At 68.4% G+C, this 54,917-nt stretch carries 58 protein-coding genes and 2 pseudogenes (1 of these 60 running past the window's edge); 34 read left to right on the plus strand and 26 right to left on the minus strand.

Annotated elements, in window-relative coordinates; translation table 11 throughout:
- Window positions 1–210: pseudogene (locus WS95_RS25440) on the minus strand (ferritin-like domain-containing protein); the annotation flags it as partial.
- A 29-nt stretch (window positions 211–239) separates the two neighbouring features.
- On the minus strand, window positions 240–1,187 hold the full coding sequence (locus WS95_RS25445; protein WP_059826789.1) for a fatty acid desaturase family protein: 948 nt from the start codon (window positions 1,185–1,187) through the stop codon (window positions 240–242).
- Window positions 1,188–1,606: 419 nt separating this feature from the next.
- On the opposite strand from WS95_RS25445, the gene WS95_RS25450 reads away from it, so the two are divergent.
- The 23 genes from WS95_RS25450 to WS95_RS25560 are packed head-to-tail and all read left to right on the plus strand — an operon-like array spanning window position 1,607 to window position 25,368.
- Entirely contained in the window at window positions 1,607–3,406 is a 1,800-nt protein-coding gene (locus tag WS95_RS25450; protein WP_059826791.1) for a fatty acyl-AMP ligase, read from the plus strand.
- Window positions 3,403–4,113, plus strand: coding sequence for an ABC transporter ATP-binding protein (locus WS95_RS25455; RefSeq protein WP_059826792.1), 711 nt, complete (start codon window positions 3,403–3,405; stop codon window positions 4,111–4,113). The genes WS95_RS25450 and WS95_RS25455 overlap by 4 nt, the downstream gene beginning before the upstream one ends.
- Window positions 4,085–5,302 (plus strand): ABC transporter permease, encoded by a 1,218-nt coding sequence (locus WS95_RS25460; RefSeq protein ID WP_059826794.1) that lies wholly within the window; start codon window positions 4,085–4,087, stop codon window positions 5,300–5,302. The genes WS95_RS25455 and WS95_RS25460 overlap by 29 nt, the downstream gene beginning before the upstream one ends.
- Window positions 5,299–6,042 (plus strand): outer membrane lipoprotein-sorting protein, encoded by a 744-nt coding sequence (locus WS95_RS25465; protein WP_059781826.1) that lies wholly within the window; start codon window positions 5,299–5,301, stop codon window positions 6,040–6,042. The genes WS95_RS25460 and WS95_RS25465 overlap by 4 nt, the downstream gene beginning before the upstream one ends.
- A complete protein-coding gene (locus WS95_RS25470; RefSeq protein ID WP_059826796.1) occupies window positions 6,032–7,360 on the plus strand; it encodes a hypothetical protein in 1,329 nt (442 codons plus the stop codon). The genes WS95_RS25465 and WS95_RS25470 overlap by 11 nt, the downstream gene beginning before the upstream one ends.
- Window positions 7,361–7,373: 13 nt before the next feature.
- Window positions 7,374–8,477, plus strand: a complete 1,104-nt coding sequence (locus WS95_RS25475; protein WP_059826797.1) for a hypothetical protein — start codon at window positions 7,374–7,376, stop codon at window positions 8,475–8,477.
- Window positions 8,478–8,535: 58 nt separating this feature from the next.
- Complete coding sequence (locus WS95_RS25480; protein ID WP_011350104.1) at window positions 8,536–8,790, plus strand: acyl carrier protein; 255 nt, start codon at window positions 8,536–8,538, stop codon at window positions 8,788–8,790.
- 7 nt (window positions 8,791–8,797) lie between these two features.
- Window positions 8,798–9,673: a hypothetical protein gene (locus WS95_RS25485; protein ID WP_059826798.1), complete on the plus strand. Its 876-nt coding sequence runs from the start codon at window positions 8,798–8,800 to the stop codon at window positions 9,671–9,673.
- A 1-nt stretch (window position 9,674) separates the two neighbouring features.
- The gene (locus tag WS95_RS25490; RefSeq protein WP_059826799.1) at window positions 9,675–10,304 is read left to right on the plus strand and encodes a hypothetical protein; all 630 of its coding nucleotides are present in this window, start codon (window positions 9,675–9,677) and stop codon (window positions 10,302–10,304) included.
- A gap of 1 nt (window position 10,305) precedes the next feature.
- On the plus strand, window positions 10,306–11,289 hold the full coding sequence (locus WS95_RS25495; RefSeq protein ID WP_059826802.1) for a ferritin-like domain-containing protein: 984 nt from the start codon (window positions 10,306–10,308) through the stop codon (window positions 11,287–11,289).
- Between the two features lies 1 nt (window position 11,290).
- The gene (locus tag WS95_RS25500; protein WP_034208967.1) at window positions 11,291–12,280 is read left to right on the plus strand and encodes a 3-oxoacyl-ACP synthase; all 990 of its coding nucleotides are present in this window, start codon (window positions 11,291–11,293) and stop codon (window positions 12,278–12,280) included.
- Window positions 12,270–13,445, plus strand: coding sequence for a PLP-dependent decarboxylase (locus WS95_RS25505; protein ID WP_059826803.1), 1,176 nt, complete (start codon window positions 12,270–12,272; stop codon window positions 13,443–13,445). Before WS95_RS25500 ends, WS95_RS25505 begins: the two co-directional genes overlap by 11 nt.
- 20 nt (window positions 13,446–13,465) lie before the next feature.
- On the plus strand, window positions 13,466–15,049 hold the full coding sequence (locus tag WS95_RS25510) for an acyl-CoA ligase (AMP-forming), exosortase A system-associated (RefSeq protein WP_059826804.1): 1,584 nt from the start codon (window positions 13,466–13,468) through the stop codon (window positions 15,047–15,049).
- Entirely contained in the window at window positions 15,046–16,137 is a 1,092-nt protein-coding gene (locus WS95_RS25515) for a hypothetical protein (RefSeq protein ID WP_059826806.1), read from the plus strand. The genes WS95_RS25510 and WS95_RS25515 overlap by 4 nt, the downstream gene beginning before the upstream one ends.
- Window positions 16,137–17,984, plus strand: a complete 1,848-nt coding sequence (locus tag WS95_RS25520; protein ID WP_034209461.1) for an acyl-CoA dehydrogenase — start codon at window positions 16,137–16,139, stop codon at window positions 17,982–17,984. Before WS95_RS25515 ends, WS95_RS25520 begins: the two co-directional genes overlap by 1 nt.
- Before the next feature lies 1 nt (window position 17,985).
- The gene (locus tag WS95_RS25525) at window positions 17,986–19,224 is read left to right on the plus strand and encodes a citrate/2-methylcitrate synthase (protein WP_059826807.1); all 1,239 of its coding nucleotides are present in this window, start codon (window positions 17,986–17,988) and stop codon (window positions 19,222–19,224) included.
- Between the two features lie 28 nt (window positions 19,225–19,252).
- On the plus strand, window positions 19,253–19,915 hold the full coding sequence (locus WS95_RS25530; protein WP_027786439.1) for a class I SAM-dependent methyltransferase: 663 nt from the start codon (window positions 19,253–19,255) through the stop codon (window positions 19,913–19,915).
- A 3-nt stretch (window positions 19,916–19,918) separates the two neighbouring features.
- Entirely contained in the window at window positions 19,919–20,992 is a 1,074-nt protein-coding gene (locus WS95_RS25535) for a TauD/TfdA family dioxygenase (RefSeq protein WP_059826810.1), read from the plus strand.
- Window positions 20,993–21,003: 11 nt separating this feature from the next.
- On the plus strand, window positions 21,004–22,017 hold the full coding sequence (locus WS95_RS25540; RefSeq protein ID WP_059826940.1) for an ATP-binding cassette domain-containing protein: 1,014 nt from the start codon (window positions 21,004–21,006) through the stop codon (window positions 22,015–22,017).
- Window positions 22,010–23,089 (plus strand): ABC transporter permease, encoded by a 1,080-nt coding sequence (locus WS95_RS25545; protein WP_059781843.1) that lies wholly within the window; start codon window positions 22,010–22,012, stop codon window positions 23,087–23,089. Before WS95_RS25540 ends, WS95_RS25545 begins: the two co-directional genes overlap by 8 nt.
- Before the next feature lie 37 nt (window positions 23,090–23,126).
- The gene (locus WS95_RS25550) at window positions 23,127–23,669 is read left to right on the plus strand and encodes a hypothetical protein (protein ID WP_034208960.1); all 543 of its coding nucleotides are present in this window, start codon (window positions 23,127–23,129) and stop codon (window positions 23,667–23,669) included.
- 2 nt (window positions 23,670–23,671) lie between these two features.
- Window positions 23,672–25,090, plus strand: a complete 1,419-nt coding sequence (locus WS95_RS25555; RefSeq protein WP_059826811.1) for an FAD-binding oxidoreductase — start codon at window positions 23,672–23,674, stop codon at window positions 25,088–25,090.
- A 32-nt stretch (window positions 25,091–25,122) separates the two neighbouring features.
- A complete protein-coding gene (locus WS95_RS25560; RefSeq protein WP_059781848.1) occupies window positions 25,123–25,368 on the plus strand; it encodes a hypothetical protein in 246 nt (81 codons plus the stop codon).
- 22 nt (window positions 25,369–25,390) lie between these two features.
- On the opposite strand, the gene WS95_RS25565 is transcribed toward WS95_RS25560, so the two are convergent.
- The 4 genes from WS95_RS25565 to WS95_RS25580 all read right to left on the minus strand — a co-directional run bounded on the left by WS95_RS25565 (window position 25,391) and on the right by WS95_RS25580 (window position 29,489).
- Window positions 25,391–26,482, minus strand: coding sequence for a lactonase family protein (locus WS95_RS25565; protein WP_059826813.1), 1,092 nt, complete (start codon window positions 26,480–26,482; stop codon window positions 25,391–25,393).
- 94 nt (window positions 26,483–26,576) lie between these two features.
- A complete protein-coding gene (locus WS95_RS25570; protein ID WP_034208956.1) occupies window positions 26,577–27,929 on the minus strand; it encodes a TRAP transporter large permease in 1,353 nt (450 codons plus the stop codon).
- A 4-nt stretch (window positions 27,930–27,933) separates the two neighbouring features.
- Window positions 27,934–28,506: a TRAP transporter small permease gene (locus tag WS95_RS25575; RefSeq protein WP_059826815.1), complete on the minus strand. Its 573-nt coding sequence runs from the start codon at window positions 28,504–28,506 to the stop codon at window positions 27,934–27,936.
- Window positions 28,503–29,489: a TRAP transporter substrate-binding protein gene (locus WS95_RS25580; protein ID WP_034208954.1), complete on the minus strand. Its 987-nt coding sequence runs from the start codon at window positions 29,487–29,489 to the stop codon at window positions 28,503–28,505. Before WS95_RS25580 ends, WS95_RS25575 begins: the two co-directional genes overlap by 4 nt.
- A gap of 556 nt (window positions 29,490–30,045) precedes the next feature.
- Here WS95_RS25580 and WS95_RS25590 point away from each other — a divergent pair.
- Window positions 30,046–30,240: a hypothetical protein gene (locus WS95_RS25590; protein WP_034208952.1), complete on the plus strand. Its 195-nt coding sequence runs from the start codon at window positions 30,046–30,048 to the stop codon at window positions 30,238–30,240.
- A 35-nt stretch (window positions 30,241–30,275) separates the two neighbouring features.
- On the opposite strand, the gene WS95_RS25595 is transcribed toward WS95_RS25590, so the two are convergent.
- The 4 genes from WS95_RS25595 to WS95_RS35405 all read right to left on the minus strand — a co-directional run bounded on the left by WS95_RS25595 (window position 30,276) and on the right by WS95_RS35405 (window position 33,785).
- Window positions 30,276–31,361 (minus strand): helix-turn-helix transcriptional regulator, encoded by a 1,086-nt coding sequence (locus WS95_RS25595; RefSeq protein ID WP_257139948.1) that lies wholly within the window; start codon window positions 31,359–31,361, stop codon window positions 30,276–30,278.
- 280 nt (window positions 31,362–31,641) lie between these two features.
- Window positions 31,642–31,893, minus strand: a complete 252-nt coding sequence (locus WS95_RS25600) for a hypothetical protein (protein WP_034208950.1) — start codon at window positions 31,891–31,893, stop codon at window positions 31,642–31,644.
- Between the two features lie 339 nt (window positions 31,894–32,232).
- The gene (locus WS95_RS25605) at window positions 32,233–33,276 is read right to left on the minus strand and encodes an ankyrin repeat domain-containing protein (protein ID WP_059826941.1); all 1,044 of its coding nucleotides are present in this window, start codon (window positions 33,274–33,276) and stop codon (window positions 32,233–32,235) included.
- A gap of 104 nt (window positions 33,277–33,380) precedes the next feature.
- Entirely contained in the window at window positions 33,381–33,785 is a 405-nt protein-coding gene (locus WS95_RS35405; RefSeq protein ID WP_179950229.1) for a hypothetical protein, read from the minus strand.
- 247 nt (window positions 33,786–34,032) lie between these two features.
- Between WS95_RS35405 and WS95_RS25615 the strand changes: the two genes are divergently transcribed.
- Window positions 34,033–35,091, plus strand: coding sequence for an NAD-dependent epimerase/dehydratase family protein (locus WS95_RS25615; RefSeq protein ID WP_179950230.1), 1,059 nt, complete (start codon window positions 34,033–34,035; stop codon window positions 35,089–35,091).
- Here the strand turns inward: WS95_RS25615 and WS95_RS35145 are convergent.
- Both WS95_RS35145 and WS95_RS25620 read right to left on the minus strand, forming a co-directional pair.
- The gene (locus WS95_RS35145) at window positions 35,055–35,351 is read right to left on the minus strand and encodes a hypothetical protein (RefSeq protein WP_156444578.1); all 297 of its coding nucleotides are present in this window, start codon (window positions 35,349–35,351) and stop codon (window positions 35,055–35,057) included. The genes WS95_RS25615 and WS95_RS35145 overlap by 37 nt on opposite strands.
- Window positions 35,352–35,357: 6 nt before the next feature.
- Entirely contained in the window at window positions 35,358–35,846 is a 489-nt protein-coding gene (locus WS95_RS25620) for a RidA family protein (RefSeq protein ID WP_034208948.1), read from the minus strand.
- 227 nt (window positions 35,847–36,073) lie between these two features.
- Here WS95_RS25620 and WS95_RS25625 point away from each other — a divergent pair, with 227 nt between their 5' ends.
- The gene (locus WS95_RS25625) at window positions 36,074–36,373 is read left to right on the plus strand and encodes an H-NS histone family protein (protein WP_034208947.1); all 300 of its coding nucleotides are present in this window, start codon (window positions 36,074–36,076) and stop codon (window positions 36,371–36,373) included.
- A gap of 172 nt (window positions 36,374–36,545) precedes the next feature.
- Here WS95_RS25625 and WS95_RS25630 read toward each other — a convergent pair whose 3' ends face one another.
- From WS95_RS25630 to WS95_RS25635, 3 genes are all read right to left on the minus strand, one after another.
- Entirely contained in the window at window positions 36,546–36,878 is a 333-nt protein-coding gene (locus WS95_RS25630) for a cupin domain-containing protein (RefSeq protein ID WP_059826818.1), read from the minus strand.
- On the minus strand, window positions 36,859–37,239 hold the full coding sequence (locus WS95_RS35150) for a hypothetical protein (RefSeq protein WP_156444579.1): 381 nt from the start codon (window positions 37,237–37,239) through the stop codon (window positions 36,859–36,861). The genes WS95_RS25630 and WS95_RS35150 overlap by 20 nt, the downstream gene beginning before the upstream one ends.
- Before the next feature lie 203 nt (window positions 37,240–37,442).
- Entirely contained in the window at window positions 37,443–38,366 is a 924-nt protein-coding gene (locus WS95_RS25635; RefSeq protein WP_059826820.1) for a LysR family transcriptional regulator, read from the minus strand.
- A gap of 67 nt (window positions 38,367–38,433) precedes the next feature.
- On the opposite strand from WS95_RS25635, the gene WS95_RS25640 reads away from it, so the two are divergent.
- Complete coding sequence (locus WS95_RS25640; protein WP_059826821.1) at window positions 38,434–39,051, plus strand: LysE family translocator; 618 nt, start codon at window positions 38,434–38,436, stop codon at window positions 39,049–39,051.
- A 33-nt stretch (window positions 39,052–39,084) separates the two neighbouring features.
- Here WS95_RS25640 and WS95_RS25645 read toward each other — a convergent pair whose 3' ends face one another.
- Window positions 39,085–39,717 (minus strand): FMN-dependent NADH-azoreductase, encoded by a 633-nt coding sequence (locus WS95_RS25645; RefSeq protein ID WP_059826822.1) that lies wholly within the window; start codon window positions 39,715–39,717, stop codon window positions 39,085–39,087.
- Between the two features lie 132 nt (window positions 39,718–39,849).
- On the opposite strand from WS95_RS25645, the gene WS95_RS25650 reads away from it, so the two are divergent.
- Entirely contained in the window at window positions 39,850–40,773 is a 924-nt protein-coding gene (locus WS95_RS25650) for a LysR substrate-binding domain-containing protein (RefSeq protein ID WP_059826823.1), read from the plus strand.
- Window positions 40,774–40,779: 6 nt separating this feature from the next.
- Here WS95_RS25650 and WS95_RS25655 read toward each other — a convergent pair whose 3' ends face one another.
- Window positions 40,780–42,042 (minus strand): saccharopine dehydrogenase family protein, encoded by a 1,263-nt coding sequence (locus WS95_RS25655; RefSeq protein ID WP_034208941.1) that lies wholly within the window; start codon window positions 42,040–42,042, stop codon window positions 40,780–40,782.
- A 313-nt stretch (window positions 42,043–42,355) separates the two neighbouring features.
- Here WS95_RS25655 and WS95_RS25660 point away from each other — a divergent pair, with 313 nt between their 5' ends.
- The gene (locus WS95_RS25660) at window positions 42,356–42,763 is read left to right on the plus strand and encodes a DUF3224 domain-containing protein (protein ID WP_059826825.1); all 408 of its coding nucleotides are present in this window, start codon (window positions 42,356–42,358) and stop codon (window positions 42,761–42,763) included.
- Window positions 42,764–42,772: 9 nt separating this feature from the next.
- Here WS95_RS25660 and WS95_RS25665 read toward each other — a convergent pair whose 3' ends face one another.
- The 5 genes from WS95_RS25665 to WS95_RS25685 form a co-directional block, all read right to left on the minus strand.
- Entirely contained in the window at window positions 42,773–44,338 is a 1,566-nt protein-coding gene (locus WS95_RS25665; protein ID WP_059826827.1) for a methyl-accepting chemotaxis protein, read from the minus strand.
- A 190-nt stretch (window positions 44,339–44,528) separates the two neighbouring features.
- Window positions 44,529–44,939: a VOC family protein gene (locus tag WS95_RS35905; protein ID WP_059781870.1), complete on the minus strand. Its 411-nt coding sequence runs from the start codon at window positions 44,937–44,939 to the stop codon at window positions 44,529–44,531.
- Between the two features lie 103 nt (window positions 44,940–45,042).
- Window positions 45,043–45,888 (minus strand): MBL fold metallo-hydrolase, encoded by an 846-nt coding sequence (locus tag WS95_RS25675; RefSeq protein WP_059826945.1) that lies wholly within the window; start codon window positions 45,886–45,888, stop codon window positions 45,043–45,045.
- Window positions 45,889–45,906: 18 nt separating this feature from the next.
- A complete protein-coding gene (locus tag WS95_RS25680) occupies window positions 45,907–46,233 on the minus strand; it encodes a hypothetical protein (protein ID WP_059826828.1) in 327 nt (108 codons plus the stop codon).
- Window positions 46,226–46,756, minus strand: coding sequence for a hypothetical protein (locus WS95_RS25685; protein ID WP_059826830.1), 531 nt, complete (start codon window positions 46,754–46,756; stop codon window positions 46,226–46,228). Before WS95_RS25685 ends, WS95_RS25680 begins: the two co-directional genes overlap by 8 nt.
- A 170-nt stretch (window positions 46,757–46,926) precedes the next feature.
- Here WS95_RS25685 and WS95_RS25690 point away from each other — a divergent pair, with 170 nt between their 5' ends.
- Window positions 46,927–47,820, plus strand: coding sequence for a LysR substrate-binding domain-containing protein (locus tag WS95_RS25690; protein WP_034208935.1), 894 nt, complete (start codon window positions 46,927–46,929; stop codon window positions 47,818–47,820).
- Window positions 47,821–47,908: 88 nt separating this feature from the next.
- On the opposite strand, the gene WS95_RS25695 is transcribed toward WS95_RS25690, so the two are convergent.
- Complete coding sequence (locus WS95_RS25695; RefSeq protein ID WP_059826831.1) at window positions 47,909–48,814, minus strand: LysR family transcriptional regulator; 906 nt, start codon at window positions 48,812–48,814, stop codon at window positions 47,909–47,911.
- 117 nt (window positions 48,815–48,931) lie between these two features.
- Between WS95_RS25695 and WS95_RS25700 the strand changes: the two genes are divergently transcribed.
- Entirely contained in the window at window positions 48,932–49,522 is a 591-nt protein-coding gene (locus tag WS95_RS25700) for a flavodoxin family protein (protein ID WP_059826832.1), read from the plus strand.
- Window positions 49,523–49,596: 74 nt separating this feature from the next.
- A pseudogene (locus tag WS95_RS25705) lies at window positions 49,597–50,648 on the plus strand (aldo/keto reductase).
- 199 nt (window positions 50,649–50,847) lie between these two features.
- On the opposite strand, the gene WS95_RS25710 reads toward WS95_RS25705, so the two are convergent.
- Both WS95_RS25710 and WS95_RS25715 read right to left on the minus strand, forming a co-directional pair.
- A complete protein-coding gene (locus WS95_RS25710; protein WP_373557169.1) occupies window positions 50,848–51,549 on the minus strand; it encodes a carboxymuconolactone decarboxylase family protein in 702 nt (233 codons plus the stop codon).
- Window positions 51,550–51,791: 242 nt separating this feature from the next.
- Window positions 51,792–52,202 (minus strand): (R)-mandelonitrile lyase, encoded by a 411-nt coding sequence (locus WS95_RS25715; RefSeq protein ID WP_059826834.1) that lies wholly within the window; start codon window positions 52,200–52,202, stop codon window positions 51,792–51,794.
- A 130-nt stretch (window positions 52,203–52,332) separates the two neighbouring features.
- On the opposite strand from WS95_RS25715, the gene WS95_RS25720 reads away from it, so the two are divergent.
- On the plus strand, window positions 52,333–53,241 hold the full coding sequence (locus WS95_RS25720; RefSeq protein WP_059781879.1) for a LysR family transcriptional regulator: 909 nt from the start codon (window positions 52,333–52,335) through the stop codon (window positions 53,239–53,241).
- Window positions 53,242–53,302: 61 nt separating this feature from the next.
- Here WS95_RS25720 and WS95_RS25725 read toward each other — a convergent pair whose 3' ends face one another.
- The gene (locus WS95_RS25725) at window positions 53,303–53,992 is read right to left on the minus strand and encodes a TetR/AcrR family transcriptional regulator (protein WP_059826835.1); all 690 of its coding nucleotides are present in this window, start codon (window positions 53,990–53,992) and stop codon (window positions 53,303–53,305) included.
- A 52-nt stretch (window positions 53,993–54,044) separates the two neighbouring features.
- On the opposite strand from WS95_RS25725, the gene shc reads away from it, so the two are divergent.
- Window positions 54,045–54,917, plus strand: partial view of a squalene--hopene cyclase gene (gene shc / locus WS95_RS25730; RefSeq protein WP_059826836.1) — the start only. The gene runs 1,164 nt beyond the window's last position; only the first 873 of its 2,037 coding nucleotides appear in the window; the start codon lies at window positions 54,045–54,047; the stop codon falls past the right edge of the window.

The following is a 54,917-nucleotide window of genomic DNA, read 5'->3' on the forward strand; positions in this document are numbered from 1 at the left end:
GGAAAAGTCGCTGTCGTGCTGGTTGTCGCGCAGGAACATTTCCGTCGCGGGCAGCGCCGACCATTCGGTGATCGCGTTCATCTTGATCGTCTTCGCCTGCTCGTCGGTGAGCAGCGAAGCGTCGAACCTGTCCCACGGAATGTCCTTCTCCATGTCCCAGCGGACGGCCTCGAGCGACCTGAAAAGTTCCGGATAGAGCATCGTCGTCATCGTCGTCGCAACGCATTCGGCGCCGGTAATCACGCCGATTGCGTGGATGCGGGCGCGACCGCTTCGGCATCGGGCTCGCGGTCCTCCCGATCGTCGTCCACCGAGCGCGGCGACAGCCGGCCGCGCAGCAATGCGTAGTAGAACTGCCGATAGGTGCGGTGGTAATAGCGGATGCGCGGCGCGATCGCGCCATGCAGGTCGTGCAGCCGCTCGATCGGCAGGCTCGGCATCATGTGATGCTCGACGTGATAGTTGTTGCCGTTCGTGAACCACGTCATGAACGCGTTGCTCTCGATCGTCCGCGTGTTGCGAAACGGGTCGGTGCTCGTCAGGTCGCAGCGGTAGTGCTCGGGCATCTCGACCAGTGCATGCACGGGCGCCGCGACGCATACGAGCGGCACGACCCACACCCAGACGGCGAACCACGTGTGCAGCACGAACGACAGCGCGGCGAGCAGCGCGATCGCCGTGGCCATCAGCAGGTAGTCGCGGCGGATCGCACGCGACACGAGCGCGTTGTCGCCGAAGCGCGCGCCCGGCACGACGAGCTTCGCGACGTTCTTCGCGAACTGGATATAGTGCGCGGCCATCGACAGTCGCCACGCCCACAGCCCGACATTGACGACAGGGCTCGCGCCGTACTGGTCGCCGTAGTCGAAGAACTCCTTGTTCTCCGGCGTGCCGAGCAGCCGGTGATGGCGCAGGTGGCTGTCCTGATACGCGTGGAACGACACGAGCATCGGCATGCCGAGCAGCACGCCGAACACCATGTTCAGGCGCTTGCTGCGAAACCCCTGGTAATGCAGCGCCTGGTGCTGCAGTTCGACGCCGTGCGCATACATCGCGCCGATCAGCAGGATGCCGACGATCTTCACGATCACGAGCGCCGACAGCGCGAACATCATCCCGTGCGCGACGAGCGCGACGTACACCGCCAGTTTCAGCGAGAAGACCACGCCGCTCGGGCGGCTCTTCATGTCGGCAACCGGTTTCGAGCGGGCAACAGGCGATGAGGTGACGGACAAGACGCTCTCCTTGAGCCGGACCCTGCCCGGCACGATGACGCGGCGACGCTGGCGCGCTGCCGGGATGCAATTCTTCTGTGAGTCGATGCTTCGGACAAGCGAATTTTCCGAACGCATTGCATGACGCCTGCGCATGAGCGAACCACATCGTGAACTAGACGACCGGTCGAATGAGACCGACCAGTCACCTCGCGTCCGGGCACGCTGACAAGGAACTGCGCCGGCCCTCGTGGATGCGCTGCGCTCATGCATAGCCTGCATAGATTCCGTTTGTCGCAGCGGATCGATCCGGCAAGAATCCTCCTCACTCGACGAACGGCGCCGCCGGCACCGTTGCGCGAGCGGCCGTGTTCCTCAAGGGGAGAACCCTCGTGACGAAGTACGCATCCACCATTCATCGCCTGATCGAATCGCTCGAGGACGTCGCGGGCGCCATGCATCGCATGACGTTCGTCGACGACGCAGGCCGCGAAGCGAGCATCACGTACCGGCGCTTCGCGGAAGAGGTGTTTCGCCAGGCCGGCGCGCTGCGCGAGCTCGGCGTGCGCGAGAACGATCTGGTGATGCTCGCGCTGCCCGCATCGGTCGAGCATGCGGTCGCGATGATGGCCTGCGTGATGACGGGCGCGCTGCCCTGCACCGTGCCCGTTCCCGCGCGGCGTGCAACGGCCGGACGGCAGGTGGCGGACGTCGCGTGCGAGTTGTACCGGCCGCGTATCGTCGTTGCCGCGGATGCGCAGGCCGCGGCCTGGCACGATGCGGCGTTTCCCGTGGCGTCCACGCGCGTCGTCGATCTCGCAATGCTGTCGAGCGCCGCGGAGGCCGGCACGCGAGCGCTGATCAGCGCGAAGAGCGGCCGCGATCCGCATCATGTCCAGCTCACGTCGGGTTCGACGTCGTATCCGAAGGCCGCGGTGCTCAGCCACGAGAACGTGATCGCGAACGTGCTCGGCATCGGCGGGTCGGTGCGCTTCGACGTCGCAGCCGGCGACGGCACCGCGTCGTGGCTGCCGCTCTATCACGACATGGGGTTGCTCACGCTGCTGTCGAATCTCCACTACCGCGCCCCGCTGCTGATGATGCAGCCGAACAGCTTCATCCGGAATCCGCTCGGCTGGCTCAAGCGCATCGCATCGGTGCGCGCGACGACGACGTCGGTGCCGACCTTCGCGTTGCGCTACTGCGTGCGCCGCTTCAATGCCGCCGCGATGGACGGCGTCGATCTGTCCGCGTGCCGCAACATCTTCATCGGCGGCGAACGCGTCGACGATGCGACGCTGCGCGATTTCGCCGCGACGTTCGCGCCGTACGGCCTGGCGGCGTCGGCGCTGCAACCGTGCTACGGGATGGCCGAATCGACGCTCGCGGTATCGATGCACCGTGCATGGCACGAAGGCGCGGTCGACGGCGCACCGTACGTGATCGCCGACACGCTCGACCGGCGCGCGCTGATCGAGCGCCGCGACGCGCAGCCGGCCGCCGCGAACGACGGCCACGAGACGGAAACCGAAGCGGATACCGAAGCGGATACCGAAGCGGAAACCGAAACGGTGCTCGCGATGGGCACGCCGATCGAAGGGATGGCGTTCCGCATCCTCGACGACGGCGACCACGCGCTGCCGAATCGCGCAGTCGGCGAAGTCGCGATCCGCGGCACGTCGGTGATGCTCGGCTACCTGAACCCCGACGACGGCACGATCGCCGCGCCGCTGACGGCCGACGGCTGGTTCCGCACCGGCGACATCGGCTACGTCGCGGACGGCCAGCTGCATATCCTCGGCCGCAAGAAGGAAGTGATCATCATTCGCGGCAGCAACTATTTCCCGCACGAGATCGAGGAAGCGCTGGCGTCGCACGGCGCGCTGCGCAAGAGCACGTGCATCGCGTTCGGTCTGCCCGATCCGGAAACCGGCACCGAGCGGCTGGTCGTCGCGATCGAGGCGCGGCCCGTCGACGCCACGGCGCAAACGCGGTCCGAGTGCCAGCAGCTGCTCGCGTCGCGCATCGGGTTCGCCGCGCAGGATCTGTGTTTCGTCGAGCCCGGCTCGCTGCCGCGCACGACGAGCGGCAAGCTGCAGCGCCTGAAGTGTCGCGATCTCTATGCGAACGGCGCGTTGCCCGTGATTCCCGCATCGGCCGCCGTCGAAGCGGGCCAGGGAGCGTTCGCATGACGGCCGCGTCGCTGGGCCCCGTGCTCGAACTGCGCGACGTCACCCGCGTGTACGAGGGCGCGGGACGCGTCGTCGCCGTACGCGGCGCGACGATCTCCATCGGCCGGCGCGACGTCGTCGCGCTCGTCGGCCCGTCGGGCAGCGGCAAAAGCACGCTGCTCAACCTCGCCGGCTTTCTCGACGTGCCGAGCAGCGGCGAACGCTGGCTCGAAGGCCGCCGGATCGACGACGCGCCGGACACGCTCGAACGGATTCGCCGCGAGCGCATCGGCTTCGTGTTCCAGCAATTCAACCTGATTCCGGTGATGTCGGCGCTCGAGAACGTCGAACTCGGCTGCTTCGCGTGGGGCACGCCGCGCACGCGGCGCGAACGCGCTCGCGCGATGCTCGACGCGGTGGGGCTCGCCGCGCGCGAACGACACCGCCCCGGCGAGCTGTCGGGCGGCGAACAGCAGCGTGTCGCGCTGGCCCGCGCGCTCGCCAAGGAGCCGGCGATCGTGATCGCGGACGAGCCGACCGCGAGCCTCGACAGCGCCAACGCGCGGGCGGTCGCCGAGCTGATCCTCGACACCAACCGCACGCTGGGCACCGCCTTTCTGATTGCGTCGCACGACGATCGTTTGTGCGCGCACCTGCCGCGCCGCATCGAGATGCGCGACGGCGTACCGGGAGTGAATCGTGAACTGGTCGACGTTTGCGTGGCGTAACCTCTGGCGCAACCGGCGCCGCACCGTGCTGACGATGGCGATGATCGGCGTCGCCGCGTTCGCGTCGAGCCTCGCGCTCGGCTACGTGATCGCGACGTTCGACGCGGTGCGCGAAGGGTCGATCGACAGCGGCGTCGGCCATGTGCAGGTGTTGCATCGCGGCTATCTCGACCTGATCGGCGAACGGCCGCTGCAGTACGGGCTGACCGCCGACGAGCAGGCTGCCGCGACGCGCGCGATCGCCGCGCTGCCCGGCGTCGCGACGACCGCGCGCGGCATCGACTTCGACGGGCTCGTGTCGAACGGCGATCTGAGCTACGGCTTCGTCGGCGAAGGAATCGAGCCAAACCGCGAGCCGGCCGGCTTCTTCGACTATCACACGGTGCTGTCGGGCCGCTATCTGTCGCCGACGCATGCGGGCACCGAAGTCGTCGTCGGCGCCGAACTCGCGCGCAAGCTCGGCGTGCACGTCGGCTCGGTCGTGCAATTGATGGCGTCGACCGCGCACGGCGGCATCAACGCGACCGACGCGCAGATCGTCGGGGTGATGAGCACCGGCAACAAGGACGTCGACGAACGGATCGTCGACGTGACGTTCACGGCCGCGCAGGCGCTGCTGCGCACCGATCGCGCGTCGCGCATCGCGGTGTTCCTGTCGAATACCGCGCATACGCCGGCCGCCGCCGCGACGCTGCGCGCCGCGCTGCCGACGCTCGACGTGCGGACCTGGGACCAGCTCGTGTCGCTCTATCACCAGGTCGTCGCGCTGTACAAGAACCAGTTCTCGGTATTCGGCGCCATCCTTTGCGTGACGATCCTGCTGTCGATGAGCAACTGGATCCTGATGAGCATCGTCGAGCGGCGCCGCGAGATCTCGACGCTGCGCGCGCTCGGCGTGCCGGCCGCCACCGTGCGCGGCGTGCTGATCCAGGAAACCGCGCTGCTCGGCCTGCTCGGCGCGGCCGCCGGCATCGCGCTCGCGCTGCTGACGATGGTCGCGCTCAATCACGCGCAGATCCACCTGCCCGCGCCGCCCGGTCGCGTGAAACCGATCCTGCTCGAATTCACCGTGTCGCCCGTGGCCATGGCCGCCGTCGAAGCCGCGTTCGTCGTGCTCGGCGTGGCCGCGGCGCTGCTCGCGACGCTCGGGCTCGCGAAACGCAACATCCTCGAAGGACTCGCCCCATGAATCGCATTCGCGTTACGTTCGCCGCGCTCGTCGCGTGCGCGCCGCTCGCCGCCCTCGCAGCCGACGTGCCGACGGCCCAGACCATGCTCGCCCGCGCCGACGCTTACCGCAGCACGGCCGCCGATACGCAGACGAACATCCGGATCACCAACGAGGTCGGCGGACAATCCGGCGACGCGACCCGCTATCTCGTCTACACGCGCGGCAACGGCGACACGCTCGCGCTCACGCGCAGCGGCGAGAACGACGGCCAGAAATACCTCGCGACCACGCGCGGGCACTGGTTCTACGTGCCGAACACGCGCAGCGCGGTGCGCATCAACGGGATGCAGCGACTGCAAGGCGAAGTCGTGATCAGCGACATCACGCGCACGCACTGGGCGGACAGCTATCGCGCGACGGCAGCCCCCGGCACGACGCCGATCGACGGCAAGCCGGCCACCGAGCTCGACCTGACCGCGACCGACCCCGACAACGTGTACCCGACGATCAAGCTGTGGGTCACGCCCGATACCGACGTGCCGGTGCGCGCGCAGTTCTTCCTCGCGAGCGGCCTGCTGTTTCGCAGCGCGGATTTTTCCGCGCCGGTCGACGCGAACGGCCGCAAGGTGATCCGCAAGATCACGTATCGCAACGAGGTCGAGAAGCAGCGCGCGAGCGTCGTCGACATCCTCGACGGCCAGCCGCGCAAGATTCCGTCGGGCTGGTTCAACCCCGACACGCTCGCCGATGGCCAGTGAGTACGACGCCGATGCCGACGCTCATCGTGATTGCCTCCGTTCGTCGTCCGGCCGGGCCAGCCGCAACTGGCCGGGTATCGCGCTCGCCATTCCGCTCGCGCTCGGCTGCACGCTCGCGCACGGAGAATCGCTGATGGACCAGCTCGGCACGCTCAACGGCATCGGCTACGCGCGCTCCGTCGACAGCATGGACGGCCGCGCGCTGCTCGGCCGCCTGATCGGCGACTCGCCGCGCAATCTGCAGGAAGCCGGCCTGCTCGCACGCATCGACGGCGAGAACCTGTTCGCGAATGCGCGCGTCGTCGCCGGCAATCATTCGCTCGGCGCGCAAGCGAGCCGCTTCAACGAAGCCGGCGTGCGCTACGCGTTCGACAACGGCATCACGCTCACGGCCGGCAAGCGGATCGACGCGCTCGACACGTCGCAGGCGTTCTTCCCGCTCGGCTTCTTCCAGAAACGGGCCGCGACGGCCGACATCTACGACCGCTACGGCGACGTCGAAGGCACGCCGCTCGTCGAAGCGAAATGGGCCGGCGAGCAGACCACGCTGCAGTTCATCGCCGGCGAGAACCGCACGCTGCGCAACGACGTCGACAACCGCGACGTCGAAGGCGCGACGCAGCTCGTGCGCGGCGCATACAACTGGTCGGGCGGCTCGGCCGCCCTGCTCGCCGGCCGTCACGCGGGCCGCGGCGGCGCCGGCGCGACGCTGTCGTTCGACGTCGCGCGCTCGAACACCGTCTATGCGGGCGCCTGGCTCGAACGCGGCACGACGCGGCCGCTGCCCGCGTTCATCGCGAACGGCACGCCGCTCGATTCGGCGGCTGCGTACGACGCCGTCGATCGCCGCAACGATCGCCAGATCATGTGGCGCAGCGCGGTCGGCATGCAGAGCGCGCTGCCCGGCAACCTGTCGCTGATCGTCGAGTGGTCGCACGACGAAGCGCGTTACGACGCGAGCCAGTGGCGCAGGATGGTCGGCGCGGCGCAGGCGAACGACGCGCTGCTGCCCGTCGCGCCCGGCGCCGCGCTGGCCGGCCTCGGCGGCACGGCCAACTTCGTGAGCGTCGACGGCAGCCTGCGCGACTACCTGTTCGCGCGGCTCGGCAAGAAAATCGGCCGCGTCGAGTATTCGCTGCGCGGCGTCTATTCGCCGCAGGACAAGGGCCTGCTCGCGATCGCGCAGGTCGTCGCCGACGTGAACAAGCGCGTGAGCGTCGACGTCGCCGTCACGCGCGCATTCTCCGACAGCCAGTCCGAGTACCGGATGGTCGGTCTCGGCACCCGTATCGACGCCGCCGTGCGCGTGCGTTTCTGACAGGAACCCTGCCATGTCCACGCTTTCCGTTCCCGCTTCGACCGCCACGCCGCCCTCGCCGCTGCTGCTGCGCGTGGCCGACCAGGCCGCGTATCCGGTGCTGCGCCACCTCGACAACCTCGTCACGCTCGGCACCCCGCCGCGTGCGGCGACCCGGCTGGTTGAAGCCGCCGCCGTGCGGCTGCTCGACAGCGAGATGGTGATCGCGCTGCGCGCATCCACACCGGACGTGCTGCCCGACGCGTCCGCGTCGACGCCGCTTCGGCACGACGAGGCGCCGCTCACCGAAGCGCTGCTGGAACAGATCGGCCGCGAAGGGTTTCATCACCTGTTCAAGCCGTTCATGCGCGCGTTCATCCGCATCATGTTCGGGTTGTTCTTCTCGGACGACCAGAACCGCCGCGCATGCGAGTGCATCGACGCCGGCCACAACTTCGCGTTCCTGATGAGCGACGGCGGCGGCCCGACGCTCGCCGCCTGGCGCACCGTCGCACGCAGCGACGACAACGGGCTCGCGCTCACGGTCGACAAGGTATGGGGCATCGAGGCGCACCGCGACTGCATGGCCGTCGTCGCGGCACGCCTGCCGGGTGTGATGTTCCCAGCCGCCTATCTCGTGTGGCCCGACGAGTACCGAAAGCTGACACGCGCAACCTGCGGCGCGCCGTTCCTCGCGGGCAACCTGCAGCTCGCGAACGTCGGCGGCCAGGTGCGCATCGCCGCCGAGGATCGCCTGCGGATCGGCGGCCCGACCGTGTTCAACAAATACCTGACCGTCGTGCGGCCGTACTTCGTGCGCGCGCTGATGGCGCACGTCGGCTGGCTCGAACGGACCGGCCGCGTCGAGCTCGACGCCGACGCCCGCGCGGTGCACCGCTTCATCGCGGACGCCGCGCGCAACCAGACCGACGACGCGCACTACAGCTTCGGCAAGGTGCAGCGCGTGCTCGCGATCAAGCTGCTGTCGAACGAGTTTCTGAGCGCGCTCGTCCGCGACGGCAAGGTGCCGCTGTTCGACGACCAGCGCGACCTGCTGGCGTTTTCGAAGATGGAAGGCAGTTCGTACCGTTGTTATCACGAGCTTCGCAAGAGCCTGCGCTGCGAAGCCGGCAGTTGACCCACGCGACAGGCCGATCGATCCCGATCAATCCAACTCAACTTCAGGAGCTCCCCTCATGACGACCCAGAACGTTCCGGCCGACGCGCTCGACATCCTGTCCCGCGAAGTCGCGAAGATCCTCAACGTCGAAACCGTCGACACGGACGCCGGCATCGGCGAACTCGGCATCGATTCGCTGAACATCGTCGAGCTGATCGTGTTCTGCGAACAGCTTTACGGTTCGATCGATCCGGAAGCGCTGAACATCACGCAATACACGACGCTGCAGCAGCTCGACGCGCAGCTGCGCCGCCAGCAGCACGCGGCCTGATACGACGATGCTCGCGCCCCTTGCCCCCGTGGCGGCAGCCGCCGTCCAGCCGGCTCCGGCGACCGCGCTGACCGTGCAGGCGCTCGCGTACCGGCGCGTCGCGCCGTCGCGCGACGGCGCGGCCGTGCCGCTCGACGACGCGGCCCGCTCGATCGGCGCGCTGGCGTGTGCCGAACGCGAGCGGCTGTGCGGCGCGATCGGCGCGGACGACTACGTGGTCAGCTCGACGATCCTGTCGATGCTGCTGATGAACGACTCGCCGCAGCATCGCGTGTTCGCGCAGGCGCTCGCCGGTACGAACGACTACACGCCCGACTGGATGACGTGCTCGTACGAGTGCGCGGGCTGGGGCTACGTGCTGCGCCGCACGCTCGCGACCGCCGCCGAGACCGGGCCGCGCACGCTGCTGCTGCAGATCGTCGACATCGACGTGCACGGCTATACGTACTGGCACGGCAATCCCGCCTGGGGGCGCTCGGGCTTCGGCGTCTGCACGCTGCTCGTCGACGTCGGCCGCGAACCGGCGCAGTCGGTCGTCGCGGACGCCGCGCCGCCGGCCAGCGCGGTCGTGCGGCTCGGTCGCGACATCCGCACGTTCTGCGCGGCGCGCCCCGGGCTGCACGCGGCGCTGCCGTTCTTTCCGGCCACGTCGCGCCGCGCGCTGCTCGCGTCGGTCGGCAAGACGCCGCTGCTACCGGACGGCCACGGCCTGTTCGGTCATGCGTTCGGCAGCGACCCGTGGCTGTCGGTGCTGCTCGCGCACCGCGACGGCGACACGCCGCGCCGCGCGGCCGTCTGCTCGCTCGCGCTGAACGGCTATTACGCGATCGCCGACGTCGAGTTCGCGCCGGACGCGACGTTCTCTCTCGACGGCGAGGCGTGACATGGTGCGACCCGTTCACTTCACGTACCGGATCGCGCGCGATGTGCGCCAGCCGGTTGCGGTCGCGGCCAGCGCATACCGGATGCCGCTCGACACGCCGGCCGACTATGCGCGCGCCGCGCTCGCGGAGGCGGCCGGCGACGCGTACGACGCGGGCAATACGTACGACGTGGCCGGCGGCGAACGACGCGTGCTGCTCGACCACGTCCAGTATTTCGCATTCCTCGCGGAAATCACGGCGCGGATTCGCGGCGCCGTGCATCCGGACGCGCGCCTGTTCATCGAAGTTTGTGCGCCGTATTTCGGCGCGCTGCCGGCCGAACTGCTCGCGCCGCACGTGCTGCTCGGCGTGCACCTGTACGACGAAGCGTTGCGCGACGCCGCGCGCGGCGCGCCGGTCGTCTGGATCGGCGACCGCATCCTGCGCGATGCGGAATTCGCCGGCGACAACCGCGTGTGCTGCGCGATCTGGCCCGCACGGCTCGCCGATGCGTTCGACGCACAACTGCGCGGCGCGTGGCCGGCCTATGCGATCCGGCTCGACCCGCACCCGGGCGCGTCGCGCGCCGCCGCTCCGTTCATCGATTCCGCCCATCATTCCGGCGCCGCCGCGCGGCCGGGGAGACCCTGACATGAATGACACGCTTACCGTGATGCAGGACACGGCCGATATCCGCTGGTCGATGCCCGTCGATGCGCTGATGTCGAACGACTACGCGCTGCGCGAAGAGGCGCTGAACCGGCTGTACGAGAAGGCGAAGGCCGCGCAGTGGGATGTCGCGACCGACGTCGACTGGAGCCACGACCTCGACCCGGCGAATCCGCTCGGCATGCCCGACCCGACGCTGCTGATCTACGGCACCGAGCTGTGGGGCAAGCTCGCCGACGCCGACAAGCGCGAGGTGCGCCATCACGCGCAGGGCTGGCTGCTGTCGCAGATCCTGCACGGCGAGCAGGCCGCGCTGATCTGCGCGTCGAAGCTCGCGTCGGCCGAGAGCGGCCTGAGCGCGCGCCTGTGCGCGGCCGCGCAGATGATGGACGAAGCGCGCCACGTCGAGGCGTACGCGAAGCTCGTCAACGAGAAGCTCGACGTCAGCTACCCAATGAGCCGCTCGCTGAAGGGGCTGCTGCACGACACGATCACGAGCAGCGCGCTCGACATGACGAACCTCGGGATGCAGGTGCTCGTCGAGGGCATCGCGCTGTCGATCTTCCAGAGCGTCGTCGCGTACAGCACCGATCCGTTCGTCAAGGACCTGTTCTTGCGGATCCAGCGCGACGAGGCGCGTCACTTCGCGGTCGGCCGGATCACGCTGTGCCGCGTGTACGCGGAAATGAGCGCGCACGAGCTGCGCGAGCGCGAGGAATTCGTCTGCGAAGGCGCGGCCGTGCTGTACGAACACCTGTGCGCGGACGACATCTGGGAACCGATGGGGCTGTCGAAGCGCGAATGCAGCGCGATGGTGCGCGAATCGCCGGTGTCGAGCTCGATCCGCCGCTCGATCTTCCGGCGCCTCGTGCCGACGATCCGCGAGATGGGCCTGCTCACGCCGACCGTGCAGGCGACCTTCGAAAAGCTCGACGTCCTCGACTACGCGGCGATGCCGCTCAACTGACATGACGATGCCCTCCTCCCACGCATCCCGCGACGCCGGCTTCTGGATCGGCATCGACGCAGTGGCCTACGAGCTGCCGGGCCCGCCCGTCGATATCGAGGCCTGGGCCGCCGAACGCGACTATCCGGCGCAGCGGGCGGCCGCGATCGCGCAGTCGGGCAGCCGCTATTTCCATATGGCGCTCGACACGAGCGAGACCGATCTCGCGATCGCGGCCGTCGGCCGGCTGCTCGACACCGCGCGCGTGCATCCGTCCGACGTCGGCGCGATCGTGCACGTGCACACGCAGCAGTTCAGCGTGCCGCCGGCCCCGCGCAGCCTGCCGCACGAAGTGGCCGCGCAGTTCGGCATCGAGCCGCTGTGGCTCGGCTCCGTCGCGCAACTGAACTGCGTGTCGGTCGCGGCCGGCATCGAAACCGTGCGCGCGCTGATGCGCCGCCATCCGCAGCTCGATGCGGCGCTCGTCGTGTCGTCCGACCGCGTGTACGGCGAGGATTACCGGATGCGGCAGATGACGGGCGTGCAGTGCGACGGCGCGGCCGCGATGCTGATCGCGCGCAACAGCACGAAGAACCGGCTCGGCGGCATCGCGATCGAGACGCACGCGAAATGGCATCGCGGGTCCGACACCGTCGCCGCGAACGAGGCCGACCTGATCATGATGGAGTGGCCGTACACGCGCCGCGCGATCGACGCGGCCGTCGCGCTCGAGCCGCATGCGCTCGACGCATACGATCTCGTGCTGCCGCACAACGCCGACCTGCCCGGCTGGAACGCGCTGTGCCGCGCGATGCGCGTGCCGGCCGAGCGGCTGTATGCGGAAAACATCCATGCGCGCGGTCACGCGTGCTGTTCGGACTTTCCGATCAACCTGGCCGACGTGGGGCTCGATGCGGTCGCGCGCGGCCGGCGCGTGCTCGGCGTGATGCAGTCGAACTGCGGCGCGTATGCAGCCGCCACGCTTCATCCGGTGGGCCGCCATGACGCCTGAGCGCCCGCTTCCGCCCGCCGGCGATCACGCCTGGATCGCCGACCTGCGCACGCCGTGCTACGTGTACGAGCCGGACGTCGCGATCGCCCGCTACCGGTCGCTGAAGGCGCGGCTCGGCACGCGGCTGATCGTGTCGCTGAAGGCGAACCCGAACCAGGACATGCTCGCGCGCTGCGCGCATGCGTACGAGGACGGCGTCGAACTCGCGAGCCGCGGCGAGCTCGACGCTGTGATCGGCCGGATCAAGACGCCGCGTTACCTGAACAATCCGGCGATGGACGAGATGTTCATGCGCGCGGGGCTCGCGTCGCGCTGCCATTTCGTGCTCGACAACCCGGACGCGGTCGCGCGTTTCGTGCCGCTCGCGCGCGAAGCGGCGGCGGGCGGCAGCACGCCCGGCGCGGTGCTGCTGCGCGTGAATGCCGGCGCACTGGCGGGCGTCCACGCGCGCTCGCTGTGGCACGACCACTTCGGGATGACGCCGAACGAGGCGCACGACGCGGTGCGCACGCTCGCGGCCGCCGGCCTGCCCGTGGCCGGGCTGCACGTGTTCTCCGGCCCGCATTCGTTCATCCGCCAGGACGCGACGCAGCCCGACACGCTCGTGCTGCCCGAATTGCTCGCGGCGCTGGCCCGCGATCTCGCGCCGGCCAACGGTGCGCCGCTCGGCGCGCTGAGCCTCGGCGGCGGCTTTGCCGACGATCACCCGGGCGATGCCGCGTTCGAACGCTATGCCGCCGCGCTCGCGCCGCTGGCCGGCCGGTATTCGCTCGCGCACGAATCCGGCCGCGCGATCTTCGCCGATGCGGGCGTGTTCGCGACGCGCGTCGTCGCGGTGAAGGCGTGGCAGGACCGCACGATCGCCGTCTGCGACGGCGGCCTGTCGCATGCGTTCCTGCTCGCGCAGACCGAATCGGTGATGCGCCGCCTGGCCACGCCGTCGCTCGTGCGCCTCGCACCCGCGCCGGTCCCTCGCGGCGTGCCGACGCTCTACGTCGGCAGCACCTGCAGCCGCGCGGACGTGATCGGCCGCGACGACACGGGCGCGCCGCCCCAGGTCGGCGACATCGCCGTGTTCGCACGCTGCGGCGCGTATCACCGCACGTACTCGATGGCGCATTTCCTGTCCCACGAAGCCGCGCACGTGTACGTGCGGCCGGCCTAGACCTTCCAGAGGAGCCGATCATGAACGCATTGATCAGCGTCGCCGACCTGCTCGAACACGGCGCGCAGCGCTGGCCGCAGCGTCCGGCTTATGCCGACGGCGGCGGCACACTGACTTACGACCAGCTCGCCCGCGCGATCCGGCGCGCCGCCGCCGTGCTGGCAGCACGCGGCGTGCAGCCCGGCGAACGCATCGCGATCTACGCGCCGAAGCGCATCGAAACCGTGGTCGCGATGCTCGCGGCCAACGCACTCGGCGCGATCTTCGTACCGGTCAATCCGCAGTTGAAGGAAGCGCAGATCGAACACATCGTCGCCGATAGCGGCGCCGCGCTGTTCGTGACCGGCGCGCAGCGGCTCAAGCGCCTGCCGGCGCTCGCCGCGCTCGTCGGCGAACGCGTGATGCTGATGGAGGCACTGGCCGATGCGATCGACTCGCCCGGCACCGACACGCCGGCGTCGGCAGCGGCCGCCGCCGGCCGCCCGGTCGACGACGATCCGGCCGCGCTGCTCTACACGTCCGGCTCGACCGGCAAGCCGAAAGGCGTCGTCGTGTCGCACCGCAACCTGGTGTCGGGCGCGTTCAGCGTCGCCGCGTACCAGGGGCTCGCCGAAGACGACGTCGTGCTCGGCGTCCTGCCGCTCAGCTTCGATGCGGGCCTGAGCCAGCTCACGACCGCGCTGGCGTCCGGCGCATGCTATACGCCGCTCGACTTCCTGCAGCCGGCCGAAGTGCCGCGCCATTGCGACGCGTTCGGCGTCACGTCGATCACCGGCGTGCCGCCGCTGTGGATGCAGCTCGCGTCCGCCGGCTGGAGCGATGCCGCGCGCACGCGGATCCGCCGCTTCGCGAATACCGGCGGGCATCTCGCGACACCGCTGCTGCACCGCCTGCAGGCGCTGTTCACGCAAGCGTCGCCCTACCTGATGTACGGGCTCACCGAGGCCTTCCGCTCGACGTACCTCGCACCGGCCGACGCGGCACTGCGCCCGACGTCGATCGGCAAGGCCGTGCCGAACGCGGAAATCCTCGTGCTGCGCGCGGACGGCAGCGAATGCGCGGCCGACGAACCCGGCGAACTCGTGCATCGCGGCGCGTTCGTCACGCTCGGCTACTGGAACCGGCCCGAGCTGACCGCGCAGCGCTTTCGCCCGCTGCCGCGCCGGCACGGCGAGATCCCGCGCCCGGACGTCGCCGTGTGGTCCGGCGACATCGTGCGGCGCGACGCGGACGGCTATCTGTATTTCGTCGCGCGCGGCGACGACATGATCAAGACGTCCGGCTATCGCGTGAGCCCGACCGAGGTCGAGGACGTGCTGTTCGCGTTGCCGCACATCCGCGAGGCCGCCGTGTTCGGCGTGCCGCACCCGGCGCTCGGCGAGGCGATCGCCGCGTGCGTCGTGTCGACGCTCGACGCCGACGCGTGCCGCGCCGACATCGCGCGGGCGTGCCGCGACGCGTTGCCCACCTACATGAACCCGCTCGTCGTCGAGCCGCTGCCGGCGTTGCCGCGCAACCCGAACGGCAAGATCGACCGACCGGCGCTGAAAGCGCAGTATCGCGACGCATTCGCGCGCCCGAACCTCGAGGAGACCGCCGCATGACCTTGTCGACGCTCGATGAAACCTGTATCGGCGCGCCCCGCGTCGCCGCGCCCGGCACGCTCGCGTTGTCCGGCGGCGTCGTGGTGTTGCCGCCCGCCGTCGTGTTCAGCGCGATCCAGGCGCAGGAGCGCCATCCCGGCTACCGGCACCTGCTGCTGCCGCAGGCGCGCTTTGCGCGGCCGCGCGGCACGGGCGCGCTGACGCCCGACGAAGGCACGCGCCTCGCGCCGGGCGGCCGCCCCGTGCTGCGCGTCGCGCCGCCCGGGCGCAGCCTCGCCGACCTGGCCGCCGACGCGGCGCTCGACCTGCGCGACCAGCTCGGCTCCGGCGCGCTTGCGCGCACGACGCACGTGATCGTCGCAAGTTGCGCACTCAACGAAGGCATCGGCGACTCGGTCGTCGGCCGCATGCAGTACGAACTCGGGCTGCAGCGCGTGACGCCGTTCGCGCTCGGCCAGAACGGCACGCTCGGCTGGTATTCGGCGCTGATGCTGCTCGACGGGCTGCTCGACGAAGGCGACCAGGCGCTCGTGATCCTCAGCGACAAGTGGCTCTATCCGTTCTTCCGCCAGTTCGGCGACCTGGTCGGCTACGGCGACGCGGCCGCCGCGCTGCTCGTCTCGCGCGCGGGCCCGGCGCCGGAGCCGGCCGCATGGGGCGGCGTGCGGGCGGTCGCGCTCGAATTCGGGCCGTCGATCGCCGATCCGTGGGCCGATGCGCCGGTCGCGCTGCGCGACACGCTCGCGCCGGTCGCCGCCCGCGCGATCCGCCGCGCGCTCGAGCAAGCCAACCTGCGCGCGAGCCAGATCGACTGGTGCGTGCCGCCCGGCTTCGATCCCGGCTTCGCGGCGCGCGTGGCCGACGCCGCGTCGATTCCGGTCGCCGCGCGCATCCAGCACGACGGATCGGGCCATCTGTCGTCCGCCGAATCGGCCGCCGCGCTGATCCGGCTCGCGGGCGCGCTGGACGAAGGCGAACGCCGCACGGTGCTCGTGTGGGACGCGGCGCTGCACGGCGCGGCGGCGGCGGCCGTCGTCGATCTGGCCGGCGGGCTCGACGCCGCGCTCGATATCGAAGGAGACGCATGATGAGCGCATACAAGGTCAGCCTGCGCGAACTGCGCTTCTTTCTGTGGGAACTGTTCGAGGCCGACCGGCACTTTCTCGAACATGGGCCGTACAGCGCGCACGATCGCGCGTCGGTCGATGCGCTGCTCGAACGCGCACGCGATTTCGCGCTCGACCTCGGCCGCAGCTACCAGCAGGCCGACGTCGAGGGCTGCACGCTGCTCGACGACGGACAGGTACGGATTCCTTCGCATTTCCACGCGCTGTGGGCGCGCTTTCGCGACGAGTGGTCGAACACGCTGTTCGGCACCGCGCACGGGCTGCCGCCGATCGTCACGCAGATGATCTACGAGATGTTCATGGGCGCGAATCCGTCGTTCATGACCTACGGCGGCTTCACGCGCCCCGCGATCAAGCTGCTGCAGATGCACGGCACGCCGCACCAGAAAGCGCTCGTCGCGCCGCTTGAAGCGTACCGCTGGGACGCGTGCTTCTGCGCGACCGAGCCGCAGGCCGGCACCGACCTCACCGCGGTCGCGCTGCGCGCGACGCCGCTCGAACGCGACGTCTACGCGATCGACGGCGAGAAGGTCTATATCTCGGCCGGCATGCACGAACTGACGGAAAACACGCTGTACTTCGTGCTCGGCCGCATCGACACGGCGTCGCCGGATTCGTTCTCGCTGTCGTGCCTCGTCGTGCCGCGCTTCTGGCCCGACGAGGCAACCGGCGAGTTGCAACCGAACCACGTCGACTGCATCGGCCTGCCGCGCAAGATGGGGCTGAAGGGTTGCGCGAACACGCACCTCGTGTTCGGCGCGAACGGCACGACCAAGGGCTGGCTGCTCGGCGGCCGGCGCAACGTCGGGTTGCTGCAACTGATGCCGCTGATGAACCAGGCGCGGATGAGCACCGGAATGTTCGGCGTCGGCGTCGCGTCGAGCGCGTACCTGCACGCGGTCGAGTATGCGGGCCGCCGGCTGCAGGGCCGGCCGATCGAGCGCGCGTCGAACACGAACGCCGCGCGCGTCGCGATCGTCGAGCACGCGGACGTGCAGCGCATGCTGGTGGACATGAAAAGCCGCGTGGACGGCTGCCGCGGGCTGCTCGGCAAGCTCGCGGCGACCGCGACGCGCGCGGCGATGCTCGAAGCGACGCCCGACGCCGACCCGGCCGAGATCGAACGCCATCGCAAGCTGCAATTGTTGCTGACGCCGATCTGCAAGGCGTTCATCTCCGACCAGGCGTGGCGCATCTGCGAGACGGCGATCCAGGTGCACGGCGGGCTCGGCTACACCGACGCGAGCCCCGTCGAGCAGAACGCGCGCGACGTGAAGATCCTGTCGATCTGGGAAGGCACGAACTACATCCAGGCGCAGGACCTCGTGCGCGACAAGCTCGGCTTCGGCCGTCATTCGCGGCTGATCCAGTACTACCGCGACGAACTCGACGCATTCCTCGCCCATCAGCATCAACCCGGCACGCATGCGGAACTGCGGCCGCTGTTCGATGCGCTGCGCGCGGGCGCCGACCGGATCGCCGCCGCGCTCGACGACATCGCGCGCGACGTACAGGACGGTCACACGCATCGCAGCAGCCAGTTCTACACGCGCTTCCTGGAGATGTTCGGCGTGGTCACGTCGGCGTGGGTGCTGCTCGAATCGGCGACGATCGCCGCGCGCCGGCTCGACGCGCCCGAAACGGCCGACGCGCCGGCCGAGCTCGCGTTCTATCGCGGCAAGCTGAAAAGCGCGCGCTACTACTTCGCGAACGTGCTGCCCGTCGTCGACCAGCACGCGGCCGTGATCGCCGCGATGGCGCACGCGGCGATCAGCGTCAGCAGCGACGAACTTGCCGCGGCGGAATGACATGGACACGACACTCGATTCCCGCACCTCCATCCCCGCAGCCGGCGACGCGCCGCGCAATCTGCTGGGCCGCCCGGCGACGCGCCATCGCGGCACCGACATCGACGGCGCGACGCTCGACCCCGAAGCGCTGCGCGTGCGCGACCTCGACCTGAACGCGCTGATCGGTGCGACGACGTTCGAAGGCGCGCTCGCGCATCTGTGGTTCGACGTCGCGCCCGGCAGCGCCGCGCATCGCGCGCACGAGGCGACGCTCGGTGCGCGGCTCGCGGCGTTCGCCGACGCGCTGGCGCCGGGCTCGGTCGGCCAGTCGGTCGCCGCCGATCTCGGCGCGGCAGGCGTCGCGCCGGTGTTCGCGGCCGCGTCCGGCCTGCTGCGCGGCCTCGACGACGTGACCGGGCGCGTGCGCGGCCCGGCGCCGGACGATGCCGATCTCGACACGATGCTGCTGTGCGCGGCCGCCGCGCCGTTCCTGCTGCACGCGGCGATCGAGGGCCGGCCGTTCGCCGCCGGCACGGCCGGCCGCGCGTCGCTCGACGCGGCCGCGACGCAAGCGCAACGCATGCTCGTGCTGACCGGCGCGACGCGCGGCGATGCGCCGGCGCAAGCGGCCATGGACATGCTGCTCGTCGCCTGGCACGCCGGCTTCGGCTACATCACGCCGACCGTGCTCGCGCCGCGCGTCGCGATCGGCACCGGCGTCACGCTGGCGCAGGCGATCGCGTCCGGCTTCCTCGCCAGCGGGCCGTCGCACGTCGGCGCGGCGCTCGAAGCGATGCAGTGGCTCGCGGCGCTCGCCCGCTCGGTGCCGGGCGGCGCCGGCGCGCCGCCGGCCGCGCTCGACGCGGCCGGGCGCGGGGCGATCGATGCGGCGCTCGACGCGAAGCGCACGCTGTACGGCTTCGGCCATCCGCTGTTCGTCGCCGATCCGCGTCCGCCGCACCTGCGCGGCCGGTTCGCGGCATGCGGCTTCGACGGCGGCTACGTGACGCTGTTCGACGCGTGCTGCGCGCAGGCCGACGCGCGCCGCGCGCTGCGGCCGAACATCGATTTCCTGACCGCCGCGACGCTGCTCGAACTCGGCGTCGCCGCGCCGTCGTGGGGCGTCGGCGTCGGGCTCGGCGCGCGCATCGCGGCGATGGCCGCGCATGCGGTCGAACGGCGCCGCCGCCCCGCGTTCGGCGTCAACAGCGCGACCGCGCGACGGCTCCTGGCCGCCGTGCCGGTCGGCTGGCTGTGAACCCTCACTCTTTCGCACAAGGAACGTCATGCTGCTCAAGAACCTGCGCCCGGCGAACGACTACGATCGCTTCGCCACCGAAACGCTCGAACCCTGGGACCTGCTGTTCATCAGTCGCATCCGCCAGCTGGCGCGCGGGATGACGCCCGGCACGATCGCCGACATCGGCACGGCCACCGGCGTCGTGCCGGTGCGCCTGGCGACCGATCCGGCGATGCGCGGCTGGCGTTACGTCGGCATCGACCTCGATCCGGCGATGCTCGACGAAGGCCGCCCGCGCATCCGCGAACTCGGGCTCGACGACACGATCGAGATGCGCGTCGGCGACGCGCTCGCGCTGCCGTTCGACGACGGCACGCTGACGATGGCAGTCGGCCGCGCGACGCTGCATCACCTGCCCGACAAGGCGCTCAGCCTGACCGAGATGTATCGCGTGCTGGAGCCGGGCGGCATCGCGCTCGTGCACGACATGCGCCGCGACGCGCCGCAGCACCTGCTCGACCGCTTCACCGAGATGCGCGCGGCCGCCGACTATCCGCCGACCCACGTCGAGGAAAAAATCACGCTCGACGAAGCGCATGCGCTCGTCGCCGCGGCCGGCCTCGCGGCGGTGGCGTCGATCTACAGCCCGAGCGCGGGGCTCGGCGCGCTCGGCTTCGAAATCCTGCTGAAGAAACCGGCGCTGGCCTGAGCGATGACCGATCTCGCCTTCCTCGCCGCCCATGCCGCCGCACGGCTCGGCGCCGACGACGTGCATTGCGCGGCGGTCGCGCCCGGCGCGACGCTGCCGCTGTGCGTGACCCCGCGCAGCGCCGAACTCGCGACGTCGCCGGAGATGTTCGTCGCGTGGTACCGCTCGCGGCTCGACACGATCGACACGCTGCTCGACGCGTGCGGCGCGCTGCTGTGGCGCGGCTTCGCGGTGCCCGACACCGCCGCGTTCGGCCGCCTCGGCGCGCTCTATCCGGCGCACGCGAACGGCTATACGGCCGGCGCCGCCCCGCGCCGGCAGATCGACGGCCAGGTCTACGAGTCGACCCGCATGCCGCCGCCGTTCAGGATCGGGCTGCATCAGGAGATGGCCTACATGCCCGCGTTCCCGCGCCTTGTCGCGTTCTACTGCCGGCAGCCGGCCGACGCGGGCGGCGAGACGCCGATCTGCGACATGCGCCGCGTGACCGCGCGCGTGCCGGCCGCGCTGCGCGCGCGGTTCGCCGAACGCGGCGTGATGTATCTGCGCAATTTCGCGGCGCCGGGCGACCGCGCCGACGGCCTCGCCGCGAACCCGAACCTGCCGTTCGCCGCCTACCACCGGCCGTGGGACGACGCATTCGGCACGACGGACCGCGACGAGGTCGAGCGACTGTGCGCGCAACGCGGTGTCGGCTGCCGCTGGCTCGACGACGGCAGCGTGACCGTGTCGCACGTCGGCAGCGCGCTGCGCACGCATCCGCGCACCGGCGAGACGGTGTGGTTCAACCAGGCGAGCGCACAGCACCCGAATCCGCGTTCGATGGGCGAGCTCAGCTATCGCTACCTGCAGCGCATGTACGGCACACGCGCCGCGTTCCCGTACGAGATCCGCTACGGCGACGGCACGCCGATGCCGTTCGACGATCTGGTGGCGGTCTACGACGCGCTCGACGTCGAGGAGCGGGCGTTCCCGTGGCAGGCCGGCGACGTGCTCGTCGTCGACAACATGCTGGTCGCGCACGGCCGCAACCCGTACCGCGGTGCGCGCGACACGCAGGTCATGCTGTTCGACTGAGGATGCCCACGATGAGCGTTTCGTTTCTTGCGTCCGTGCGCGCGATGTTCGGCGCGCCCGCCGCGTTCGACCGGCCGCAGCGCGCGGGCCTGCCGCCGCTGCCCGATGCGCATGCGCCGGGCGCGGCGCTCGGCGCGCGCGCGATCGACGTCGCGGCCGGCGATTTCCGCTTTACCGCGCGCCACGTGCGGTTCCGGCTCGGCGCGATCACCGCGATCGTCGGGCCGAACGGCTCGGGCAAGACCACGCTGCTCGAAACGCTGCTCGGCTTCCGGCGCGGCGGCAGCGACGTGCGCGTGCTCGACGTGCCGTCCGAGCGCTTCATGCGCGATTCGCGGTCGCTGCAGCGGATCGGCGCGCAATTGCAAAAGGTCGAGTATCCCGATCATCTGCGCGTCTCGGAGATCGTCGCGCTGCACCGCGCGATGTACGCGCACACCGATGCGGCGATCGCCGACGCGCTCGGCATCGCCGAACTGCTCGACAAGCCGTGCCGCGCGCTGTCGAAGGGGCAGCGCCAGCGCGTGGACCTGTACGTCGCGCTCGCGCACCGGCCCGAATTGGCCGTGCTCGACGAGCCGTTCACGGGCCTCGACCGCCGCTATGCGGGCGTCGTGATCGACCTGCTGCGCCATCGCGCGCGGGGCGCGAGCGTCGCGATGATCTGCCATTCCGAGGAAGAACTGAGCGTGGTCGACGATCTCGTCTGGGTGCGCGACGGCGGCGTGCGCTACCAGGGCGACCGGGACACGCTGCGCGCCGAGCTCGTCGGCGACGCGCGCGCGGTCCTGCATTGCCGCGACGAAGCCGACGCGCGCGCGCTGCACGAGCGGCTCGCGGCGCTGCCCGGCGTGACCGGCGTGCGCGTGTCGGCCGCGCACGTGGTCGAGGCGTTCGGCGATGCGACGCTGCATCCGAACGTGCACCGGATCGTCGGCGAACGCGGCATCCAGCATCTCGCGCTCGCGCCGAGCACGCTGGGCGACCTGCTGCGCCTGTGCACCGAGGGCCCGACCCATGACTAAGGTGTTCCTGATCCTCGTGCGCAACGAGCTGCTCGGCTATCTGCGCAGCCGCTCGTCGCTGTTCTGGACGCTCGTGTTCCCGGTGTTCCTGCTGAGCGTGATGCTGTTCGCGTTCGGCGGCTCGGGCTCGCTCGGCACGGCCGACATCGCGTTCGACGCGCCCGGCGGCGCGACGCCGTACAGCCGCGCATGCGAAGCGCAGATCGTCGACAGCCTGTCGCACAGCGACACGGTGAAGGCGACCTTCGGCGGCCGCGGCGCGCCGGCCGATCGCGTGACCGTCGTGCTCGGCGCCGACGAACGCACGCCGGCGACGATCCGCTACGACTTCAACGGCCCGCTCGCGGTCAAGGCCGCGTCGCGCGTCGTCGAGATCGCGCTCGCGCGCTGCGCCGCGCAGCGGCTCGGGCTGCCGGCCGCGCAGGCGCGCTTCGAGAATGCCGCGCCGGCGCGCCGGCCGTTCGACTACGGCGCGTTCTTCGCGACCGGCATCCTGGTCATGGCGTTCATGGCGATCGGCCTGAACTCGACGACCACCGCGATCGCCGCGCTGCGCGAGCGCAATACGTTCAAGCTGTACGTGTGCTTCCCGGTCTCCCGCGGCGTGTTCCTCGCCGCGCTGATCGTCGCGCGCATGGCGATGATGGCGCTGTCGGCGCTCGTGCTGCTGACGGTCGCACGCGTCGCGTTCGGCATCGCGCTGCCGATCGCGACGCCGGACGGGCTGCGCGCGTTGCCGATCGTGCTGCTCGGCGCGGCGATGGTGCTGAGCATCGGCGTGCTGTTGGCCAGCCGCACGCGGTCGCTCGCGGCGGCCGAACTCGCGTGCAACGTCACCTACTACCCGCTGCTGTTCTTCAGCGACCTGACGATCCCGATGCACGACGCACCCGCGTGGCTGAAAGCCGGGCTCGCGTTCCTGCCGACCAACCAGTTCGCCGTCGCGCTGCGCGGCGCGCTGGTCGACGGCGCGCCGTACGCGCAGCTCGCGCCGCAACTGCTCGGCATGACCGCGTGCACCGCGCTGTTCCTGTTCGCCGCCGCGCGACTGTTCCGCTGGCACGACGCCTGACGCGTCGCCACGCCGTTTCGACGAAGGAGAGACACCGATGAAATCGAACCATCCCATAACCGACTACCTGCTGCATGCGAGCAACTTCCTGCCGGCGATCGTGTTCCTGTTCTACGGCCGGCTCGGCCCGGAGCAGCCGGGCCTGCGCTGGACCCACGCGTTCCTGATCGGCGGCGTGCTCGCGCTCGTGCACGGCGCGTGGCTGATCCGCCGCGCGGAGCGCAACAGCATCGCGATCGGCGTCGACCTGTTCCTCGTGATCGGCGCGGTGCTCGCGCTCGTCTCGCCGACAGGTAGCCGTCTGTGGGGCGAGGAACTCGGGCCGGCCGCGATGCTCGTCTGCGTGCTGGTGGTCGGCATCGTGCATACCGCCTGGTCGGACGGCGGCTTCGTCGACGGCGCGTTCGTCGACCACGCGCGTGCGCGTTCGCTGTCGCTCGTGCTGCTCGCCGTCACCGTCGTCGCGCTCGCGGTGTCGATCGCGATGCGCCACAGCCCGCTGTGGGGCGGCGTCGTGCCGCTGATCGCGCTGGTCGTCGTGCGCGGCCGGCTGCGCAAGCAGCTCGCGCGGGCAAGCTGACGATGAACGCGCTGCCCGCCCATGCGGCACACGCCGCGCAGCGGCACGCGCTCGCCGCGGCGCTCGGCGACGGCTGGCTCGACGGCGCGGCATGCGAGCCGTATGCGATCGACGTCGCGCGCTACGGCGGCGTGCCGCTCGGCGTCGCGCGGCCGGCCTCGACCGCCGACACGCGCGCGCTCGTGCGCGTCGCCGTCGCGCACCGGATCGCGCTCGTCGCCCAGGGCGCGCGCACCGGGCTCGTCGGCGCCGCCGTGCCCGATCGCAGCGGCACGCAATGCGTGGTGTCGTTCGAGCGGATGCGCGCCGTGCGCGCGTTCGATCCGGCCAATCGCAGCATCACGGTCGAGGCCGGCGTGCGGCTGTCCGATCTCAATCGGGTGGCGGGCGAAGCCGGGCTCTGCTTGCCGATCGATCTCGGCAGCGATCCGGCGGCCGGCGGCCTCGTCGGCGCGAACGCGGGCGGCAGCCGCCTGATCAAGTACGGCGACGTGCGCCGTCACGTGCTCGGCGTCGAAGTCGTGCTCGCGGACGAAGCCGGCACCGTGATCGACGCGCTCGCGCCGCTGCGCAAGCGCAACGTCGGCTTCGACGTCGCGCAGTGCTTCATCGGCGCGAATGGCGCGAACGGGCTCGTGACGGCCGTGTCGTTCGCGCTCGCGCCGCTCGAACGGTCGTCGTGCGCGGCGTTCGTCGCGTTCGCGTCGTACGACGCGGCGCTCGCCGGCCTGCTCACGTTCGAGCGCGCATTCGGCGAGATGCTGTCGGCGTTCGAATTCATGTCGGCGGCGGCGATCGGGCGCGTCGCCGCCGTGTTTCCGGCGTTGCGGGTGCCGTTCGAGGCCGACGCCGCCGCATGCTACGCACTCGTCGAGATCGCGACCGGCATGCCCGGGCTCGATGCGTTGCTCGAGGAACGCGCGATCGCGACGCTCGACGCGCTCGCGCAAGAACGCGCGGTGCTCGACGCGGCGTGCGCGCCGGCCGAACGGTTCTGGCGGATTCGCGATGCGCTGCCGGCCGCGGTCGCGCAGGACGGCATGCCGCTGTCGTTCGACGTGTCGTTCCCGCGCGGCGCGCTGGCCGGATTCGTCGCCGATGCCGAGCAATGGCTCGCGGCCGCGCATCCGTCGCTGCGCTGCCACGCGTTCGGCCATTTCGGCGACGGCGGCTGCCATCTCGTCGTGTCGATTCCGCATGCCGACGCGCAACGCTACGGGCCGCTGCAGCAGATGGCGCTGCGCGGCGCGCTGTACGACCGCGTCGCGCGCGCGGGCGGCTGCTTCAGCGCCGAGCACGGTGTCGGGCCCGTCAATATCGCGTACTACCGCAAGCACGTGCCGGCCGCGCAACGGCAGGTCGCCGCCGCGGTCCAGCACGCCGTCGACCCGCTGGGCCTGATCGGGCGGGTCCGCTACTGACGCGCCGCTGCGCGGCGCCACGGAGATTTCGCATGATGTTTCGACACTCGCCCGGCCCGCACGCCGCGGCCGAACCGGACACCGACGAGCGTTCGTCCTCCGGCATCCCGGGAACGTTGCCCGACTCGGGCGTCGTGGTGAACGTGCGCGGCGTCGCTCACGTGATCCGGTTGCCGCCGCGCGACCATGCGCGCCCGGCGCTGTGGCGCGCGCTGGCGGACTGGCGCGACGAACGGTCGGCCGACGGCGACGTCGAGCCGGCGCCGCGACGGGACTGACCGCCCGCGTTGCGGCTGGCCGTCAGTTCGTCCCGTCGTACGTGACGATCTCGACCCAGTTCGCACCCTTGCCGACCGGATACTTGCCGATCGCGTCCAGGCGCCCGGTGCGGCCGTCGATCCGGTACACGGCCAGCGTCGGCGACAATTGCCCGGCCGCGAGCAGATACCGGCCCGACGGATCGATCGCGAAGCCGCGCGGCTGCTGCTCGGTCGCGAACGTGCCGATTCGCGCGAGCGTGCCCGACTTCGCGTCGACGCGATACGCGGCGAGCGTGCTCGACGTGCGCTCCGATGCGTACAGGAAGCGACCGTCGGGCGTCAGATGCAGGTCGGCGCCCCACGGCTTGTCGCCGTGAAAATCGGGCGGCAGGATCGATACGGTCTGGATCGGCCGTGCATCGGCACCGCCGTGCGACAGCGCGATCGCGTGCAGCTTGCCGTCGAGCTCATCGATCAGGTACGCGAACCGCCCGTTCGGCGAAAACACGAAATGGCGCGGACCCGACTTCTCCGGCAGCCGATACGCGGGCTCGCCCGTGTCGGTCAGCCTGCCGGTCGACGCATCGAACGGCAGGCGCAGCCACGCATCGGCGCCGAGCACCGACGCGAACGCATGGCGGCCGTCGGGCGACTGACGGATCGCATGCGCCATCGGGCCGGTCTTCACCGTCTGCAGCACGTCGCCCGCGACGCCGTCCGCGCCGATCCGGTTCACCGCGAGCAGATTGCCGCCGTACGACGCCGAGAACAGGTAGCGGCCCGACGCATCGGTCGACACGTACGCCATGCTGTCCGCGAGCGGTGCACGGCCCAGCTCGAACAGCCGCCCGTCGAGCGGATTGATCGCGAAGCTGACGACGCGATACGGCGTCGAGCGCAACGCCGCGTAGAGGCGACGATGATCGGGCGACAGCACCATCGGCATCACCGCGCCGCCGACCGGCACGGTTTCGATCGCGGTCAGCGCACCGTTCGACGTGTCGACGCCGAACACCGAGATGTCGCGGCTGTCGCTGTTCGATACGTACGCATACGTCGCCGCGTGCGCGAGCGAGGCCGCCATCGTCAACGCGGCCGCCGCAACGGCGCGCCGCACGAGAGTCGTTTTCATGGAAGTGACGGGAAGTGCAGAAAGGGAGCCGCGCATGCGAGCGCGGCGCCGGACCACCTCGGTCGTCCGGCGCCGCGACGCGCGAAGCACGCCGTCAGAACACCGCGTGCCCGCTGATCAGGCTCGGCAGCCACGTCGAGAAGAACGGCAGGTACGTGACGATGTTGATCGCGCTGAAGATCGCCAGATAGTACGGCCACGCCATCTTCGTGGTCTCGCCGATCGACACGTTGCCGATCGCGCAGCCGACGAACTGCACCGACCCGATCGGCGGGTGCACGAGACCGAGCGAGCAGTTCAGCAGCAGCATGATCCCGAACTGCACCGGCCCGACGCCGCACGCCATCGCGATCGGCAGGAACAGCGGCGTCGTGATCAGGATGTGCGCGGCCATGTCGACGAACGTGCCGAGAAACACCTGGATGATGTTGATGTACAGCAGCATCAGCCACGGCGCCGCGGTCGACTGCTTCAGCAACCCTTCGATCGCATCCGGAATCTCCAGGTACGACATCTGGAAGCGCAGCATGTTGGACACCGCGATCAGCAGCAGCACGACGCCCGTCGTGCGCGCCGCATGCGACAGCGCGCGGCGCAGCTTCTCGGCCGTGAGCGTCCGGTAGACCACCGCGGTCAGCACGAGCGAGTAGACCACGGCGATCGCGGCCGCTTCGGTCGCGGTGGCGATGCCCTTCGCGACGCACACGAGGATGATCGCGATCACCATCAGCCCGGGCACCGCGCCGACGAAGCTGCGCAGCACCGCATACCAGCCGGGAAACCGCGGCAGCACGGACGAGCCGTCATCGCGGCGCGGATAACCGTGACGCACGGCCTGCCAGTATGCTGCGGCGAGCACGAAGCCCATCACCCACAACACCGGCAGGAGCCCCGAGAACAGCAAGTCGCCGATCGACACGCCGCTCACCGGCTGGCCGTGCAGCATCCCGGTGATGCCCTGCGCGGCGAACGCGTAGATGATCATGTTGGTCGACGTCGGCATCAGCGCGCCGGCGAGCGACGCATGCGTGGTCACGTTGACCGCGTACGCGGCGCTGTAGCCTTCGCGCTTCATCAGCGGAATCACCACGCCGCCCATCGCCGACGTATCGGCGGTCGGTGAGCCCGACACGCCGCCGAACAGCGTGCACGCGACGACGTTCGCCATCCCGAGGCCGCCGCGGAAGTGGCCGACGCTCGCCTGCGCGAAGCGCAGGATCCGGTCCGCGATGCCGCCATGCAGCATCAGTTCGCCGGAGAAAATGAAGAACGGCACCGCGAGAAACGAGAACGCGTTCATCCCCGAGATCATCGCCTGCATCGCGGTCGCGATCGGCAGGCCTTCGACCATGTAGGTCAGCACGCACGCAATGCCGAGCGCGAACGACACGGGCACGCCGAGGACGAGAAATATCAGAAAACTGACGGACAGGATCGCGAGTTCCATGGCGTTATTGTCCCGACGAAGAACGACGAAGCGCGAGCAGGTGCTCGAGCGAGAAGAGGACGATCGCAACCGCCGCGGGCATCGCGATCAGGTAGCGCACGCCTTCGGGCAGCCCGATGATCGGAATGCGGTCGCCCATCGTCTCGGCGGCCATGCTGCCGCAGCCGATCATGATCATGATCGCGAACGCGATCAGGCTCAGGTGCTGGATCGCGACGACGACCGTGCGCGCCTTCGGCGACAGCCGGCGCACCAGCGAATCGAGGCCGATATGGCCGCCGTCGCGCACCTTCATCGCCGCGCCGAACATCGCGATCACGATCACGAGCAACAACGCGATCGGCTCGACGAAATCCGGCGCGTTGTCGAACGCGTAGCGCATCACGACCGCATAGAACACCAGCACCGTGAGCACCGCGAGGCACGCCGACGCGATCACGGCCAGCACGCGAAACAGCACGTCGTTCACGCAGCGCAACAGCGGCGCGGCGTGCGGCGGCGCCGCCGTTGCGTCGTCCGGGGCGGCGCCCGGCGCGGCCGCGGCCGCCGCGCCGTTCAGGGAAGTGCGACGCGTCACTTGGTGGCCTCGATCTCGTCGACGATCTGCTTCATCTGCGGGGTCTTTTCATACTTGGTCCACAGCGGCTGCATCGCCTTCACGAACGCCGCGCGATCGATCTGCGCGGCCGGCAGGATCTTCGCGCCGCCCTTCGTCACCATCTGCTGCGCGGAGGCTTCGCGTGCGGTCCACAGCTTCTGGTAGTACGGCACCGAATCGGCCGCCGCCTTCCTGATCGCCGCCTGCTCCTGCGGCGACAGCGTGTCCCAGATCTTCTTCGAGAACACCAGCACTTCCGGCGTCATCGCGTGCTGCGTCTCCGAGTAATCGGGCGCGACTTCGTAATGCTTGGTTTCCTCGTACGACGGCAGGTTGTTTTCCGCCGCGTCGACGAGCCCCGTCTTCAGGCCCGTGTACACCTCGGCGAACGGCATCGGCGTCGGCGTGCCACCCATCGCCTTGATCTCGTCGACCATCAGGTCGGACGGTTGCACGCGCACCTTCAGCCCCTTCATGTCCGCCGGCGAGCGCACCGGGCGCTTCGCGTAGATCGAGCGCGCGCCGCTCTCGTAGAACGTCAGCGCGATCATCCCCTTCGCGGTGAACGCATCGAGGATCTTCTGGCCGGCCGGGCCGTACATCGCCTTGCGGAAATGGTCGACGTCGCGAAACAGGAACGGGAACGACGGGATCAGCGATTCCGGCACGATCTCGTTGAACGATGCGCCGTTCACGCGCGCCATGTCGATCGCGCCGATCCGCACCTGGTCGACCGTGTCCTTCTCCGAGCCGAGCGCGCTGTTGCCGAACACCTTGATCGAATCCTTGCCGCCCGTCTGCTTCGACAGCTCGTCGCCCATGAACTTCACGGCCATGTTGGTCGGGAAGTTGTCGCCGTGCACGTCCGCCGAGCGGAACACGCGCGCCTGCGCGGACATCGCGAAGCCGGCCAGCAGTGCGACGGCCAGCGCGGTACGGGAGCCGGTGAATCGGTGCTTCATGGTGAGTCTCCTTGATGGTCAATCGTTGTTGTGCGGCGATCCGTCGGCCCGCGCCGGCGTCGCCGATGCGCTTCCTCGAACCGCAGAGTCATACGTCGTATGACGTGTTCAGCGAATGTACGTCGGTTAACCGTTTAACTCACTTGGTGCATACCCCTATAACCGCTGCCATCAAAGGATTTTGGCAGGAAACGGGGAATCACATTCTCTGATTTCGCGCTTTTTCGCGAAACGTTTTCCGGAAACGAGCCGACAGGCTGATCGGACGCCGATGGCGCGGTTTCCCGACATCCGACGGTCTCCTTTCGCTTTGCTTGCCGTCGTTATAGGATGACTGATCACAATGTCGTCACGCCGCCCCGATGCCACCAGCACGCGCCGCCGGCATTCCGCGCGACGGTCGTCGACTTCCCGGGCATCGCCCGGTCGAACCCGTTCGGGTCGACGCGGGGCGCCGGCGCCGACACGCGCGGGAAACCCGTCGTCGTCGCGCGTGCCGCCCGGCGGGCACGCGCGATGCTCGCCGCGACATCGTGCAACGAAAAAGGAGCCTGCGATGTCGACCACGAAGCCATCGGCGCCCCACGATCCGCCTACCTCGCCGAATGCCGGCGACGAAGGCCCGGCCGACGCGCCGGGCATCGGCGAGGACACCTGCCGCGTCTGCCGCGGCACCGGCCGCGTAGAGGGCCAGCCATGCACCGTCTGCGGCGGGACCGGCAAGATACTGCAGGGAATCGGCGGCGGCTAGGTAAAAACGCAGTCCCGGCGGCGCGCGTTGGCCGCTCAGGTCTGCATGACCAGCGACGTGAGCTGGGCTGCGCGCGCCACGTCCGTTTTCGTGTAGATCGACTTGATCTGCGCGCGCACCGTGCCGATCGATACGCCGCGCAGCGCCGCACATTCCTGCGGCGAGCGCCCGTCGCAGCACAGCAGCACCGCGAGCTCGGCTTCCGCCGACGACAGCCCGTAGAACACGCGCAGGCGCTGCGCACGCGCCGACGGCGAACGCAGGTCGGCGGCCGTCATCAGCACCGCGACGCCGGGCCGTTCGCGCGCGAGGCGCGACTGTTCGGGAACGGGAATCAGCGCAAGCGGCAGCGGCTCGCCGGTCGCACGACGCAGCAACAGCCCGCCGCGTGCGAATGCATGCCGCCATTGCGCGTCGTCGACGCAGCCTTCCGGCACGAAACGGCCGCTCACGATCCGCAGCGCCGGTTCGGCGGCGATCAGTCGATCGGCCGCGCGGTTCGTATAGCGCAGTTCGCGCTGCGCGCCGAGCAGGAACACCGGCACCGGCACCACGTCGAGCGCCGATTCCGCGGCGGCCACGCGCGCTTCGAGCTCGCCGATGCGCGCGTGGATGCGCAGCGCGCGGCTGATGTGCGCGCCCATGATTTCGATGGCGCGACGCTGCTCATCGGCCAGCCCTTGCGATTCGGGGCCGCTCTGCACGCTGAGGAAAGCGCCCGCACCGTCGCCGCGATGGATGTACAGGCCCGAGATGCCGCCAAGCCCGAACGGCTGCATGAATTCCCGATAGAACACGCCATGTGTGCGCTGCCGCACCGACAGATGCTTGACGTCCTCGAACCAGCGCCCTGCCGGCCAGTCGGCAGCCACCGGCACGACCGGGTCGTACAGGTAGAACTCGGTGTTGTAGCGGTGGTGGCACGCGGCGACCCATGACGGATCGTCGCCGGCCGCCTGCTCGATCGCCGGCAGCCTTGCCGCATCGTCGAACGACAGCAGTGTGGCCATGCGTACGCCGACCGACCGACGCAGCCCGTCCAGCACCGTTTCCCATCGTTGGTCGCCCAGTGCTGCAGCGTAGACGTCATCGATCCATGCCGACGAAACCAATCCGTTCATCTGCATCTGGCCACCCCGCGCCGTGCGTTTTTGTCGAACGCCGTTTGGGCATCTTAGTCAATCGGCCTCATTGTTCAAATCGCCGATGCGGGTTTGGTCGAAATACCACATTCGTTACCGTTTCTCGTCAGACGTAATGGCCGTTTCCGATAGCGCAACGCAACCCGCGTCGACGCACGCGGCGGCCTGCGCGGCGTCGATCGACGCGAGGGCATCCGGCTCGAAGGACGCAGCCGGCGGCGCGATGAAACGCGTGTCGCGGCCCGACTCGACGATGCACTTACTTCATCGTCGCGAACCGCACTTCCATCTCGTCGATCTTCGCGAGCACCGCTTCGCTCAGCTTTCTGACGTGACGCGGCACGTCGGGCGTCGACATCAGTTCCTCGATACGCCCGCGCCAGTATCGCGGATGCCTGACGCGCCCCGCCCCCGACATCGACACGTCGTCGATGTCCGTCTCGCTGTCCAACAGCGCCACCATGCGCTGAATGTGCGAGAGCTCTCGTTCCACATAGTCTCGTGCGAGCATAGTGATTGAGATTCCCCCGAAATACGACATCAGGCCTTCCGTCATCGACGCGCCGTCGTTCGCGGTGCCAACGACGCACCGCATACGTTGCGCATCAGCGTATGCGACGACTGTGTCAATCGACTGTGCGGACGTTCACGGCGACCGACACGGAACGACAGGCCTGCTCGATTGTTCTGGTGATATCCGGTCCCCGGTGCCTCGCTGATCATCGTAGGCGTACCGCCCGGCGCCGGCATCCCCAAAAGTGGGGATGCCGACCGATATGGGTCGGGTGATGACTTCCGGAAACGCCGGGGAGCCGTAACGGCCGGCTCCGCAAGGCGACGGTGCCGCGCGCTACCGACGATACGACGGCGGCGCGAGTTCGAGCGGATCGGGGTTCAGGCGCACCCACGCCACCGCGAGCCGACACAGTTGCGCCGGGTCGCCGGATTGGCGCTTGACGTCCTGCACGACGGCCTCCATGTCCGCCAGATCGGCCGCCGGCAGCGACGTGCCGGTGCGCACGATCGCCGCGAACGCATCGGCCATCTTCCTGAAATCGGCATCCCAGTTGCAGCCGCCGTTGTGTTCGAGTTCATGCGCGATGCGGCCCGAGATCCGGATGAGTTCGCCCTGCACCGTCGCCGCGTGCCCCGTTCCCGGCACCAGTTGCGTCCACAATGCCTGATGCTGTTGCTGCCAGGTTCCGGCCGCGACGACGATCGGCGAGCGACCGTCGTGCAGCCGGCGACGCGGCGCCGGGGGCACGTCGAACAGCGTGTAGAGGCGGTCCAGCGCAGCGCTCGCCGCGTCGACCTCCTGCGGGTTGTAGCGCTCGCGCATGAACTCGAAACGCTCGCCGATTTCGGCGACGCTGGCCTGCATCTGCGGCGTCCTTGCCGCACCGGCGCCGAGCAGCACGTCGGCGAGCGCCGCCATGTGCTCGAGATCCGCGTTGCCGCAGGTGCGCAAGGCGCGCTCGAGCGGCGTCTGGCCGTCCCGGTTCAATGCATCGACGCGCGCGCCGTGCTCGAGCAGCAGGCGTGCGGACAACGCATGACGCGAGTCGGCCGCCGCATGCAGCGGCGTGCCGATCGACGCACCGTCGTCGTGAACGTCCGCGCCGAGTTCGAGCAGCACGTCGAAGCGGCTGCGCACACGCACGTGCAATGCCGTGTTGCCGTACGCATCGGCTGCGCCGATATCCGCGCCGTGCGCGACGAGCCAGCGCGCGAGATCGTCGGGACACCGGTCGAACGACAGCGCGGTCCGCTTGCTCGGGCCGCCGCGCGCATTCACGTCGCAGGTGTCGAACACCGCCTGAAGCTTCGCAATGTCGCCTTCGTCGAGCAGCGCGTCGAAGTCCTTCGGCAGCAGCTTCTTTTTTGCTTTCGGCATGGCGGCTCTCCTGCCTTCGATCGAGTCCGTATCGTCGGCCATTCGTCAAAGTGATAACGCGGTTTTGTATCCGTCATCGGTGCGCATGCAACCGACCGCACCCGTCAGTCCAGCGGCTCCAGCGCCTCCAGCCCGTCCGGGAGCCCGGATGCGCCGCCGAGCTTCGTGATCTTCCAGCGTGCGGCGTCGTTCCAGTCGTAATCCATTCGATAGGAAAACCGGGCATTGGCACGAAACAGCGCGGCGCGGAACGTCCTGCCGTCGTTCGCGAGCGCGTCGCGCAGTTGCGGCCCGATGCGCATGATCCCGCCGATGAAATCGCGGTGCTCCATGGTCGAAACCAGCTCGACGCCGGCCGCCGTCGCATATGACGCACGCACGCCGTACTGCCCGTCGCCCGGCGCGCTGAAGCAAACGTAAACTTCGCGCCAGCCGGGAAAAGCGGATTGCATGTAGCCGATTACGTGCCTGGCGAATTCGATCACCTTTTCTGTCGCGTCGTCGCTCATCGATCGGCCCCGAAATGAGATCGGAGACGAGCGTAATCGGACCCGACGCGGCGCGTCAATGGCCGCCGGCAAACCGGCGCACGGCCGTTCGCCGGCCCCGGATCCGTCAGCGATCCCGAGCATCGCCGCGGGCCACCGGTATCGTGCCGCCCGTCGCGCCTTGCATGTCGATCGACGCGCCTGGCGCATGAAGCGACGCGCAAAAGGCGGCATCATGGCGCATCTCCCCTGCAACGGAATCCCGCCCATGGACATCGATACCGACCGCCCCGTCATGGTGACGGGCGCAACCGGATACGTCGCCGGCTGGCTCGTGCAGCGTCTGCTCGAGGCCGGTCTGACGGTCCATGCGGCCGTCCGCGACCCCGACAGCCCGGACAAGCTGAAGCATCTCCAGCGCATCGCGGCCGGCAAGCCCGGCACGATCCGCTATTTCCGCGCCGACCTGCTCGAACCCGGGTCGTACGAGGACGCGATGGCGGGTTGCGCGATCGTGTTCCATACCGCGTCGCCATTCACGGTCACCGTTCGCGATCCGCAGAAGGAACTGGTCGATCCGGCGTTGCTCGGCACGCGCAACGTACTCGAGACGGTCAACCGCACGCCGTCGGTGCGGCGCGTCGTGCTCACCAGCAGTTGCGCGGCGATCTACGGCGACAACGCCGATCTCGCTGCGACGCCCAACGGTATGTTCACCGAAGCAATCTGGAACACCAGTTCGTCGCTCGCCCATCAACCCTATTCGTATTCGAAGACGGTCGCCGAGCGCGAAGCGTGGCAGATCGCCGGCCGGCAGCAACGCTGGGATCTCGTCGCCATCAATCCGTCGCTCGTGATCGGGCCCGGCATCAATCCGTACGCGACGTCGGAGAGCTTCGAGATCGTGCGGCAGATGGGCGACGGCACGATGAAGGCCGGCGTGCCGGATCTCGGCATCGGCGCGGTGGACGTCCGCGACGTGGCCGACGCGCACCTGCGTGCGGCGTTCCTGCCGAGCGCCAATGGCCGCTACATCGTCTCGGCGCACGACACGAACCTGCCGGCGATGGCCGCCACGCTGCTGGAACGGTATGGCGCCGACCATCCGATTCCGCGACGCATCCTGCCGAAGTGGCTGGTATGGCTGGTCGGCCCGCTCGTGAACAAGAGCGTGACGCGCCGCGTGATCGCGCGCAACGTCGGGTTGCGCTGGCGCGCGGACAACAGCCGCAGCCGCAACGAACTGGGCATCCGCTATCGCCCGCTCGCCGAGTCGATGAACGACTTCTTTCAGCAGCTCGTCGAAACCGGGCAATTGCGGCGATGAACCGCTTCGCGCAGCGTCCGCTCGGCGACGAGGGCGCGAACTTCAAAACCCTGCCGGCGGTAGTTCGCGCGAAGCTCGCGCGGCATGACCTCGATCGCTCGAACCTGCCCTCCGGTCAGATCGCCTTCCTGCCCGGCTACCGGGATCCGGATTCGTTCTTCCGCGCATTCGATGAACGGACCGGGACGACGCCCGAAGCCGCCCGCTCGCGCTCGGCGCGCCGATCGACGCAAGGCGGCCCGTCCGGTCGGCGCGGCCATTCCCGGTCAACCGGCGGCGCCGCTGCGATTCAGCCCGAAAATGAAATCGGCTTCGACCGACGCGCCCTTCGGCAATTGCAGCACGCCGACAGACGAGCGCGTATGGACGCCGGCGTCGCCGAGCACGGCATACAACACGTCCGACGCGCCGTCGGCCACCTCGCTTTGCATCGTGAAGCCGGGCGCGCTGCGCACGTACACGGTCATGCGCGGCACCGTCGCGATCGCATCGAGCGTGCCGCACTGCTTGCGGATCAGCGCCAGCGCGCGCAGTGCGGAAATGCCGGCCGCGCGGCGGCCGTCGTCCAGCGAAACGGATTCGCCCACGATGCCGACGAAATGCACGACTTCGCCGATTCGCGGAATCTGGCCGGCGACGTAGGCCGTCCTTCCGTCGACCAGGACGGGCGTGTACTTTCCGCCGATCCTGATCGTTTCGTCCGGATCGAATCCGAATTCGGCTGCGACATGTTTCAGTTTGTCATCCCTGTTCATCAGTGAATTCCCCAATCCTTCTGAAAAAAGATAAAGAATAATTGAGTCTCCGAAGCTTGTCCCGCACGAGAAGATCGGACGCAAACGATCCAATCAAACGACTTCTCAGGTGTTCGAAGCAGTCGTGCATTGCCATATCCGCAATGCAATTCGTAGTCGGCGCAATTTTCTTCGTCATTTCCGGTTGAAACCGCTATCATGTATGGACACAACCTGAAGAGTGATATATGGCAACTTACAAGGAACTGAAAGCTCAAATGGATGCTTTGGCCGAGAAAGCCGAAGCAGCGCGCGTCGCTGAATTCCAGGCGGTCGTCGACGACATCCGCACCAAAGTCGCGGAATACGGCATCACCGAAAAAGACATTTTCGGTACGCGTCGCGGTCGGCCGGCCAGACAGGCGGGCGCTCCCGTGCAGGCGAAGTATCGCGATCCGAAGACCGGGGCGACCTGGTCGGGCCGCGGTCGCGCGCCCGCATGGATCAAGGATGCGAAGAATCGCAATCGATTCCTGATCCAGGAATAAGATTGCCCGCCTGGGCCGGCGCGTGATTCAACACGCTGTCCGGCAATTTGGGCATGGATTGGCGCATCGATACCGGCGGTATTCCAAAGCCGCTCCGGTAGACGAGGTTTTGCCCGCTCGGCGTGTCGCGCACAAGTCCATTCATCGATCGTGCCGCACGCCCATCCTTTCTTCAGCGTTCGTAATAGATGGCAAGCCAGACGGTTTGCACTTCGTCATGCGTCCATGCGACACGATGACGGCAATGCGGCTCGATCAGCACGTAATCTCCCGCGCGCATATCGAGCCGCGTTGCATCCTCTTCGAATTCGAGCACGGCCGCGCCGGACAGCAGCACGACCCATTCGGCCCGCGGGTCGTCATACCAGAACCCGTCCGGGCTCGCATGCCCCATCGATACGATCCGCTCGACGTTTACACGCGGGCCCGTGACGAGCCTGTCGATTCGCTCGTCGCCGCCGCGCCGCCCGTCGACGGCGAATAAATTACCGGTTTGAAGTTGCATGGCTTCGCCTCGTCGTCGATCTTCGGGTAAAGGATGCGGATTTAAAGGCAACGGGAAATATTCGCTGCAGGCCGACGTCGCGCTGGCTTACCCTTGGATCGTTAAAAGCCATGTCAAAAAGATGAAGAATGGCGACGATTTCATCGGCGCTCATTCGTTGCAACGATAAAGCACGCATCGGCTTTCTTTTAGCGACGCGCGCACCATCACGCGTCATTTCCGGTAAAAGCCGGCCGACATCCTGCCGGCCCCGGCAGCATCGGGCCCAGGCAATCAGGCGCAAACGTAGGCTCGGCAGTTCGGCAATCCTGCTTGCAGCGCGCTGTCCCGATCGATGCATTTTCCGTTCGCTGGCCGGCATGAGCAAGCATCGGGAAGTCCATTCACGCTTTATTTCGATTCGAGGTGGCGTTTGCCCGACGAGCGGCGATATTGCCGGGAGCGGCGATATCGATGCGAGCGCCGATGAGGTACCGGCCTTCGCGGCGCGCGGGATCGCTTGGTGCGTCGCGCATCCGGGCACGCGCTTGGCCGGTCATTCGAAAGCGCGCCCGACAGCCGTCGTCAGACCATCGCCCTCAACCATCCCAGCAACGCCGCGTGCACGCTCCCGTCCATCGCCGGCGTCGGCGTCAACAGGTAGTAATCCGATCCATCCTCGACGAACCCCATCGGCGCAACCAGCACACCGCTTTCGATGTCGTCGCGCACGAGGTGCCACGGTCCGATCGCGACTCCCAGCCCCGCGACGGCCGCCTGCAGACTGAAGTAGAAATGATCGAACCGCTGCCCGCGCCCGTTCGCGGCCGGTTGATTCGCCGCCGCCGCCCAGGCATGCCATGCGTCCGGCCGGGTGCGTGTATGCAGTCGCACAGCGTCGGGCTTCAACGCGCGGGCACCGCGACGCGACGCAAACCACGCGCCGACCTTGTCCGGCCGGCAAACCGGCCCCACGCGTTCGGCGAACAGATGCTCGGCGTGATACGCCGCCGGCCACGCGAAATCGTTGCGACGAATCGCCATGTCGATACCGCTGTCGAACGAGAACGGGCCGCCGGCCGCGGCCAGATGGATGTCGACGCCCGCATGCCGCGCCTGGAAATCCGGCCAGCGCGGCATCAGCCAGCGCATCAGGAGCGTCGGCTCGCACGACAGGACCGAACGCCGCGCACGGGCGGCGTCGGTACGCAAGGCGTGAGCGGCGTGACGCATCAGGCCCAGGCCGTCATGAACGGCCTGGGCGAGGGTGCGGCCCGCCTCGGTCAGGAACACGCGACGGCTGCGCCGCTCGAACAGCGCCACGCCCAGATCGTCCTCGAGCAGACGCACCGCGCGACTGACCGCGCCATGGGTCAGGCACAGCTCGTCGGCCGCGCGGCTGAAATGCTCGTGACGCGCCGCCGCCTCGAAACAACGCAGCGCCATCAGCGACGGCAGGCCGGCACGGACCGATTGTGATTCAAACTCACCATTCTGGTCAGAAATCATCGTTTTTCCTGATGAAGCACGATCGGTAGGATTGTGCCATCAAGACATCCACTGCAGGAGCGACACGATGACCGAATTGATAGTCGTAGTCACCATCACGCTGCTGGCCGTCATCAGCCCGGGGCCGGACTTCGCGATGGTCACGCGCAACAGCCTGATGCTGTCGCGTCGTTCCGGCGTACTCACCGCATGCGGGATCGGGCTCGGCGTCATCGTCCACGTGAGCTACACGCTGCTGGGCGTCGGGCTCCTGATTCGTCAGTCGGCGTGGCTCTTCGATACCGTCAAGCTGATCGGCGCGATCTACCTGGTCTACCTCGGCGCAAGGATGCTCATGACGAAAGCCGGCGGCGTGCAAGCCGACGCCACCGTGACGCCGCTGTCCGATCTCGCCGCGCTGCGCACGGGCTTTCTGACCAATGCGCTGAATCCCAAAACCACGGTGTTCATCGTCAGCCTGTTCATGCAGGCAGTCCGGCCCGACACGCCGTTGATCGTGCAGATCGGCTACGGCGCGTTCATCGCGGCCGCCCATGCCGGCTGGTTCGGCCTCGTGGCCTGCTGTTTCTCGGCCACGGCTGTCCGCGATCGCCTGCTGTCGCTGCGGCACTGGATCGATCGTACGTTCGGATGCCTACTGGTGGGCTTCGGCGTCGCACTCGCCGTCGCCCGGGGCGGGCGCTGACACCACCCGCGCCGGATGCGCGGCGCCGGCACGTCAGAACGTCCGCGCGATCGCCCGTGCGTCGTCGATCGCCCGGCGCCGACCGACCTTCCCGTCCGCACCGAACAACGTGCGCTCGACGACGATTCCGGTAACGTCCGTCACGCCCACGAACTTGAGCCACGTTTCCATGTAAGGGCGCTGCAGATCGAACTCGGCGGCCGGCGTAAACGACCCCGGCGACTGGTAGGCGAGCCCGCGTGCGTAGACCACCGCCGCCTTTTTGCCGGCCAGCTTGCCGGCAAACCCCGCTGCGTCGAACGTGAACAACACGTCCTTCTGCGAGATCACGTCGATCAGGTGCTTGAGCTTGTACGGAATACTGAAATTCCACAGCGGCACGCCGAACAGGAATTTGTCCGCTTCGTGAAACGGCGCCGCGAGCCGTTCGATCTGCTGCCACGCCGCCGCCTGCTCCGGCGTCAACGCTGTGCCGCCCAGCCCAGCATATTTCGCGGCCAGCGCGGCGCCGTCGAATTCGGGCATCGGCAGATCCCAGATATCGAGCGTGCGGATCTCGTGATCGGGATGGGCATGCCGGTACGCGTCGAGAAACGCATCGCACACCTCGATGGACGCCGAATGGGCCTTGTTGGGTGAGCCTTCGATATAGAGCACGCGTGTCATGGCGCCGGTCCTTGCCAAGGGTGACGACGGCGCGCCCGATGCGCGCTCGCCCACCGCGCTTCACAGCCTATCCGGCCGGCCTATAATCCGGAAACGATATTAATTGATCAAATTAACCCGGATTAGTGATGAATGAACTCTCCTCTCGATACGGCGCTGCTTCATACCTTCGTTGCGGTTGCCGACGTACGCAGCTTCACCCGCGCCGGGCGGCGGCTGAACCTCAGCCAGTCCGCGGTCAGCGCGCAGATCGCTCGCCTCGAAGACCAGGTCGGGCAGGCGCTGCTCGTTCGCAATACGCGCAGCGTGACGCTGACCGTGCATGGCGAGACGCTGCTCGGCTACGCGCGGGCGATGCTCAACCTGAGCGAGGAAGCACGGGCCAGGCTGGGAACGGGTGACACCGTCGACGTCAAGCTGCGGATCGGTGTGTCGGAGGACTTCGCAGGCGGCTGGCTTGCGGATTTGATGCGCCGCCACGGCGCCGCGCGGCGCGGCCTGCGGCTGGATCTGGTCGTCGACGTCGGCGACAGCCTGTTTCGACGGCACGCCAACGGCGAATTCGATCTCGTGATCGGCAGCCGGTGTTCGCACTCGGGCCACGGCGCGACTTTGTGGCGAGAGCCGCTCGCCTGGGCGTTCGCGCGCCACGAGCCGCTTCCGGAAGGCGACGTGCCGCTCGCGTGCTTCCCCGATCCGTGCCCGTACCGCGGCGCCGCCATCAAGGCGCTCACACTGGCCGGCATGCGCTACCGGATCGCGTGCGAAAGCCCGAGCGTGACCGGCATCCGGACCTTCGCACGGGCCGGCATCGCGATTGCACCCGTGCCGCGCAGTGCGATCGACGACACGCTCCGCGAATTGGGCGTGCCCGAAGGTTTGCCGGCGCTGCCGGAGATGGAATTCGTGATGATGCACGACGCGCGGATGCCGGCGGCGGCCGAATTCGCCGCGACGATTCTGGACGAGACGGCTGCCCGCACGGGCGCGGGCAAGGATAGCCGCGCGCGTCGCCGCCGAGCGTCCACGACGACGACGCCCGGCTCGAATGGCTGACGCGAACTACGGTCGAATCACCTCGAAACGCAACCCGGCATGGCGAACCAGACGCTCGATATAGCGTTCGTCGAACATCGTCGCCGGCGTCCAGAAACCGCCGCCGCGCCCGGTCTTCACGCCGTCGCGGCTGCAATCGAGCGCGAGACCGATCGCGGCCTGACCGAGCATCTTGCCGGTGGAGCCGTAGCCGGGATCGCGATCGCCGGTGACTTTCACGCGCAAGGTACGCCCGTCGTCGGCGCGGCCGAAGAAGCGCAAATCGTAGCGGCCGGCCTGTTGGGCGTCGATGCTCGGCCCCTCGCCCGGCTTCGGCAGCAGGAAGCGCGCCATCAGGCCGCGCACCGGCCCGACGAGGACGCCGACCATGAATGCGCCGAGGCCCGCCACCATTGCCAGCGCGATCATGCGCCCCTTCAGGCCCGTGCCCGTCATCACGGCTTCGTCATAGGTGAAGCGGTTGCCGTACGCATCGTCCGCCAGCGCATTGGAGCGGTGAACGACGCGCTCGTTGATCGCCGCCATCACGAACGGCGCGATCCACGTATCGCAGTCGCGATCGAATTCGGCGGACCGGACCGCGTGCTGCCGCACCGTGAAACCATGCCGTTGCGGACACAACGAGTAAGGATCGAGCAGCTCCCGACGCAATGCCGGATCGGCCGCCGCTTCGCGCACGACGTTGATCACGCTGGCCACGGTGCCGCCCGACGCACCGCCCTTCAACGTCTTGACGCGCATCTTCACGTGCGCGGCCGGTTCGCCCCACTGTCGCCGCGCCTGCTGCTGCAGGAAGAAGACGCCCATGTCCGACGGCACCGAATCGAAGCCGCAGCAATGCACGATCCGCGCGCCCGATTGCCGGGCCGCGGGCTCGTACCTGTCGATCATCCGCCGGATCCACTGCGTCTCGCCGGTGAGGTCGCAGTAGTCGGTGCCGGTTTGCGCGCAGACCCGGACCAGCGGCTCTCCGTACAGCGCGTAAGGGCCGACGGTGGACACGACCACCCGCGTTTGCGCGCACAGCGCCCGCAGCTGCGTTTCGTCGGCCGCGTCGGCAACGATGATCGGCACGGATTGCCCGGCCGCGCCGAGCGTATTCCGGACCTGCCTGAGCTTCGCGTCGGACCGGCCCGCGATCGCCCAGCGCAGCGTGTCGCCGGCACCGGCGGCCGCGCCGGACAGATAATCGGACAGGTAACGGGTCAGGATCTGCCCGACGAAACTGGTGGCGCCGAATACGACGAGATCGTAGGTCGGTTGGGGCATGGACGACTCCTTCCGTGCGCGCACGTCGCACGTATCCGTATCGTTAGACCGCGGCACGCGAGATCCGAAGCCTGCCGCTGCCGCCAGCAAATACTCTAAGCTTCAAGTCGGCTTCAAGGTCAAGGTGACGAGTAGAGGAATATGTCGGACGGCGGTGGCGCGGCCCGATGGCCGCAGCGGTTTCGTCGCCGGATCATGAGGCGGTAGGCGTGGCCAGTCGGGCTCACGAAGGACGACTGACGCACCGCGATCGGCCCACCGTCGACGGCGTTCGCTTATAGTGTCGACTGCCCATTCGACGAAGAAAACAGTCATGAAACTGCAGGCCAGCGGTCCGTTCGAAGTGAAGCTGAATCCGGAACCCTTGAGTCATGTCGCGGAGCACAGCGGACTCGGCCGCCTGTCGCTGGACAAGCATTTTCACGGCGATCTGGAAGCCGTCAGCCACGGAGAAATGCTCGCGTTTCGCAGCAGCGTTCAGGGGTCGGCCGGCTACGTGGCGATGGAAACCGTCGAAGGCGTGCTCGGCGGACGCAAGGGCAGCTTTGTCCTGCAGCACAGCTCCACCATGACGCGCGGGCAGCCGACGCAGTCGATCACGGTCGTGCCCGATTCCGGAACGGACGAACTGCTCGGCCTGTCCGGCGCGATGCGCATCGACATCGACGACGGCCGGCATGCGTACCGCTTCGACTACGCGTTGCCGGACGCGCCGCAATAAACGCGCACGTCACGCGAGCGCCGCGTCGCGCAGACGGAACTGCGCAACCGCCGCGCTCAACCGCGCGCCCTGTTCGTCGAGCGACAGCGCCGCGGCCGCCGCTTCCTCGACCAGCGCGGCATTGCGCTGCATCGTCTGCTCCATCTGGATCACCGCGGCGTTCACCTGCTCGATGCCCGACGACTGCTCGTCGAATGCCTGGCTGGTTTCGCCCATGATCGCGTTCACCCGCTCGACCGCCGCGACGAGCTCGGCCATCGCCGAGCCGGCCCGCGCGACGAGGCCGCTGCCGTCTTCGACGCGTCGCGCGGATTGGCCGATCAGGTCGCGAATTTCCTTCGCCGCCGCGGCACAGCGCTGTGCGAGCCCGCGCACCTCGGTGGCGACCACCGCGAACCCGCGCCCTTGCTCCCCCGCGCGCGCAGCTTCGACGGCGGCGTTCAACGCGAGGATGTTCGTCTGAAACGCAATGCTCTCGATCACGCCGACGATGCCGGAGATGCGCGTGGAGCTGTGCGAAATCTCCGACATCGTCTCGACGACGCGCTGCATCGCTTCGCCGCCGCGCGACGCGATGCCGGCCGCGCCCTCGACGTACGTGCGCGCGTCGCGCGCGTTGTCCGCGTTCTGGCGCACGGCCGCCGTCAGTTGCTCGACGCTCGCGGCCGCCTGCTGCAGCGACACGGCCTGCTGCTCGGTACGCGTGGACAGGTCGACGTTGCCGCTCGCGATCGTGCGCACGTCGCCGACGATCGTCTCGGTGCTCGCGCGCACCTGGCTCACCGTATCGACGAGGCCGTCCTGCATCCGCTTCAGCGCATTCAGCAGATACGCCATTTCATTCTCGCCCGGGACGACGACCGCGCCGGTCAGGTCGCCTTTCGCGATTTTTTCGAACTGCTCGACCGCGACGTTGATCGGCTCGATGATCGCCTTCGCGAGCACGCGCTGGGCCACGAACCCGACGACGAGCGCCAGCACCGCGACCGCCCCCATCCCCCACACGATCCGGTGGAAATGCATGCCGGCCGCATCGTAGCGAGCCTTCTGGCGCGTGACCTGAAACGACTCGAGCGCGTCGATCGCCGTCTGGTAGGCCGCGAACAACGCCGGCGGCGCGGTGCGCTGCGTGTCGAGGAAGTTGAATGCGTCGTCGCCGTCGAGCTGCGACAGCGCCTTCAGGAACACCCGGTCGAGCAGCGTGCGCCGGCGCTCCTGCAACGTGTCGAACAGTGCCTGCTCGCCGGCGTCGCGCGCATGCAGGCGTGTGTACGCATCCAGTTCGTCGTTGCTCTGCTTGAGCAGCGCGTGAAGTTGCGCGATCTCCTCCTTCGCGGGCTGGCCGGCGCTGATGATCTGCGCGACGTCGCTCATGCGTTCGCGCAACACCAGCATCCGCTCGGAACTGGTCTTCAGGTGCAGCAGCGACGCGGTGTCGTCGCGGTACATCGCCTCGAGCGAGCCGTTGCCGATGTAAAGGGCCGCGATGCAGGCGCCGACCACCAGCACGAGCAGCACGGTATAACCGGCGATGGTCGCGACGAGTCCACCACGGATAGTGAGTTGTTTTCGCATGACGTTCCCTTGAGCCGGCCGGGCACGGCCAGCGGCGGAGGTGAATTCCGGAACACGAACGACGCGCGCCGTGGCGCAATACCGGACGCGGGGCTGCGAACGGGTTAACGACGCGGGGAACGGGCGGCTTTTATCCGCATGCGACGCGAATCTTGACGATTGCGACAGAGGGAGAACCGAGGTAGCGCGACTAGCCGCCGTCGCCGAGCCTCGCGCGAATCTCGTCGGCCGACAGGTCACGCTGGTGCGTGGCGATCTGCCAGACGTTTCCCCACGCGTCCCTCACCATCGCCCGCCGGTCGCCGTACGGCATGTCGGCGGGCGCTTCGAGCGGGATCGCTTGCGCCGCGAGCGCCCGTCGATAGGTGGAGTCCGTGTTCGGAACATACACGTACAGAAACGCCGGCATCGGATCGCGCAGGCCGCCTCCGTCGCTGACCATCACGACGGAGTCGCCGATCCGGATCTCGGCAGGCAAGCCGGCACGGCATTCGCCTTCTGCGTCGAACACCGCGCGGATGAAGGCGATCAGGTTGCGCGGATCCGGCACGACGATCCGCGGCGTGACGGTATGCCATCCATCGGGTTGGAACGAAGCCATGATGTGTGACCTCCGGCGAGATTTCAGGCTGGATTGTCCTCCTCGAACGGCAGCCTGCAAAGCGGGCGCGCGGTATCGATCTCGAACGTTTCCGTGCCTCGCTTCACGCGTCGGTCTCGTAAATGAGGCGGTATTCGCCGTTGGTTCGCCCGATTCGCGCGAACCCGGGTTCCCCCAGATGCATGCCGGCGATCAGCAGCCCTTCCGAGCTGGCCCGGTCGAGCAGCCGCGCACGCGTCGCCGCCGCCTGCGACGCATCCTGATCGAACGCAATCGAGACGTCCGGCCGCTTGATCTGGATGTGCGGGAAATGCACGATATCGCCCCACACGAGCAAGCCCCGATCGCCGGATTCGAGCACATAGCCGGTATGCCCGTCGGTATGCCCCGGTAGCGGGATGGCAGCGATTCCGGGCAGCACCTCGCCTGCGTCGAAGGTCCGAAGCGCGTCGCCGTAAGCGTCGAATGCCTGACGCGCGATCCGGAAATTGCCGCGGGCGCGCTCGCTGGCGCGGCTCAGATTGCCGTCGTCGCGCCAGAACGCGACCTCGCGACGATGCGCGAGCAGCTCCGCATTCGGAAACGCAACGTGTCCGGCGGCATTCGTCAGCCCGCCAATGTGGTCGGGATGGGCGTGCGTGAGCAGGACGGTGTCGACCGCGCCCGGATCGATGCCGGCCAACCGTAAGTTGTCCTGCAGACGGCCGCCCCATTGCCTGATGCCGCCGGCCCCTGCATCGACGAGAATCGTGCGGCCCGCGCCGCGCACGACGTAGCAGTTGATATGCACGGCGGACGGCGCCTGCTGCCCGGCCGCGTGCTGCATGCCGGCGGCGTCGGCCACGTCGATATTCGACAGGAAATCGAGGCTGGCCGTGAGGTAGCCGTCGCTGATCGCGGTGATCGTGAAATCCCCGACACGCTGACAGGGAAACGTAACGTTGGACATCATGCTGCTCCGGAGCGGCTAGTTTCGCGCGTGAAGGTTCGGCACGGCATGACCGAAACAGCGGATGCGCGCCGTCAGCCCCGTGCGGCGAACGACGGCGCGATCCAGCGCTTCCATGAACGCGTCCATGACCGCGGGCGGACGGAACGATTCCACGCGATACCGGATTTCCGCGAAAACGGGATGCCCGCATCCGTGCCGAACCGCCACGTAAATGACGTGGACGTTCCTGACTTCTGCCTGAAGGACACGCGTACAGAGTTCGATGCAGTCGCCGGAAAGTTCGGCGAGGCGCACGTCGGGCGGCATGCGTTCCGCGTCGATATGGAAAGTCACGTTAGGCATCGCCCCGCCTCTTCGTCAGTTGCGCCGTCATCGGTGCGTACAGGTCGAGGCCGGCCGGCACGTCGTCGTCGAGCGGGGCATCGCTCCGGGGGAGGACCGCGAGCCAGCGGCGCGCCGGAAATTGCTCCAGCGCAACGGCCTCCATGGCCAGCGGCTTCAGGCCCAGTTCGATCAGCGGGCCGGGGCCGCTGGCGCTCAGCGCGAGCAGCTCGTCGGCATCGACCGCCGGCGCGCGACCGATATCGCCGTAGAGATTGCGGTGCCAGTCGGTGATGTGCTGCTGCCACCGCGCGAAATTGCCGCCGCCTTTGCGTCGATATTCATCGCCGGTCAGCACGTCGAGACCGTCGATCGTGTGAACGGCGAGATAAACGGGGCAGCCGTCGCTTATCGCCCTGAAGCGCTGCGACGTGTGAAAGCCGGCGACCGAGATGAGGGCCGGCAGCTTGTCGTCGCTGTAGAAATCGTTCCATTCGGCTTCGCTGGCAACGTCGGCGAAGCTGCATTCGACGGTATAGATCATCGGTTCGTCCTTCGTGACGAGTGAGCATCCTGCATCTCGAATACGGGATATTCAGTGCAGTGACGTAATGCTAATCTGCTGTTTTCCCCACAGATATCGACTTAAAGTCAGCCTTCAGTGACATTTGATCAAGCTGACCGTCGAACGCACCCCGACCGGCAAAACCCACGATGCGACGCAAGATCCCCAGCAATTCCGCGCTCCTGGCCTTCGACGCGGCGGCCCGACACGGCAGCTTCGCCCGCGCCGCCGACGAGCTGGCGCGCACCGAAGGCGCCGTCAGCCGTCAGATCGGCAGGCTGGAGGCGTTCCTCGGCGTGACGCTGTTCGAGCGCATCGGCAACCGCGTGCGGCTGGCGCCCAACGGCGCGCGATACGCGGTGCAGGTGCGCGAGATTCTTGACCGGCTGGAACGGGACAGCCTGTATCTGATGGGGCAGCCCGTCGAAGGCGCGAGCATCGACATCGCCGCGATCCCGACCTTCGCGACCCGCTGGCTGATTCCCCGGTTGAAGCGCTTTCAGGCGCGCCATCCGAACGTCACCGTGCACATCGCCGAACGGATGGAACCCTTCCTGCTGGCCGGCAGCGGATTCGACGCCGCCATTCATTTCGAACATCCCGCGTGGGCCGGCATGCATCTGCATCCGCTGCTGGAAGAGGTGCTGGTGCCCGTGTGCAGTCCGGCGCTCGTCGAAGGTGTTGGCGCGAGGCCGTCGCTGGATGCGCTGCCTCGCCTGCACCGGCGGCAGAATCCGGACGCGTGGCAGCGCTATGCGCAGGAAACCGGCATCGAGCTGACCAATCCGGCGGTCGGCCCGCGATACGATCTTCATTCGATGCTGATCGAGGCCGCGCTGGCCGGCCTCGGCGTCGCGCTGGTGCCGCGGCTTTACATCGGGACGGAGCTCGAACAAGGGCGGCTGGTCGCGCCCTGGCCGGACGGCAAGGCGATTACGAAAAACTTTTGCCTCGTGCTGCCCGAGCCGATCGAATTGAGCGCGGCGCCGGTGCGGGCGTTTGCGGAGTGGCTGCTGGACGACGCGCGGGACGCGGCGCGCTGATGCCGCGGTCGTGGATTCCGGCAAGTATGCGTCACGCAAAGGGACCGCAACGTAGGAACCGCATGCGCCGGCACGTCGAACCGTTCCGCTAATCCAGATACGGCTTCAATACGCCCCCGATCCAGTCCATGAAAGCCCGCACGCGCGGCGACAGATTGCGCCGATGCGCGACGACGAGCGACGCGGCAAGCGGCTCGGGACGCAAGTCCGGCAACACCTCCACGAGCGCGCCGCTTTCGAGGTGATGCGCGAGCGCCGAATAGCCGGCCTGGATCAGCCCGATGCCCGCCAGCCCCGCCGCGTGATAGGTCTGCACGCTGTTCACCTGCATCGCGCTGGGCAACGGCAACCACGCATAGCCGTCGCCATCCGGGTATTCCCATCCGGGATGCCGCGCGCCGAGCGTCAGCGTGTAGTGGATCATCTTGTGCCCCTGGCCGTGCAGATCGGCGAGCGTATGCGGCACGCCATGCCGCGCGAGATAGGCGGGGCTCGCCGCATTCGTCATGCGCAGCCTGCCGAGCGGCCGGGCAATCAGCGTCTCGTCGGCGATCGGGCCCAGCCGGATCACGCAATCGAACCCTTCCCGAACGAGATCGACACGCCGGTCGGTGCTGGACAGCTCCAGCTCCAGATCCGGATGCGCGGCCATCAGTTGGGGCAGCGCCGGCACCACGACGCTGCGCGCCAATTCCGTGGGCATGTCCACGCGCAACCTGCCGCGCAGCGACGCGCCGCGCCCCGAGAACATCGACTGCAATTCCTGCACTTCGGCGAGCAGGTCGGTTGCACGCGCATAGAACGCGCGGCCGTCCTCGGTGAGCTGCACGCGCCTCGTGGTCCGATGCAGGAGTGCGACACCCATGTCCCGTTCGAGCGCACGGATGACCGTGGATACCCGTCCCTTCTGAATGCCGAGGCTTTCGGCGGCACGCGTGAAGCTCGCCATTTCGGCGACACGGGCAAAAATCAAAAGCGCGTCAAGGTTCTGCATTGTTCATCCGGAAAGTAACGGAGCGTTCAATCTGTCGTCGTTTATAACCCGATTGCGGCTCGGTAGAGTGGCTTCCCACGTCGTCTGAACGACAAACCAGAACGAAAGGAAACCATCATGGATCAACTCGCCCCGCCGGCAAAAACGGCCGTCGTCTACCACTCCGGCTACGGCCATACGCAACGGATGGCCGCCGCCGTCGCGGACGGCGCCGGCGCCGCACTCGTCGCGATCGACGCCGACGGCAACCTCGCCGACGACGCGTGGCACACACTGGCCGACGCCGACGCGATCCTGTTCGGCTCGCCGACCTACATGGGCGGCCCGAGCTGGCAGTTCAAGAAGTTCGCGGATGCGTCGTCGAAGGTCTGGTTCGAACGCGGATGGCGGAACAAGGTCTTCGGCGGCTTCACCAATAGCGCAAGCCTCAACGGCGACAAGCTCAATACGCTCGAATACTTCTTCCTGCTGGCCGGACAGCACGGCGGCATCTGGGTCAGCATGGACATCAAGCCGGCCAATCTGAAAGCGTCGACGCGCGACGACCTGAACCGCATGGGCGCCTACATCGCGCCGATGGCGCAGACACCGGCCGATGCGTCGCCGGACGAGATGTCGCCGGGCGACCTCGAAACGGCGCGCCGCTATGGCGCACGCGTCGCGGCGATTGCCGGGCAGTTGCGGGCCGGCACATCACGCTCCAACTGACATTCCGACGTTCGTACGGGGCGCCACCGGCCGACGCCTCGTATTGTGTTCGGCCGATTCCGAAGGGCGCAACAATGAAATACAAGCAATTGGGCCGCACCGGCCTGTACGTCTCCGAGCTGTGCCTCGGCACGATGACGATGGGCGGCAACGCGGATGCCGGCATGTGGGCAACAATCGGCGCGGTCGGCCAGGACGACGCGAACCGTCTGATCGCCCGTGCGCTCGACGCCGGCATCAACTTCATCGATACCGCCGATATTTACTCGTTCGGGCAGTCCGAACGCGTGGTTGGGCAAGCGCTGCGCGACCTCGGCGTCCCGCGCCACGAGATCGTGCTGGCGACGAAGACGGCCGGCGTGATGGGTGCGGGCCCCAACGACCAGGGCGCGTCGCGCGGTCACATCATGGATTCGGTGCAAAGAAGCCTGGAACGGCTCCAGGTCGATCATATCGACCTGTACCAGATTCACGCGAGCGACCCAGTCACGCCGATCGAGGAAACGCTGCGCGCGCTCGACGATCTCACGCGGCAGGGGCTGATCCGTTACGTCGGCGTGTCGAACTGGCGCGCGGGCAAGATCGGCAAGGCGCTCGGCCTGAGTGCCGCGCTTCACGCCACGCGCTTCGAGACGCTCCAGGCCTACTACTCGATCGCCGGGCGCGACGTGGAGCGCGAACTGGTTCCGCTCGCCGTCGACGAGCGAATGGGGCTGCTCGTCTGGTCGCCGCTCGCCGGCGGATTGCTGTCGGGCAAGTTCGGTCCCGGCGCGTCGACTGAAGCCGGTTCGCGGCGCGGTCATTTCGATTTTCCGCCGGTCGACCCGGAGCGGGTCTGGCCGTGCGTGGCGGAGATGCGCGCGATTGCCAGCGCGCACGGCGTCTCGGTCGCGCGGATCGCGCTCGCGTGGTTGCTCGCCCGGCCGTCACCAGCGTCATCATCGGCGCCAAGCGGATCGACCAGCTCGACGACAATCTCGGCGCGGTCGACGTCGTCCTGACCGACGAGGAACTGGCGCGCCTCGATGCCGTGAGCGCGTTGCCGCCCTGCTATCCCGGCTGGATGATCGCGCGTCAGGAAGCGGGCAGGATTCCCGGGCCGTTCACACGCACGACGGCGCAATAGGACCGGCGGCACTTCATCGGCGGTTCGGCACGGGCGGTGGCGAAACCGCCCGTGTCAAGCGCGCCGTGCCTGCGATGCACGCTCACATCCGGCAACCCGGTTGCTTGTACAGCATTGCGGAACGCGCCTCAACGTCCGGACGATAGACTGACATCGATGTTGTCGGTCATGATGTTCCTCTCTTCAGGTTGCACGCGCGTCACGCCTCGCGCAGCGAAAATACGTCCTTGAACACGGGAATCGCCGAAAAGACGTTCGGCCATCCCGCGTAGAACGCCAGTTGAGTCAACGTCTCGGATGCCTCGGCCTGCGTGAGCCCGTTGTCCATCGCACGGTTCAGGTGATACGGAATCTGCGCCACCTGGCCGTTGGCGACGAGCGCACTCACCGTCACCAGGCTGCGGTCGCGCGGCGCGAGCCCCGGGCGAAGCCACAAGTCGCGAAACAGCGCGTCGGTCGTGTACTCGACCACGCCCGGCGCGACGGCGCCGAAGTTTTCCGCGACCGTCCGTGCGCGCTGCGCTTCGGCCGCCTCGTTCAGCGGCAGCGGCGTGACGTCCGCCGGTGCGAGCTGATCGGGGCCGATGCCGCGTTCGTCATAGACGTGCTTGACGACGATCGACGCGGCGCTCGCGTTGGCCCATCCCGCGTAAAAGGCCAGGTGCGCGATCGTTTCCGATATTTCCGCGGGCTTCACGCCGTGATCCAGCGCGAGGCGGACATGCAGCGGCATCTCGACGGTCTGGCCGCGGGCGATCAGCACCGACAGCGTCACGATGCTGCGATCGCGCGGCGACAGGTGCGGCCGCTTCCACAAGCCGTCGAACACGGTGTGCGTCGTGTATCGCTCGAAGGCCGGGGCGACCGCTTTCAAATCGGGGGAAGACAAGGGTTCCTGCATGGTGTCGGTCCTTTGCATGGGAGTGCACGCGGCGGCGAGCAGGGCCAGTCCAGTCGCGGCGACGAGCCGCAACGGGCGACGCGTGCGATCGTCACCGTGCGCCGTACCGCGCATCGGTGACGTGTTCGAGGATCGCGTGCCGCTGTGCGCAACCGCGATGCCCGTGCTGGCCGTGTCGTCGGCCGACGCGGCGAGCGACACGCAGGCCGGCATCGAGGCCAACGCAGCGGCAGCGGGCGCGTTCATTGCGGCTCGCCGCTGCCGAGGTATTGCTCGTCCGTCACCTTGTCCAGCCAGTTGACGTTCTTGCCATCGAGCGCTTCCTGAATCGCGATATGCGTCATCGCGGTGGTCGACGTCGCGCCGTGCCAGTGCTTGTGGCCGGGCGGGCACCAGATCACGTCGCCCACCCGGATCTCGACGCGCGGCTCGCCGTCGCATTGCGTCCAGCCGCAGCCGGCAGTCACCAGCAGCGTCTGGCCGAGCGGATGGGTGTGCCACGCGGTGCGTGCGCCCGGCTCGAACGTCACGCTGGCGCACGATACGCGCGCCGGCGGCAGCGGTGCGTTCAGCGGGTCGATGCGGACCGTGCCGGTGAACCATTCGTCGGGGCCTTTGATCGAGGGCTGCGAGCCCGCGCGCTTCAGTTCCATGATGTCTTCCTCTATCGAAAAGGGTGCCGCATGGATCGCTCCAGCGGTCGGCCATCCCACTTTAACGACTCGCGATTCATGCGACTAGATGGCAAAATCGGCATGAACCTATGCCGTGGCGCATTAATCAATGGAAGACTTCAACGATCTGGTGGCGTTCATGGCCGTCGCGCGCGAGCGCAATTTCACCCGTGCGGCCGCGCAGCTCGGCGTGTCTCAATCGGCGTTGAGCCGAACGGTGCGCGCGCTGGAAGCGCGCATGGGCATTCCGTTGCTGACGCGCACGACGCGCAGCGTGTCGCCGACCGAGGCCGGCGAGCGGTTGCTGGCATCGATCGCCCCGCGCTTTCAGGAAATCGAGGCGGAACTGGAATCGCTGCGCGCGATGACGGACCAGCCGGCCGGCAACGTCCGGATCACCGCGACCGACTATGCGGCGAACGAGTACGTGTGGCCGCGGCTGCAACCGCTGCTGCGTCGATATCCGGCGCTCAAGGTCGAGCTGGTGAACGACTATGGCCTGACCGACCTCGTCGCCGGCCGCTACGACATCGGCGTGCGACTCGGCGACCAGATTGCCAAGGACATGATCGCGCAGCGTATCGGGCCGGACATGACGATGTCGATCATCGGTTCTCCCGATTACCTTGCGTCCCGCCCCACGGCGAAGACGCCCCAGGACCTGACCCGGCACAACTGCATCAATCTTCGGCTGCCGACCAGAAACGCGCTGCTGTCGTGGGAGTTGAGCAAGGGGCGCCGCGACTTGCAGGTCCGCGTCGAAGGGCAGTTGACGTTCAACAACGTCTATCAGATGGTCGACGCGGCGCTTGCCGGCTTCGGGCTCGCCTATGTGCCGAAGGACCTGGTCGCGCATCACGTCGAAGCCGGACGGCTCGGCTGGGTGCTGGAGGACTGGTTTCCAACGTTCGTCGGGCACCACGTCTTTTATCCGAGCCGGCACAAATCGTCGCGAGCCATGGAACTCGTGGTCGACGCGCTCAGGGCCGGGTATCGACGCACCACACGATCGGCATGAGCCGTGACGCCGATGTATCGACAGCGTCCCGCCCGTGACGACATCGCTCCCGCGTCGCGCATCACTTCGGAAACACGCCCCGGCTCATTGCATCGAGTTGCCGAACGATCTCGGCGCGCAATTCGGCCGATACGTCGACGCTGTCGAGCAATTCCGAAATCCACAACCCGTCGGCCGCGAGCCGGCAGATCATCAGCGTCGCGGCCTGCTCGAGCGGCACCGGGTCGGGCCGCGTCCATTCGCGCATCGGCACCGACCATCGCGCGCGCGTGTCCGTCTCGGTGATCATCGACGCGACCAGCACGCGCAGCACGTCGGTACTCGCGGCCGGATGGGCCGCATCGAGCACCGCATGCAGATACGCGCGCGCCGCCGCGCCGTCGCCGTCGGAATCCGCCGCCAGCCGCGCGGCCAGTTGCGCGCCGAACCGCTCGGTCGCCTGCCCGAACAGCGCGTCCAGCAACCCCTGCTTGTTCGCGAAGTGATATTGCAGCGCGCCTTTCGTCACGCCGGCGCGCTCGGCCACCGCATCGAGCGTCAGCGCGGCCACGCCGTGATGCGTGGCAATCTCCGACGCGGCCGCCAGCAATTGCGCGCGCACCTGATCCGGCGCTTTTTTTCGCCGCACGCCGGCCGCGGCCGCGGCTGCCGCCGGCGCCGATGATCCTTCAAGCGCCGGTGCAGCGGGCGTTTCAACCGGTTCGACGGGCGCGGACACGTCGCGCGGCGCGGGTTCGAGGCGTTTTTTCATGGTGCGGATGGTAGCACCGCGCGTCTCGATATAAACATTCCAGCTGGATGGTATGATCCGCCGCATGAACAAATCGGCCCCCTCCCCCTGGTCCGCGCTCGACACTGCCATCGCCCGTGGACGCGACGCACTCGTGCGCCTTCAGCAACCCGACGGCAGCTGGTGTTTCGAACTCGAATCCGACGCGACGATCACCGCGGAATACATCCTGATGATGCATTTCATGGGCCGGATCGACGACGTGCGCCAGGAGAAGATGGCGCGCTACCTGCGCGCGAATCAGCGGCTCGACACGCACGGCGCATGGGATCTGTACGTCGACGGCGCGCCGGACGTGTCGTGCAGCGTGAAGGCGTATTTCGCGCTGAAGGCGGCCGGCGACAGCGAACACGCGCCGCACATGATCCGCGCGCGCGACGCGATCCTGAAGCTCGGCGGCGCGGCACGCTCGAACGTGTTCACGCGCATCCTGCTCGCGACGTTCGGCCAGGTGCCGTGGCGCGCGACGCCGTTCATGCCGGTCGAATTCGTGCTGTTCCCGAAGTGGGTGCCGATCTCGATGTACAAGGTCGCGTACTGGGCGCGCACGACGATGGTGCCGCTGCTCGTGCTGTGCTCGCTGAAGGCGCGGGCGCGCAATCCGCGCAACGTCTCGATCCGCGAACTGTTCGTCACGCCGCCGGACGAAGAGCGCCGGTACTTCCCGCCCGCGCGCGGCATGCGCCGGCTGTTCCTCGCGCTCGACCGCACGGTCCGCCATATCGAGCCGCTGATACCGAAGCGCCTGCGGCAGCGCGCGATCCGGCATGCGCAAGCGTGGTGTGCGGAACGGATGAACGGCGAGGATGGGCTCGGCGGCATTTTCCCGCCGATCGTGTACAGCTATCAGATGATGCAGGTGCTCGGCTACCCGGACGACCATCCG

It is taken from the genome of Burkholderia sp. MSMB1826 (genome assembly GCF_001526325.1).
Classification (GTDB): Bacteria; Pseudomonadota; Gammaproteobacteria; order Burkholderiales; family Burkholderiaceae; genus Burkholderia.

Excerpts from the sequence above, each read along its gene's own strand:
- WS95_RS25445 (WP_059826789.1), bottom strand. The coding sequence starts at position 1,187 with ATGAAGAGCCGCCCGAGCGGCGTGGTCTTCTCGCTGAAACTGGCGGTG.
- WS95_RS25455 (WP_059826792.1), top strand. The coding sequence starts at position 3,403 with ATGACGGCCGCGTCGCTGGGCCCCGTGCTCGAACTGCGCGACGTCACC.
- WS95_RS25465 (WP_059781826.1), top strand. The coding sequence starts at position 5,299 with ATGAATCGCATTCGCGTTACGTTCGCCGCGCTCGTCGCGTGCGCGCCG.
- WS95_RS25470 (WP_059826796.1), top strand. The coding sequence starts at position 6,032 with ATGGCCAGTGAGTACGACGCCGATGCCGACGCTCATCGTGATTGCCTC.
- WS95_RS25475 (WP_059826797.1), top strand. The coding sequence starts at position 7,374 with ATGTCCACGCTTTCCGTTCCCGCTTCGACCGCCACGCCGCCCTCGCCG.
- WS95_RS25480 (WP_011350104.1), top strand. The coding sequence starts at position 8,536 with ATGACGACCCAGAACGTTCCGGCCGACGCGCTCGACATCCTGTCCCGC.
- WS95_RS25485 (WP_059826798.1), top strand. The coding sequence starts at position 8,798 with ATGCTCGCGCCCCTTGCCCCCGTGGCGGCAGCCGCCGTCCAGCCGGCT.
- WS95_RS25490 (WP_059826799.1), top strand. The coding sequence starts at position 9,675 with ATGGTGCGACCCGTTCACTTCACGTACCGGATCGCGCGCGATGTGCGC.
- WS95_RS25495 (WP_059826802.1), top strand. The coding sequence starts at position 10,306 with ATGAATGACACGCTTACCGTGATGCAGGACACGGCCGATATCCGCTGG.
- WS95_RS25500 (WP_034208967.1), top strand. The coding sequence starts at position 11,291 with ATGACGATGCCCTCCTCCCACGCATCCCGCGACGCCGGCTTCTGGATC.
- WS95_RS25505 (WP_059826803.1), top strand. The coding sequence starts at position 12,270 with ATGACGCCTGAGCGCCCGCTTCCGCCCGCCGGCGATCACGCCTGGATC.
- WS95_RS25510 (WP_059826804.1), top strand. The coding sequence starts at position 13,466 with ATGAACGCATTGATCAGCGTCGCCGACCTGCTCGAACACGGCGCGCAG.
- WS95_RS25515 (WP_059826806.1), top strand. The coding sequence starts at position 15,046 with ATGACCTTGTCGACGCTCGATGAAACCTGTATCGGCGCGCCCCGCGTC.
- WS95_RS25520 (WP_034209461.1), top strand. The coding sequence starts at position 16,137 with ATGAGCGCATACAAGGTCAGCCTGCGCGAACTGCGCTTCTTTCTGTGG.
- WS95_RS25525 (WP_059826807.1), top strand. The coding sequence starts at position 17,986 with ATGGACACGACACTCGATTCCCGCACCTCCATCCCCGCAGCCGGCGAC.
- WS95_RS25530 (WP_027786439.1), top strand. The coding sequence starts at position 19,253 with ATGCTGCTCAAGAACCTGCGCCCGGCGAACGACTACGATCGCTTCGCC.
- WS95_RS25535 (WP_059826810.1), top strand. The coding sequence starts at position 19,919 with ATGACCGATCTCGCCTTCCTCGCCGCCCATGCCGCCGCACGGCTCGGC.
- WS95_RS25540 (WP_059826940.1), top strand. The coding sequence starts at position 21,004 with ATGAGCGTTTCGTTTCTTGCGTCCGTGCGCGCGATGTTCGGCGCGCCC.
- WS95_RS25545 (WP_059781843.1), top strand. The coding sequence starts at position 22,010 with ATGACTAAGGTGTTCCTGATCCTCGTGCGCAACGAGCTGCTCGGCTAT.
- WS95_RS25550 (WP_034208960.1), top strand. The coding sequence starts at position 23,127 with ATGAAATCGAACCATCCCATAACCGACTACCTGCTGCATGCGAGCAAC.
- WS95_RS25555 (WP_059826811.1), top strand. The coding sequence starts at position 23,672 with ATGAACGCGCTGCCCGCCCATGCGGCACACGCCGCGCAGCGGCACGCG.
- WS95_RS25560 (WP_059781848.1), top strand. The coding sequence starts at position 25,123 with ATGATGTTTCGACACTCGCCCGGCCCGCACGCCGCGGCCGAACCGGAC.
- WS95_RS25565 (WP_059826813.1), bottom strand. The coding sequence starts at position 26,482 with ATGAAAACGACTCTCGTGCGGCGCGCCGTTGCGGCGGCCGCGTTGACG.
- WS95_RS25570 (WP_034208956.1), bottom strand. The coding sequence starts at position 27,929 with ATGGAACTCGCGATCCTGTCCGTCAGTTTTCTGATATTTCTCGTCCTC.
- WS95_RS25580 (WP_034208954.1), bottom strand. The coding sequence starts at position 29,489 with ATGAAGCACCGATTCACCGGCTCCCGTACCGCGCTGGCCGTCGCACTG.
- WS95_RS25590 (WP_034208952.1), top strand. The coding sequence starts at position 30,046 with ATGTCGACCACGAAGCCATCGGCGCCCCACGATCCGCCTACCTCGCCG.
- WS95_RS25595 (WP_257139948.1), bottom strand. The coding sequence starts at position 31,361 with ATGAACGGATTGGTTTCGTCGGCATGGATCGATGACGTCTACGCTGCA.
- WS95_RS25600 (WP_034208950.1), bottom strand. The coding sequence starts at position 31,893 with ATGCTCGCACGAGACTATGTGGAACGAGAGCTCTCGCACATTCAGCGC.
- WS95_RS25605 (WP_059826941.1), bottom strand. The coding sequence starts at position 33,276 with ATGCCGAAAGCAAAAAAGAAGCTGCTGCCGAAGGACTTCGACGCGCTG.
- WS95_RS35405 (WP_179950229.1), bottom strand. The coding sequence starts at position 33,785 with ATGAGCGACGACGCGACAGAAAAGGTGATCGAATTCGCCAGGCACGTA.
- WS95_RS25615 (WP_179950230.1), top strand. The coding sequence starts at position 34,033 with ATGGACATCGATACCGACCGCCCCGTCATGGTGACGGGCGCAACCGGA.
- WS95_RS35145 (WP_156444578.1), bottom strand. The coding sequence starts at position 35,351 with ATGGCCGCGCCGACCGGACGGGCCGCCTTGCGTCGATCGGCGCGCCGA.
- WS95_RS25620 (WP_034208948.1), bottom strand. The coding sequence starts at position 35,846 with ATGAACAGGGATGACAAACTGAAACATGTCGCAGCCGAATTCGGATTC.
- WS95_RS25625 (WP_034208947.1), top strand. The coding sequence starts at position 36,074 with ATGGCAACTTACAAGGAACTGAAAGCTCAAATGGATGCTTTGGCCGAG.
- WS95_RS25630 (WP_059826818.1), bottom strand. The coding sequence starts at position 36,878 with ATGCAACTTCAAACCGGTAATTTATTCGCCGTCGACGGGCGGCGCGGC.
- WS95_RS35150 (WP_156444579.1), bottom strand. The coding sequence starts at position 37,239 with ATGCCGGCCAGCGAACGGAAAATGCATCGATCGGGACAGCGCGCTGCA.
- WS95_RS25635 (WP_059826820.1), bottom strand. The coding sequence starts at position 38,366 with ATGATTTCTGACCAGAATGGTGAGTTTGAATCACAATCGGTCCGTGCC.
- WS95_RS25640 (WP_059826821.1), top strand. The coding sequence starts at position 38,434 with ATGACCGAATTGATAGTCGTAGTCACCATCACGCTGCTGGCCGTCATC.
- WS95_RS25645 (WP_059826822.1), bottom strand. The coding sequence starts at position 39,717 with ATGACACGCGTGCTCTATATCGAAGGCTCACCCAACAAGGCCCATTCG.
- WS95_RS25650 (WP_059826823.1), top strand. The coding sequence starts at position 39,850 with ATGAACTCTCCTCTCGATACGGCGCTGCTTCATACCTTCGTTGCGGTT.
- WS95_RS25655 (WP_034208941.1), bottom strand. The coding sequence starts at position 42,042 with ATGCCCCAACCGACCTACGATCTCGTCGTATTCGGCGCCACCAGTTTC.
- WS95_RS25660 (WP_059826825.1), top strand. The coding sequence starts at position 42,356 with ATGAAACTGCAGGCCAGCGGTCCGTTCGAAGTGAAGCTGAATCCGGAA.
- WS95_RS25665 (WP_059826827.1), bottom strand. The coding sequence starts at position 44,338 with ATGCGAAAACAACTCACTATCCGTGGTGGACTCGTCGCGACCATCGCC.
- WS95_RS35905 (WP_059781870.1), bottom strand. The coding sequence starts at position 44,939 with ATGGCTTCGTTCCAACCCGATGGATGGCATACCGTCACGCCGCGGATC.
- WS95_RS25675 (WP_059826945.1), bottom strand. The coding sequence starts at position 45,888 with ATGTCCAACGTTACGTTTCCCTGTCAGCGTGTCGGGGATTTCACGATC.
- WS95_RS25680 (WP_059826828.1), bottom strand. The coding sequence starts at position 46,233 with ATGCCTAACGTGACTTTCCATATCGACGCGGAACGCATGCCGCCCGAC.
- WS95_RS25685 (WP_059826830.1), bottom strand. The coding sequence starts at position 46,756 with ATGATCTATACCGTCGAATGCAGCTTCGCCGACGTTGCCAGCGAAGCC.
- WS95_RS25690 (WP_034208935.1), top strand. The coding sequence starts at position 46,927 with ATGCGACGCAAGATCCCCAGCAATTCCGCGCTCCTGGCCTTCGACGCG.
- WS95_RS25695 (WP_059826831.1), bottom strand. The coding sequence starts at position 48,814 with ATGCAGAACCTTGACGCGCTTTTGATTTTTGCCCGTGTCGCCGAAATG.
- WS95_RS25700 (WP_059826832.1), top strand. The coding sequence starts at position 48,932 with ATGGATCAACTCGCCCCGCCGGCAAAAACGGCCGTCGTCTACCACTCC.
- WS95_RS25710 (WP_373557169.1), bottom strand. The coding sequence starts at position 51,549 with ATGCAGGAACCCTTGTCTTCCCCCGATTTGAAAGCGGTCGCCCCGGCC.
- WS95_RS25715 (WP_059826834.1), bottom strand. The coding sequence starts at position 52,202 with ATGGAACTGAAGCGCGCGGGCTCGCAGCCCTCGATCAAAGGCCCCGAC.
- WS95_RS25720 (WP_059781879.1), top strand. The coding sequence starts at position 52,333 with ATGGAAGACTTCAACGATCTGGTGGCGTTCATGGCCGTCGCGCGCGAG.
- WS95_RS25725 (WP_059826835.1), bottom strand. The coding sequence starts at position 53,992 with ATGAAAAAACGCCTCGAACCCGCGCCGCGCGACGTGTCCGCGCCCGTC.